60 protein-coding genes (2 of these 60 cut by a window edge) are annotated in these 55,767 nt (G+C 67.7%); 33 read left to right on the top strand and 27 right to left on the bottom strand.

Going from position 1 to position 55,767, the window contains the following annotated elements:
* The 10 genes in view from G6N31_RS14490 to G6N31_RS14445 are tightly spaced (at most 58 nt apart) and all read left to right on the top strand, a layout consistent with a single transcriptional unit that may run on beyond the window.
* Positions 1–1,167 carry the 3' portion of a class I adenylate-forming enzyme family protein gene (locus G6N31_RS14490; protein WP_234815316.1) on the top strand. The gene continues 336 nt to the left of window position 1, outside the view, so 1,167 of the gene's 1,503 nt are visible here — the last part of the coding sequence; its start codon lies beyond the left edge, outside the window; the stop codon is at positions 1,165–1,167.
* A complete protein-coding gene (locus G6N31_RS14485; protein ID WP_098003783.1) occupies positions 1,164–2,333 on the top strand; it encodes an acetyl-CoA acetyltransferase in 1,170 nt (389 codons plus the stop codon). The genes G6N31_RS14490 and G6N31_RS14485 overlap by 4 nt, the downstream gene beginning before the upstream one ends.
* Before the next feature lie 23 nt (positions 2,334–2,356).
* Entirely contained in the window at positions 2,357–2,734 is a 378-nt protein-coding gene (locus G6N31_RS14480) for a Zn-ribbon domain-containing OB-fold protein (protein ID WP_234815317.1), read from the top strand.
* Positions 2,735–2,739: 5 nt separating this feature from the next.
* Positions 2,740–3,135, top strand: a complete 396-nt coding sequence (locus tag G6N31_RS14475; RefSeq protein ID WP_244962232.1) for a nuclear transport factor 2 family protein — start codon at positions 2,740–2,742, stop codon at positions 3,133–3,135.
* A 58-nt stretch (positions 3,136–3,193) separates the two neighbouring features.
* A complete protein-coding gene (locus G6N31_RS14470; protein WP_098003785.1) occupies positions 3,194–5,227 on the top strand; it encodes an alpha-ketoacid dehydrogenase subunit alpha/beta in 2,034 nt (677 codons plus the stop codon).
* Positions 5,224–5,451 (top strand): biotin/lipoyl-containing protein, encoded by a 228-nt coding sequence (locus G6N31_RS14465; protein ID WP_098003786.1) that lies wholly within the window; start codon positions 5,224–5,226, stop codon positions 5,449–5,451. Before G6N31_RS14470 ends, G6N31_RS14465 begins: the two co-directional genes overlap by 4 nt.
* Positions 5,448–6,311 carry an enoyl-CoA hydratase/isomerase family protein gene (locus tag G6N31_RS14460; RefSeq protein ID WP_098003787.1) on the top strand — a complete coding sequence of 288 codons (864 nt, stop codon included), beginning with the start codon at positions 5,448–5,450 and terminating at the stop codon, positions 6,309–6,311. The genes G6N31_RS14465 and G6N31_RS14460 overlap by 4 nt, the downstream gene beginning before the upstream one ends.
* Positions 6,312–6,367: 56 nt before the next feature.
* Positions 6,368–7,279: an NAD(P)H-dependent flavin oxidoreductase gene (locus G6N31_RS14455; protein ID WP_234815332.1), complete on the top strand. Its 912-nt coding sequence runs from the start codon at positions 6,368–6,370 to the stop codon at positions 7,277–7,279.
* A 1-nt stretch (position 7,280) separates the two neighbouring features.
* Entirely contained in the window at positions 7,281–8,081 is an 801-nt protein-coding gene (locus G6N31_RS14450) for an enoyl-CoA hydratase/isomerase family protein (protein WP_098003789.1), read from the top strand.
* A complete protein-coding gene (locus tag G6N31_RS14445; protein WP_098003790.1) occupies positions 8,078–8,845 on the top strand; it encodes an enoyl-CoA hydratase/isomerase family protein in 768 nt (255 codons plus the stop codon). Before G6N31_RS14450 ends, G6N31_RS14445 begins: the two co-directional genes overlap by 4 nt.
* On the opposite strand, the gene G6N31_RS14440 is transcribed toward G6N31_RS14445, so the two are convergent.
* Positions 8,842–10,044, bottom strand: a complete 1,203-nt coding sequence (locus G6N31_RS14440; RefSeq protein WP_098003791.1) for an acyl-CoA dehydrogenase family protein — start codon at positions 10,042–10,044, stop codon at positions 8,842–8,844. The two genes, G6N31_RS14445 and G6N31_RS14440, sit on opposite strands and share 4 nt — an antisense overlap.
* A gap of 3 nt (positions 10,045–10,047) precedes the next feature.
* Positions 10,048–10,860, bottom strand: coding sequence for an enoyl-CoA hydratase/isomerase family protein (locus tag G6N31_RS14435; RefSeq protein ID WP_098003792.1), 813 nt, complete (start codon positions 10,858–10,860; stop codon positions 10,048–10,050).
* A gap of 111 nt (positions 10,861–10,971) precedes the next feature.
* Here G6N31_RS14435 and G6N31_RS14430 point away from each other — a divergent pair, with 111 nt between their 5' ends.
* Positions 10,972–12,168: a cytochrome P450 gene (locus G6N31_RS14430; protein ID WP_098003793.1), complete on the top strand. Its 1,197-nt coding sequence runs from the start codon at positions 10,972–10,974 to the stop codon at positions 12,166–12,168.
* On the top strand, positions 12,165–12,965 hold the full coding sequence (locus tag G6N31_RS14425; RefSeq protein ID WP_234815319.1) for an enoyl-CoA hydratase/isomerase family protein: 801 nt from the start codon (positions 12,165–12,167) through the stop codon (positions 12,963–12,965). Before G6N31_RS14430 ends, G6N31_RS14425 begins: the two co-directional genes overlap by 4 nt.
* A 19-nt stretch (positions 12,966–12,984) precedes the next feature.
* Here the strand turns inward: G6N31_RS14425 and G6N31_RS14420 are convergent, their stop codons facing one another.
* Entirely contained in the window at positions 12,985–14,412 is a 1,428-nt protein-coding gene (locus G6N31_RS14420) for a phosphotransferase (RefSeq protein ID WP_234815320.1), read from the bottom strand.
* A gap of 103 nt (positions 14,413–14,515) precedes the next feature.
* On the opposite strand from G6N31_RS14420, the gene G6N31_RS14415 reads away from it, so the two are divergent.
* From G6N31_RS14415 to G6N31_RS14400, 4 genes are read left to right on the top strand one after another with little or no spacing between them, the layout of a single operon-like run.
* Positions 14,516–15,250: an SDR family oxidoreductase gene (locus tag G6N31_RS14415; RefSeq protein WP_234815321.1), complete on the top strand. Its 735-nt coding sequence runs from the start codon at positions 14,516–14,518 to the stop codon at positions 15,248–15,250.
* 5 nt (positions 15,251–15,255) lie between these two features.
* Positions 15,256–16,032, top strand: coding sequence for an SDR family NAD(P)-dependent oxidoreductase (locus G6N31_RS14410; protein WP_098003795.1), 777 nt, complete (start codon positions 15,256–15,258; stop codon positions 16,030–16,032).
* Positions 16,033–16,560, top strand: coding sequence for a nuclear transport factor 2 family protein (locus G6N31_RS14405; RefSeq protein WP_098003796.1), 528 nt, complete (start codon positions 16,033–16,035; stop codon positions 16,558–16,560).
* Positions 16,557–17,495, top strand: coding sequence for an SMP-30/gluconolactonase/LRE family protein (locus G6N31_RS14400; RefSeq protein ID WP_234815322.1), 939 nt, complete (start codon positions 16,557–16,559; stop codon positions 17,493–17,495). The genes G6N31_RS14405 and G6N31_RS14400 overlap by 4 nt, the downstream gene beginning before the upstream one ends.
* A gap of 261 nt (positions 17,496–17,756) precedes the next feature.
* On the opposite strand, the gene G6N31_RS14395 is transcribed toward G6N31_RS14400, so the two are convergent.
* Complete coding sequence (locus tag G6N31_RS14395; protein WP_163722180.1) at positions 17,757–19,061, bottom strand: amidohydrolase family protein; 1,305 nt, start codon at positions 19,059–19,061, stop codon at positions 17,757–17,759.
* A gap of 102 nt (positions 19,062–19,163) precedes the next feature.
* Between G6N31_RS14395 and G6N31_RS14390 the strand changes: the two genes are divergently transcribed.
* Positions 19,164–19,358 carry a hypothetical protein gene (locus G6N31_RS14390; protein ID WP_098003798.1) on the top strand — a complete coding sequence of 65 codons (195 nt, stop codon included), beginning with the start codon at positions 19,164–19,166 and terminating at the stop codon, positions 19,356–19,358.
* Here G6N31_RS14390 and G6N31_RS14385 read toward each other — a convergent pair.
* Complete coding sequence (locus G6N31_RS14385; RefSeq protein ID WP_098003799.1) at positions 19,343–20,500, bottom strand: acyl-CoA dehydrogenase family protein; 1,158 nt, start codon at positions 20,498–20,500, stop codon at positions 19,343–19,345. The genes G6N31_RS14390 and G6N31_RS14385 overlap by 16 nt on opposite strands.
* 8 nt (positions 20,501–20,508) lie before the next feature.
* On the bottom strand, positions 20,509–21,555 hold the full coding sequence (locus tag G6N31_RS14380) for an acyl-CoA dehydrogenase family protein (RefSeq protein WP_098003800.1): 1,047 nt from the start codon (positions 21,553–21,555) through the stop codon (positions 20,509–20,511).
* A gap of 119 nt (positions 21,556–21,674) precedes the next feature.
* Here G6N31_RS14380 and G6N31_RS14375 point away from each other — a divergent pair, with 119 nt between their 5' ends.
* The gene (locus G6N31_RS14375; RefSeq protein ID WP_098003801.1) at positions 21,675–22,469 is read left to right on the top strand and encodes an SDR family NAD(P)-dependent oxidoreductase; all 795 of its coding nucleotides are present in this window, start codon (positions 21,675–21,677) and stop codon (positions 22,467–22,469) included.
* 7 nt (positions 22,470–22,476) lie between these two features.
* On the opposite strand, the gene G6N31_RS14370 is transcribed toward G6N31_RS14375, so the two are convergent.
* The 4 genes from G6N31_RS14370 to G6N31_RS14355 are packed head-to-tail and all read right to left on the bottom strand — an operon-like array spanning position 22,477 to position 26,605.
* Positions 22,477–23,670, bottom strand: coding sequence for a cytochrome P450 (locus tag G6N31_RS14370; RefSeq protein WP_098003802.1), 1,194 nt, complete (start codon positions 23,668–23,670; stop codon positions 22,477–22,479).
* A 54-nt stretch (positions 23,671–23,724) separates the two neighbouring features.
* Complete coding sequence (locus tag G6N31_RS14365) at positions 23,725–24,165, bottom strand: VOC family protein (protein ID WP_098003803.1); 441 nt, start codon at positions 24,163–24,165, stop codon at positions 23,725–23,727.
* A complete protein-coding gene (locus tag G6N31_RS14360) occupies positions 24,165–25,376 on the bottom strand; it encodes a CoA transferase (RefSeq protein WP_234815323.1) in 1,212 nt (403 codons plus the stop codon). The genes G6N31_RS14365 and G6N31_RS14360 overlap by 1 nt, the downstream gene beginning before the upstream one ends.
* 5 nt (positions 25,377–25,381) lie before the next feature.
* Positions 25,382–26,605, bottom strand: coding sequence for a CaiB/BaiF CoA transferase family protein (locus G6N31_RS14355; RefSeq protein WP_098003805.1), 1,224 nt, complete (start codon positions 26,603–26,605; stop codon positions 25,382–25,384).
* 78 nt (positions 26,606–26,683) lie between these two features.
* On the opposite strand from G6N31_RS14355, the gene G6N31_RS14350 reads away from it, so the two are divergent.
* On the top strand, positions 26,684–27,904 hold the full coding sequence (locus tag G6N31_RS14350) for a CaiB/BaiF CoA transferase family protein (protein ID WP_098003806.1): 1,221 nt from the start codon (positions 26,684–26,686) through the stop codon (positions 27,902–27,904).
* Here G6N31_RS14350 and G6N31_RS14345 read toward each other — a convergent pair whose 3' ends face one another.
* From G6N31_RS14345 to G6N31_RS14335, 3 genes are read right to left on the bottom strand one after another with little or no spacing between them, the layout of a single operon-like run.
* Positions 27,905–29,023 carry a thiolase family protein gene (locus G6N31_RS14345; RefSeq protein ID WP_098003807.1) on the bottom strand — a complete coding sequence of 373 codons (1,119 nt, stop codon included), beginning with the start codon at positions 29,021–29,023 and terminating at the stop codon, positions 27,905–27,907.
* Entirely contained in the window at positions 29,020–29,253 is a 234-nt protein-coding gene (locus tag G6N31_RS14340) for a hypothetical protein (protein WP_098003808.1), read from the bottom strand. The genes G6N31_RS14345 and G6N31_RS14340 overlap by 4 nt, the downstream gene beginning before the upstream one ends.
* Positions 29,234–31,321 (bottom strand): CoA transferase, encoded by a 2,088-nt coding sequence (locus G6N31_RS14335; RefSeq protein ID WP_234815324.1) that lies wholly within the window; start codon positions 31,319–31,321, stop codon positions 29,234–29,236. Before G6N31_RS14335 ends, G6N31_RS14340 begins: the two co-directional genes overlap by 20 nt.
* Before the next feature lie 85 nt (positions 31,322–31,406).
* On the opposite strand from G6N31_RS14335, the gene G6N31_RS14330 reads away from it, so the two are divergent.
* The gene (locus G6N31_RS14330) at positions 31,407–32,621 is read left to right on the top strand and encodes a cytochrome P450 (RefSeq protein WP_098003809.1); all 1,215 of its coding nucleotides are present in this window, start codon (positions 31,407–31,409) and stop codon (positions 32,619–32,621) included.
* Between the two features lie 13 nt (positions 32,622–32,634).
* Here the strand turns inward: G6N31_RS14330 and G6N31_RS14325 are convergent, their stop codons facing one another.
* Genes G6N31_RS14325 through G6N31_RS14315 form a run of 3 tightly spaced genes read right to left on the bottom strand, consistent with a single transcriptional unit; the run spans position 32,635 to position 35,289 of the window.
* Positions 32,635–33,684: an acyl-CoA dehydrogenase family protein gene (locus tag G6N31_RS14325; RefSeq protein ID WP_098003810.1), complete on the bottom strand. Its 1,050-nt coding sequence runs from the start codon at positions 33,682–33,684 to the stop codon at positions 32,635–32,637.
* Positions 33,674–34,867 carry an acyl-CoA dehydrogenase family protein gene (locus G6N31_RS14320; protein ID WP_098003811.1) on the bottom strand — a complete coding sequence of 398 codons (1,194 nt, stop codon included), beginning with the start codon at positions 34,865–34,867 and terminating at the stop codon, positions 33,674–33,676. The genes G6N31_RS14325 and G6N31_RS14320 overlap by 11 nt, the downstream gene beginning before the upstream one ends.
* Positions 34,864–35,289 (bottom strand): SRPBCC family protein, encoded by a 426-nt coding sequence (locus G6N31_RS14315; protein WP_098003812.1) that lies wholly within the window; start codon positions 35,287–35,289, stop codon positions 34,864–34,866. The genes G6N31_RS14320 and G6N31_RS14315 overlap by 4 nt, the downstream gene beginning before the upstream one ends.
* An 86-nt stretch (positions 35,290–35,375) precedes the next feature.
* Between G6N31_RS14315 and G6N31_RS14310 the strand changes: the two genes are divergently transcribed.
* From G6N31_RS14310 to G6N31_RS14290, 5 genes are all read left to right on the top strand, one after another.
* Positions 35,376–36,263, top strand: coding sequence for an enoyl-CoA hydratase/isomerase family protein (locus tag G6N31_RS14310; RefSeq protein ID WP_098003861.1), 888 nt, complete (start codon positions 35,376–35,378; stop codon positions 36,261–36,263).
* A gap of 87 nt (positions 36,264–36,350) precedes the next feature.
* Positions 36,351–37,256 (top strand): SDR family NAD(P)-dependent oxidoreductase, encoded by a 906-nt coding sequence (locus G6N31_RS14305; protein WP_098003862.1) that lies wholly within the window; start codon positions 36,351–36,353, stop codon positions 37,254–37,256.
* Positions 37,257–37,276: 20 nt separating this feature from the next.
* Complete coding sequence (locus tag G6N31_RS14300) at positions 37,277–38,698, top strand: aromatic ring-hydroxylating oxygenase subunit alpha (protein ID WP_098003813.1); 1,422 nt, start codon at positions 37,277–37,279, stop codon at positions 38,696–38,698.
* A complete protein-coding gene (locus G6N31_RS14295; protein ID WP_098003814.1) occupies positions 38,691–39,122 on the top strand; it encodes a Zn-ribbon domain-containing OB-fold protein in 432 nt (143 codons plus the stop codon). The genes G6N31_RS14300 and G6N31_RS14295 overlap by 8 nt, the downstream gene beginning before the upstream one ends.
* Positions 39,122–40,300, top strand: coding sequence for a thiolase family protein (locus tag G6N31_RS14290; RefSeq protein ID WP_098003815.1), 1,179 nt, complete (start codon positions 39,122–39,124; stop codon positions 40,298–40,300). The genes G6N31_RS14295 and G6N31_RS14290 overlap by 1 nt, the downstream gene beginning before the upstream one ends.
* A gap of 10 nt (positions 40,301–40,310) precedes the next feature.
* On the opposite strand, the gene G6N31_RS14285 is transcribed toward G6N31_RS14290, so the two are convergent.
* From G6N31_RS14285 to G6N31_RS14275, 3 genes are read right to left on the bottom strand one after another with little or no spacing between them, the layout of a single operon-like run.
* Complete coding sequence (locus G6N31_RS14285; RefSeq protein WP_098003816.1) at positions 40,311–41,630, bottom strand: amidohydrolase family protein; 1,320 nt, start codon at positions 41,628–41,630, stop codon at positions 40,311–40,313.
* A 50-nt stretch (positions 41,631–41,680) separates the two neighbouring features.
* Positions 41,681–42,487 carry an SDR family oxidoreductase gene (locus tag G6N31_RS14280; RefSeq protein ID WP_098003817.1) on the bottom strand — a complete coding sequence of 269 codons (807 nt, stop codon included), beginning with the start codon at positions 42,485–42,487 and terminating at the stop codon, positions 41,681–41,683.
* Positions 42,488–42,494: 7 nt separating this feature from the next.
* Positions 42,495–43,028 carry a restriction endonuclease gene (locus tag G6N31_RS14275; RefSeq protein ID WP_234815325.1) on the bottom strand — a complete coding sequence of 178 codons (534 nt, stop codon included), beginning with the start codon at positions 43,026–43,028 and terminating at the stop codon, positions 42,495–42,497.
* 160 nt (positions 43,029–43,188) lie between these two features.
* Here G6N31_RS14275 and G6N31_RS14270 point away from each other — a divergent pair, with 160 nt between their 5' ends.
* The gene (locus G6N31_RS14270) at positions 43,189–43,479 is read left to right on the top strand and encodes a hypothetical protein (RefSeq protein WP_234815326.1); all 291 of its coding nucleotides are present in this window, start codon (positions 43,189–43,191) and stop codon (positions 43,477–43,479) included.
* A 51-nt stretch (positions 43,480–43,530) separates the two neighbouring features.
* Here G6N31_RS14270 and mbp1 read toward each other — a convergent pair whose 3' ends face one another.
* The gene (gene mbp1 / locus G6N31_RS14265; protein WP_098003819.1) at positions 43,531–43,770 is read right to left on the bottom strand and encodes a microaggregate-binding protein 1; all 240 of its coding nucleotides are present in this window, start codon (positions 43,768–43,770) and stop codon (positions 43,531–43,533) included.
* A gap of 214 nt (positions 43,771–43,984) precedes the next feature.
* A complete protein-coding gene (locus G6N31_RS27040; protein WP_165776246.1) occupies positions 43,985–44,131 on the bottom strand; it encodes a hypothetical protein in 147 nt (48 codons plus the stop codon).
* A gap of 118 nt (positions 44,132–44,249) precedes the next feature.
* Here G6N31_RS27040 and G6N31_RS14260 point away from each other — a divergent pair, with 118 nt between their 5' ends.
* Positions 44,250–44,681 carry an ATP-binding protein gene (locus G6N31_RS14260; RefSeq protein ID WP_098003820.1) on the top strand — a complete coding sequence of 144 codons (432 nt, stop codon included), beginning with the start codon at positions 44,250–44,252 and terminating at the stop codon, positions 44,679–44,681.
* A gap of 59 nt (positions 44,682–44,740) precedes the next feature.
* A complete protein-coding gene (locus G6N31_RS14255) occupies positions 44,741–45,466 on the top strand; it encodes an RNA polymerase sigma factor SigF (protein WP_276058154.1) in 726 nt (241 codons plus the stop codon).
* Here the strand turns inward: G6N31_RS14255 and G6N31_RS14250 are convergent.
* Positions 45,437–45,862: an STAS domain-containing protein gene (locus G6N31_RS14250; RefSeq protein WP_098003822.1), complete on the bottom strand. Its 426-nt coding sequence runs from the start codon at positions 45,860–45,862 to the stop codon at positions 45,437–45,439. The two genes, G6N31_RS14255 and G6N31_RS14250, sit on opposite strands and share 30 nt — an antisense overlap.
* Positions 45,863–46,092: 230 nt before the next feature.
* Here G6N31_RS14250 and G6N31_RS14245 point away from each other — a divergent pair, with 230 nt between their 5' ends.
* Positions 46,093–46,656 carry a nucleotidyltransferase family protein gene (locus tag G6N31_RS14245; RefSeq protein ID WP_234815327.1) on the top strand — a complete coding sequence of 188 codons (564 nt, stop codon included), beginning with the start codon at positions 46,093–46,095 and terminating at the stop codon, positions 46,654–46,656.
* A gap of 120 nt (positions 46,657–46,776) precedes the next feature.
* Positions 46,777–47,019, top strand: coding sequence for a hypothetical protein (locus G6N31_RS14240; RefSeq protein ID WP_098003823.1), 243 nt, complete (start codon positions 46,777–46,779; stop codon positions 47,017–47,019).
* A 76-nt stretch (positions 47,020–47,095) separates the two neighbouring features.
* Here the strand turns inward: G6N31_RS14240 and G6N31_RS14235 are convergent, their stop codons facing one another.
* Together G6N31_RS14235 and G6N31_RS14230 are read right to left on the bottom strand one after the other, a co-directional pair.
* Complete coding sequence (locus G6N31_RS14235; RefSeq protein WP_098003824.1) at positions 47,096–47,410, bottom strand: hypothetical protein; 315 nt, start codon at positions 47,408–47,410, stop codon at positions 47,096–47,098.
* 311 nt (positions 47,411–47,721) lie between these two features.
* Positions 47,722–49,524, bottom strand: a complete 1,803-nt coding sequence (locus G6N31_RS14230) for an acetyl-CoA carboxylase biotin carboxylase subunit (RefSeq protein ID WP_098003825.1) — start codon at positions 49,522–49,524, stop codon at positions 47,722–47,724.
* 168 nt (positions 49,525–49,692) lie between these two features.
* On the opposite strand from G6N31_RS14230, the gene G6N31_RS27445 reads away from it, so the two are divergent.
* Positions 49,693–49,821: an ANTAR domain-containing protein gene (locus G6N31_RS27445; RefSeq protein WP_234815328.1), complete on the top strand. Its 129-nt coding sequence runs from the start codon at positions 49,693–49,695 to the stop codon at positions 49,819–49,821.
* A gap of 196 nt (positions 49,822–50,017) precedes the next feature.
* A complete protein-coding gene (locus G6N31_RS14220) occupies positions 50,018–52,429 on the top strand; it encodes a putative bifunctional diguanylate cyclase/phosphodiesterase (protein ID WP_133117692.1) in 2,412 nt (803 codons plus the stop codon).
* Between the two features lie 4 nt (positions 52,430–52,433).
* Here G6N31_RS14220 and G6N31_RS14215 read toward each other — a convergent pair whose 3' ends face one another.
* Positions 52,434–52,760 carry a hypothetical protein gene (locus G6N31_RS14215; RefSeq protein ID WP_098003828.1) on the bottom strand — a complete coding sequence of 109 codons (327 nt, stop codon included), beginning with the start codon at positions 52,758–52,760 and terminating at the stop codon, positions 52,434–52,436.
* 284 nt (positions 52,761–53,044) lie between these two features.
* Between G6N31_RS14215 and G6N31_RS14210 the strand changes: the two genes are divergently transcribed.
* Positions 53,045–54,808: an SLC13 family permease gene (locus G6N31_RS14210; protein ID WP_163722178.1), complete on the top strand. Its 1,764-nt coding sequence runs from the start codon at positions 53,045–53,047 to the stop codon at positions 54,806–54,808.
* Between the two features lie 20 nt (positions 54,809–54,828).
* On the opposite strand, the gene G6N31_RS14205 is transcribed toward G6N31_RS14210, so the two are convergent.
* Both G6N31_RS14205 and G6N31_RS14200 read right to left on the bottom strand, forming a co-directional pair.
* A complete protein-coding gene (locus G6N31_RS14205) occupies positions 54,829–55,233 on the bottom strand; it encodes a SufE family protein (RefSeq protein ID WP_179964340.1) in 405 nt (134 codons plus the stop codon).
* 2 nt (positions 55,234–55,235) lie between these two features.
* Positions 55,236–55,767 carry the 3' portion of a sulfurtransferase gene (locus G6N31_RS14200; RefSeq protein WP_098003831.1) on the bottom strand. 356 nt of this gene lie beyond the right edge of the window, so only the last 532 of its 888 coding nucleotides appear in the window; its start codon lies off the right edge, out of view; it ends in the stop codon at positions 55,236–55,238.

The following is a 55,767-nucleotide window of genomic DNA, read 5'->3' as shown; positions in this document are numbered from 1 at the left end:
CGTCCCGGCCTTCTCGACGCTGCTTCGGGCGCCCTGGGATTGTCAGCCACGCTGGACTGGCCGGCCGTCACTGTGCTGCCCGGCTTGGGGGTTGCGGGTCCCGGTCCCTTCCGGAGCGAGCCCGACGGCGTCGCGGTCGAGATGCTGACCAGCGGTACCACCGGTCCCCCCAAACGAATTCCGCTGACCTACCGGTCTTTCGAACGCACGGTGGCCGCTGCGAGCACGCACTACTCGGCCGCCGGTGACCAGGCCCCCCGGCTGCGCTCGGGCGTGGCGATCGTCGCCGCGCCGCTGGTGCACATGTCCGGGCTGTTCCGTACGTTGCTCAACATCTGCGAAGGACGGCGGATCGCGCTGCTCGAACGCTTCACGGTCGCGGAGTTCGTCGATGCGGTGCAGCGGCACCGCCCACGTGCGGTGAGTCTGGTGCCCTCGGCGATGGCGATGATTCTCGACGCCGACGTCGCACCCGATGTCTTCGCCGCCGTGGACGTGGTCACGTCGGGCACCGCGCACCTGCCGGTGGCCGTCCAGGAGGAATTCGAACAGCGCTACGGCGTGGCGGTGCTGCCGTCCTACGGGGCGACGGAGTTCGCGGGCGGAGTCGCGGGCTGGAATCTTGCCCTGCATCGGCAGTGGGCACAGGCCAAGCGCGGCAGTGTCGGCCGTCCGCAACGCGGCCGTGAGATCAGGATCACCTCCCTGGACAATGATGCCGGGGTCGGCCCGAACGTCCAAGGTCGCATCGAGGTGCGCACCCATGGTGGGGACTGGGTGCGCACCACCGATCTCGGCCGCCTCGACGCCGACGGCTTCCTCTACGTCGACGGCCGCACCGACGATGTGATCATCCGCGGCGGTTTCAAGGTGGCACCGGGAGACATCGTGAAAGCGCTGCGCAGCCACCCCGGGGTGCGCGACGCCGGCGTCACCGGATTACCCGACAGGCGGCTGGGCGCCATTCCCGTCGCCGCGGTCGAGCCCGCGGCGGGTGTCCACGTGGACCCCGGGGAGCTTCTCGGGTTTCTGCGGGAGCGACTCACCCGCTACCAGCTGCCGGCCCGGATCCTGGTCGTCGACGAGTTGCCGCGCACTGCGTCGCTGAAAGTCAGTCAGCCCGCGCTGCGGGACTTGTTCTCGCAGAACCAGGAGGTGCACACATGACGGGCATCCGCGGCGCGGCGGCAGTGGTCGGGGTCGCCGACGAGGTGTCGCCGTCGGGTGTGATCGACGTGCCGTTGCGCGAACTGGAAGCGCGGGTCGTCAGGGCCGCGCTGGCCGACGCCGGATTGACGGTGCGTGACGTCGACGGTCTGTGCACGTGCACCGGGGGTACCCTGATGCATTCGGTCGAATTGGCTGAATATCTCGGAATGACACCACGTTTCACCGATGCCACCCAGACCGGTGGAGCGAGCTACGGCCTCTACGTGGAGCACGCCGCGGCGGCTATCGCCGCGGGCCAGGCCGAGACTGTGGTGATCGTCTACGCTTCGACGCCGCGTGCGGCTCGCAAACGCGGCGACAAGGGCCTCGGCGTCTTCGCCACTCCCGAGCGCCTGGAATGGGAGACACCCTACGGTGTGATGCTCCCGATCAGCGCCTATGCGCTGGCCGCGAACCGGCACATGGCCCAATTCGGCACCACCGCAGAACAATTGGCACAGATCGCGGTGGACACCCGTAGCTGGGCGACCCGGAATCCGCGCGCTCATCTGCGCGACCCGATCAGCACCGACGACGTGCTCGGATCGGGCTATCTCGCCGAGCCCCTGCACAAGCTCGAGTGTTGCCTGGTCACCGATGGTGCCGCGGCGGTCGTGCTCACCAGCGCGGAGCGGGCGCGCACACTGGCCAAGCCGCCCGTGTACGTGCTGGGCGCCGCATCGGCGGCCTCGCACGCAATGATCTCCCAGATGCCCGATCTGACCGTCACCCCCGGCGCGCAGTCCGGCCCCGCGGCCTTCTGTGCGGCGGGTGTGAGCCCAGGTGAGGTCGACGTCGTCGAACTCTACGACTCCTTCACCATCACCGTCCTGCTCGCGCTCGAGGATCTGGGCTTCTGCGAGAAGGGGGACGGTGGCCCGTTCGCCGGCAGTGGGGTACTTGCGCCCGGGGGCGCACTGCCCGGGCAGACCACCGGCGGTGGTCTCGCCTACACCCACCCCGGTGCGTTCGGCGCCTTCCTGCTCGTCGAGGCAGCACGTCAACTGCGCGGCGAAGGGGAGGATCGGCAGGTGGCCGGCGCCGAGGTGGCTCTCGCGCACGGCACCGGTGGGGTGCTGTCGGCGACGTCGACGGTCATCCTCGGGACGGGGGCGACGCTGTGAACGCGGAGATCCGCGATCTTCCAGTGCCTGAGCCCAGCGCGGCTTCGGGCCCGTTCTGGGAAGCGACGCGCAACCGCGAGTTGCACATGCAGAGGTGCTCGGGATGCCGGGCCCTGGTGTGGTACCCCCGATTCGCCTGTCCCCACTGCGGCCACGACGATCTGCAGTGGGAACGGCTGTCCGGCCGGGGGGTGGTCTACGCCGTCAGCGTGCATCACCGGGCCCCGATCGCCGCACTGGCCGACCTGGTGCCGTACTCGGTCGTGCTGGTCGACCTCGACGAGGGCGTCCGGATCATGTCCAACATCTTCGGCCCGCCGCCACAGGTGGGGGAGGCGGTCGGGGTGGGCTGGATACCGCTGACAGACGGCAGGAATCTGCCGACGTTCGAGCGGGGGTGACTTCGGTGCTACCGGATCTCGAGGTATTGCGCCGACGTGAGGCGCTGGTGCTGCGCCACGTCGCCGCGGAGAACGCGCGCGACCTCGACCAGATCATGGCCACCTTCACCCACCCGCGCTACGAAATCGTGCCCACGACAACGGTGTACGACGGTGACCTTGCGGTTCGGCAGATGATCCTGCGGCAGTGGGACGAGCTACCGCAGATGAGCTATAGCGCCGAGGCGATATTCCACGCCCCGCACGGACTGGTCGTGGAGACCCGCACGACGTGTGCCGGGACCCCGATCGACATGCTCAGCGTCAACGTCTTCGGCTTCGACGGCGTGGGTCTGATCCTGGAGCGTTGTTACTTCGACCGCATGTTGTTCGCCGCGCAGCTCGACAAATTGAGCAACTAAACGATTAAACAGAAAACGTCATATTGTAGTATTGACGGCCAGACTGTCGAGGAGTTGCATGTCCACCGAAACCGGCACCCGAGCGCCGTCGCCGACGAGCGACCATTCGCTGGCGCTGTACCGGCTCATGAGCAAGGTCCACCACGGCGACAAGCGGGTCCGCAAAGCGTTGTCGTCTGGTGAGGCGGCGATGAGTTATTGGCCGGTCGACGGCCACGAGGCCATGTCCGCCGGCGCCATGCTGGCTCTCGACGACGATGACCAACTCGTCACGACGTATCGCGGACTCGGCGATGTGCTCGCCAAGGGTGTCGACCTGCCCGGTTACTTCGCCGAGATCCTCGGCCGCCGCGCCGGCCTGTCGAGGGGTAAAGCCGGCGCGATGGGAATCTACGATCCCGCCCACGGAATCGCGTGGACCACGGGCATCGTCGGAGCGGGTCCGTTGATCGCCAACGGCATCGCACTCGCGGCCGCACGACGGAACACCAACCAGGTCGTTCTGGTCAGCTTCGGCGACGGCGCCACCAGCATCGGGTACGTGCACGAAGCCATGAACATGGCCGCCCTGTGGAATCTGCCGGTGATCTTCTTCTGCCAGAACAACGCGTGGGCCGAATGCACGGCGCAGCACCGCTACACCCGGACGTCCCGGCTCTCGGACCGGGCGCAGGGCTACGGGATGCCGGGTGTCACCGTGGACGGTGCCGACCCGCATGCGGTGTACGACGCCGTCGCCTCGGCGGTCGCACGCGCGCGATCGGGACAAGGTCCGTCGTTCGTCGAGGCAGTGGCGTACCGCCTGCAGGGGCACTACTTCGGCGACGCCATGGGCTACGCCGATCAGGACGAACTGGCCGCCAAACGGGCCGACCCCCCGTTCACCCGCTTCCGGCAGCGACTCATCGCCGACGGCGTGATCGCCGACGCCGATCTCGACGCCATCGACGCCGAGGTCGCGGCCGAGATCGACGCCGCGTTCACCGCGGCGGTCGCCTCCCCACCGCCCGATCCCGCCGAACTCACACGAGATGTGTTCAACGCCAACGGATCGGAGCGCTCTGACATGTCCCGGGCGGCTGCCTCAGGGGTGCCTGCCGACCGGACCGGCGACACCGAGGAGATGGGACTGGTGCAGGCCATCCACCGCACCCTGGACCGGGCGATGGCCGAAGACGACTCGATCGTGCTGCTCGGTGAGGACATCGGCGACCCGTCGGGTGGCGGCATGTTCAAGGTCACCGCCGGCCTGTCGGCCACCTACGGCGAGGACCGGGTGCTCGACACTCCGATCGCGGAGTCCTCCATCATCGGTGCCGCCATCGGCGCATCGCTGGCTGGTCTGCGTCCGGTGGCCGAGTTGATGTTCATGGATTTCCTCGGGGTCGCGATGGATCAGATCGCCAACCATGCTGCGAAGGTTCGCTACCTGTCGGGTGGTCGCACGGGTGCGCCGCTGGTCATCCGGACGATGGTGGGTATGGGTGCCGGGGCTCAGCACTCCCAGGCCTTCGAGGCGTGGGCGATGCACACTCCGGGCCTGAAAGTGGTGTGGCCGAGCACTGCCGCCGATGCTGCGGGGCTGTTGAATGCGTGCCTGGCCGACGACGATCCGTGCCTGTTCATCGAGTCCATGAAGCTCTACTACGGCGGCGGCAAAGGCCCGGTCCCGGTGGCCGACCATGTCGTGCCGCTGGGGCAGGCCGACGTCAAACAACAGGGCTCCGACGTCACGGTGGTCACCTACGGCGTGATGGTTCACGCCGCACTGGAGGCCGCCCGAGAGCTCGCCGAGGACGGGGTGTCGGTGGAGGTCGTGGATCTGCGCACACTGGTGCCGCTCGACGTCGCCGCCGTGCTCGATTCGGTTCGTAAGACCACCCGTCTGGTGGTCGCCCACGAGTCGGTCGGTTTCTGCGGACCCGGCGCCGAGATCGCGGCGACGGTGGGTACCGAATTGTTCGGTGTGCTGAGTGCACCGATCCAGCGCGTGGCCGGTACCTACACGCCCGTGCCGCGCGCCGCCACTCTCGAAGCAGCCTGCCGACCCGGCGCTGCCCAACTCGTCGAAGCCATCAGGAGAATCCTGTGACGGAAGTGCGGATGCCCAAGCCGGGCGACGCCATCACCGAAGCCGAGATCACCGAATTCCTTGTCGCCGATGGTGCGTCGGTGGCCGAAGGCGATCCGCTGTATTCGATCGCCACCGACAAGGTGGAGATGGACATCGAAGCGCCGGCCTCGGGCGTGGTGTCGTGGAAGGTCGAAGCCGGCGGGACCTATGACGTCGGTGCACTGATCGCGGTCATCGCGTGACCGAGTTGCCGGCCGAGGTCGACCTGGCCGCCGAGGAGTTGCGCGGCCGAATCGACGGCGACACCCTGACCGTCACCATCGACCGTCCGGAGAAGCGCAACGCGCTGACCGCCGACGGGTACCACGGCATCAAGACCGCGGCGATGATCGTCGCCGACGAGCCGACCTTGGACTTCCTGGTGATCACCGGCACCGGCGATGCGTTCTGCGCGGGTGGCGACATGAACGCCGTCGGTAATCCCGACCGGCGCTGGGACGCGTTCACCGAGGCGTACGACGGGACTCCGTTCGAGACGCTGGGCAAGATCCCCAAGATCGTCGTCTGCGCGGTCAACGGGTTGGCGCTCGGGGGCGGTCTGGTCATGACGCTTTACGCCGATCTGGTCATTGCATCCGACCGGGCTCGGATGCGGGTGCCCGACCTCACCCGGGGTGTCTACGAAGCGTTCGTCGCTGCCCGCCTGCCGCAGCGCATCGGCACGCTGCGTGCCAATCACCTGATATACGGCAATGATTGGGTCGAAGCCGAGGAAGCGCACCGCCTCGGACTGGTCGGAAAGGTGGTCGCGCACGAAACTCTCGCCGCGGAGACGGCTGCTCTGCTCGACCGGGTCCGCAACACCGGGCCGGCGGCGCGGACCGCGATGAAGCGTGAAATGGCGAGGTCGCTGCCGGCCGTCGACGCATCCGGGTATTGGGCCTCGGTGGGGACAGCAGAACAGATCGAGGCGTTCACCGCATTCCTGCAGAAGCGCGCGCCGCAGTGGTCGCGCACGTCGGACCGGGACGCGTTCGTATCGACACGCCGGCCGGCATGGATACCGCCGCAGCCGGATGCCAAAGGGAGTGAGGACCATTGATCAGCACCAAGTTCACCGAGGCGTTCGGTATCGAAGCCCCGATCGTGCAGGGCGGTATGCAGTGGGTCGGGCGCGCCGAACTGGCCGCCGCGGTGTCGGATGCCGGCGGGCTCGGCTTGATCACCGCGTTGACCCAGCCCACCCCCGGCGACCTCGCCAACGAGATCGCGCGCGCCCGCGACCTGACCGACAAACCGTTCGGCGTCAATCTCACCATCCTGCCCACCATCAACCCGCCGCCCTACGAGGAGTATCGGCAAGTCATCGTCGATGCGGGCATCACGATCGTGGAGACCGCCGGGTCGAACCCGGCCGCGCACCTGCCCATCTTCCATGAGCACGGCGTGAAGGTGCTGCACAAATGCACCTCGGTGCGCCACGCCGTCAAGGCGCAAGACCTCGGTGTGGACGGCATCAGCATCGACGGCTTCGAATGTGCCGGGCACCCGGGCGAGGACGACATCCCCGGACTGGTGCTCATTCCCGCCGCGGCGCGCCAGATCGACATCCCGATGATCGCCTCCGGCGGGTTCGCCGACGGCCAGGGTCTGGTGGCGGCCTTGGCGCTGGGGGCCGACGGCATCAACATGGGATCGCGCTTCATGTGCACGGTGGAGTCACCGATTCACCAGAAGGTGAAGGAGGCCATCGTCGCCGGCAACGAGTTGGGCACCGAGTTGATCTTCCGCACCCTGCGCAACACCGGCCGGGTCGCCAGCAACACCGTTTCCCGCGAGGTGGTCGAGATCCTCAACAGGGGTGGCCAATTCGAGGACATTGCCGAGCTGGTCGCCGGCAAACGCGGCGTCAAGGTCTACGAGACCGGTGACCTCGAGGCCGGCATCTGGTGGATCGGCACCGCGATGGGACTCATCGACGACATCCCCACCGCGGGCGAGGTGGTGACGCGCATCGTCGAGGAGGCCGAGCTGATCATCGGTAAGCGGTTGGCCGACGCCATTGTCTGACATGACTGAACTCCCCGAGGGCACCTCGACTGTCACCGGTTGCGACGAGATCCTGGTGGCCGAAGACGGCCCGGTCCGCATCGTCACGTTGAACAACCCGGGCCATGCCAATGCGGTCAACAACCGGATGCACGGCGCCTTCGCCCGGCTGTGGTCCACGTTGGGTGAGGACGCCGATGCCCGCGCCGTCCTGCTCACCGGCGCCGGCGACGCCTTCTCGGCGGGCGGCGATCTCGTCGAGTGGTTGCACACCCACGTGGAGAATCCGGTGACCCGGCGCGAGGGCATGCGCGACGCCCGCCGCATCGTGCGGGACATGATCGATTTCCCGTTGCCCATCGTCGCGGCGGTCAACGGCCCGGCGGTGGGGTTCGGTTGCAGTATCGCGGTGTTGTGCGACATCGTGGTGATGTCCGATCGGGCGTTCTTCGCCGATACCCATGTGGCGAGCGGCCTGGTCGCCGGTGACGGCGGGTCGGTTCTGTGGCCCCTGCTGATGAGCCTGCTCAAAGCCAAGGAGTACCTGCTGCTCGGCGAACGGATCAAAGCAGACAAGGCGGTCGAGCTGGGACTGGCCAACCGGGTGGTTCCCCATGCCGAGATCAAGGCCGAGGGGCTGGCTTTGGCGCATCGACTGGCAGCGCTGCCGGCCCGGGCGGTGCAGGACACCAAGCGCACCCTGAATCTGCATGCCGAGCGGGCGGTGACCGCGATTCTGGAGTACGGGATCTCGGCGGAGACAGAGTGTTTCACCACACCGGAGCACCGCGCGGCCATCGACAAGTTCCTTGAGCGCCAGTGACCGGATCGTCGGCGTCCGACGGGGATGCACTGGTGCGGACCGAGGTTCACGACGGCATTGCCGTGCTTCTGCTCAACCGTCCGGCGCAGCGCAACTCGCTACGCTACGAGTCCTGGACCGAGCTGGCCGAGGCGCTGCAGGCCGCGGGCGACGCGCGCGGCATCGTCATCGCCGGTGCGGGCGGATTCTTCAGCGCCGGGGGAGACCTGAAGACCGGGCCGGCGCACGGTGACGGGGCGATGGGCCCGGCGGGCCGGGTCGAGCACGCTCAAGCCGTGCTGAAACAGTTGCGCGCCGTCCCGGTGCCGACCATCGCCGCCGTGGAAGGCGCGGCCGTCGGCCTGGGGTGGAGTTTGGTGCTGTCGTGCGATCTGGTGGTGGCTTCGCGTGACGCCTTCTTCGCCGCGCCTTTCGTGACGCGCGCGGTGGTGCCCGACGGCGGGCTGGCGTGGCGCCTCACCCAACAGCTGGGGCGTCCGCGGGCCGCTTCACTGTTGTTGCGGGGCAACCGGTTACCGTCCGAGGATGCACACAGGGCGGGTCTGGTCACCGATCTCGCCGAACCCGGCTCAGCCGTCGACACGGCGGTCGCCATTGCCCGCGAGGTCGCTGAGGCGGACGCCGGCGCGGTGGAGCTCACCAAGCGGCTGCTGGCCGCCGTCGAAGCAGCCCAACTGGCGTCGTTTGAACCCCTGGAGTTGGCGATCGCCACGGTGGCTCAACAGCGTTCGGCGGCGGCTGCCGGCCGGGCGGAATTCGGCTAGCGCGGGAGGCCCAGTCCCGCAGTGGATATCAGGTCACGTTGGATTTCGCTGGTGCCACCGCCGATCGTGTGCAGCAGCGAAAGCAGCAGGCCTTCGGAGAAGTGTCCGTTCAGCAGGGCGTCAGGGTCGTCAGGAAGTAGGGCCCCGGCGGGTCCGAGTATCTTGGCTCCCAGTTGCCGCAATTCGGCGGTCAGTTCCGAGTAGTAGAGCTTCGACAGCGAGGGCAGCGCCGGGTCGAGCTCATCGGCGGCTTGCTGCTCGGCCACTCGGTAGGACAGGGCGCGACCGACCTCGACGCGTTCGACCGCGCGGGCCAGCGCCAGCCGATTGGCCGGGTCGGCCAACGGATCATGGATCTGCCCGCGCTGCTCGTGGCACCAGTCCACGAGTTCGTCGAGGTAGCGCTGCGCTTGTGCGGCGCGGGTGACGTTGGAGCGTTCCGCGACGAGCAGCGCCTTGGCGACCGTCCAACCCTCACCTTCGCCGCCGACGAGATTGCCGGCCGGGACGCGGACCCCGTCGAAGAACTCCTCGGCGAAGGTGGGGTATCCGGTCATCGATCGGATGGGCCGACGAGTGATTCCCGGGCTTTCCAGATCTACCAGGAAGAATGAGATGCCGGCCTGGCGTTTGTCGCCGAGCGGTGAGGTGCGGGCGAGCACGAAGATCCAGTCGGCGAGAACACCGTTGCTGGTCCACGTCTTCTGGCCGTCCAGGATGTAGTCGTCGCCGTCGCGCCGGGCCGTCATGCGCAGTGCCGCGAGATCGGAGCCCGCCTCCGGCTCTGAATATCCCTGCGCCCACATGCGTTCCGACCGCGCGATCTTGGGTAGGTGTTCGGTGCGCTGTTCGGGGGTGCCGAACCGGAACAGCACGGGCGCCAGCATGTTGACCCCGTTGGTGTTCACCAGCGGAGCGCCGGCATAGGCGAGCTCTTCGCGGATGACCACCTGCTCGACCACGCCCAGGCCGCCACCGCCGAACTGTGCCGGCCAGTGGGGTACGAACCAGCCCTGCTCATGGAGTGCCCGGCAGAACCGCACCGCTCGCTCGTGGCTGTCGCGTGGCAGATAGTCCGGGTTGGCGGCGGTGTGGCGGAACTCGTCGGGCAGGTTGTCGGCGAGCCATTCGCGCAGCCGGTTCCGCAGCGCGTCCAGCTGCGGTCCGCCCCCGAGCCGGACGATCGGCGACAGCGGCACGCGTCAGACCCGGTCGGAGGGCTTGGCGGCCTTCTTCATCAGCTCGGCGACGTAGTTCTGGAACTCCTTGGAACCGGTCACCAGGGCTTGCAGATCGTTGCTGGCCTGCTGGTGGGTCCGGAAACCCATTCCTTCCCACGCTCGCAGGATGCCGGCTTTGGTGGCCTGCAGGGTGATCAGTGGCGCTTTGGCGATCTTGGCCGCCAGTTCCTCGACCTCGGCTTCCAGCCGGTCCCGGGGGACCACCCGATTGACCAGTCCGAACTCGAGGGCCTGCTCGGCGCTGATCTTCTGTGCGGTGTAGAGGTATTCGGCGGCGCGCTTGTAGTTCATGAACACCCAGGGCTCGAACATCGTCTCCGAACCTGGTAACCCGAACCCGGGTACCAGCGGCATCTGGAACCAGGTGTCATCGCTGCAGACCGTGATCTCGGGGAGCAGGGCCCAGGTGGTGCCGCCGCCGATGGCGTACCCGTGCACCTGGGAGATCACCGGCTTTGGGAACTCCCACAGCTTGAGCACCGGCCACAGAAAGAGCTGCGCGGCCGAGCGCCACACCTTCCCGGAGGCCTCCAGTTCGGCCTTGAACTCGGGATAGCTCCCGTCGGGGATGTGGCCCGAGCAGAACCCCTTCCCGTTGGCCTTGATGATCACGACCTTGATGTTGTAGTCGTATTGCGCGTCGTCGAGTGCTTCGTTGACGCTGTGCACCATCTCGGAGGACTGGGCGTTGGCCCGGTCCGGATTGTTCAGGATGATGCGCGCGACGGCCCCGTCCTTTTCGTAGATGACGTGGTCCAACTCTCGCGTTTCCACCTGTGGGTCCTCCTCGATTCGGCGCCGTGGCCCTGAACGATACTGAATGCTAGCGGATCATAGTGCAGTTAAACATATCGTGTAATAGTGTTTAGCGAGGAGGATGGTGACATGACGACGATGGACCTGCGCTGGGATCCGTTCGACCGCACCCTGCACGCTGAGCCTTATTCGGTATGGAGGCGTATGCGCGACGAAGCGCCGGTGTACTACAACGACCAGTATGACTTCTATGCGTTGAGCCGGTTCGACGATGTGATGACCGCATCTCTGGACACTGAGACCTTCTCCTCCGAGCACGGCATCACCCTCGACATGATCACCGACGACCCCTGGGATCCGCCCAAGGCGATGATCATGATGGATCCTCCCGACCACACGACGATGCGGAAGATGGTCAACCGCACCTTCTTTCGCAGCAGGATCGCGCAGCTGGAGGATTACGTCCGGCGGCTGTGTCAGGCATATCTCGACCAGTACGTCGGGACCGACGGCTTCGACTACGTCACCGACTTCTCGGCGAAGCTGCCCGTCATGGTGATCAGCTCCCTGCTCGGATTCCCCGAGGAGGATCACGACAATCTGCGCGAATGGTCGGACGCCCAAGTCCACCGGGATGAAGGGAATCCGGAACGCACCGCGGCCGGGGACGAGGCGTCGGCCAGCTTGTTCGCCTACTACCGAGAGCAGATCGCGCTGCGCCGCCAGCATCGCAGGACCGACGTCGTCAGCGACCTGATGGCCTCCGACCTGGTTGCGCCCGGAGTGGATCCACGGCAGCTGGATGACGGAGAGCTGCTGGTCTTCATCGCGATGATCAATGTCGCCGGTAACGAGACGGTGGCTCGGCTGCTCGGTTGGGCGGCGTTGACGCTCGCGCGCAATCCCGACCAGCGGGCCAAACTCGTCGACGATCCGGGGCTCATCGGCGGCGCCGTCGAGGAGCTGTTGCGCTACGACGCCCCGTCACCGGTCCAGGGGCGCTTCAGCCTCCGGGAGTCCACGTATCACGGCACCACGATCCCGGCGGGCTCCAAGGTGGCGTTGCTGACGGGTTCGGCCGGCCGCGACGAGCGCCAGTACGAGCGTCCCGACACCTTCGATGTCACGCGAACGGGCATCCGTCACATCAGTTTCGGGCACGGCGCACACTTCTGCCTCGGGGCGGCGCTGGCCCGACTGGAGGCCAGGGTGGCCCTGGAGGAGACGCTGAAGAGATTCCCGGCGTGGGAGGTCGACGAGCGCAACGTCTCCTACGTCCACACCAACTCCGTCCGGGGCCCGGCCAGCGTGCCCATCACGCTGTGAGCACCGGGCTGACGGTGCGCACCCAGGGTGCGGTGCGCTGGCTGGTGCTCGACAGGCCGGAGGTCGGCAACTCGGTGACCCGCGCGATGCAGCGGGAGTTGATCGACCAACTCGCGTCGGCGTCCAGTGACCCGCAGATCCGCGCCGTGGTGTTCACCGCCGCCGGGGAGCGGCACTTCTGCACCGGACCGAATCTGCGCGACCCCAACATGCGGCCCAGCCAGGACCGCATCGCCGGAGATGCGGCCAGAATCCTGCGCACCGGGTCGCAGGCTGTGGTCGCTGCCCTCCTCGACTGCGAGAAACCGGTGATCTGCGCGCTCAACGGCATCGCGGCCGGTGTCGGCGCCAGCATGGTTCTGGCCTGCGACCTGGTCGTCGCCGTGCAGAGCGCCGCGCTGATCGAACTGTTCGTCCGCCGGGGACTGGCTCCCGACGGTGGTGCGGCCTACCTGCTGACCCGCAAGGTTCCTTTCAACGTCGCCAAGCAACTGATTCTCTTCGGCGAGCAACTGTCGGCCGTCGATGCGCATCGCATCGGTCTGGTCAACGAGCTCGTCGACGACCGCGAGCAGTTGGACGCGGTGGCCGCCGAGTGGGCGCACCGGCTGGCCGACGGGCCAACTCGCGCGCTGGCCGCGGCCAAGATGATGCTCAACGAGGCCCTCGACGTCGACCGGGCTATGGCGTTCCGCACCGAGGCGCTGTTGGTCGAACAGGTCGCCGGCACCGACGACGTCGCCGAGGGCGTCGCGGCCTTCACCGAAAAGCGAGACCCACTGTTCAAAGGGCGGTAACCCGCGAGCGGGCGAGCAGTCAGTCCAGCAGGCCGCTCAAGGGTGTGACGTGACCGATTTGCCCGCCTGTGAGCAGCGGTTCGATGAGCAGGAGTTGACGCATCACCCGGCGATGGAGCAGCACGATCAGTGCGCCGTCCTGCTCGGGCTCGGCCGTCAGCACGAAACGCTCCAGGGCCTCATCACCGGCGGCCCGGTCGGCGGGGCGGGCCCCGAGCAGTTCGGCGACGTCATCGAGGTCTGCGGCGTCGATCGCGTGGGCGTATGTGCTGACGCGGTGCGACAACCGGGCGACCGTCGCGACAGACTGCCGGTCGTACTCGGCTATGCCGGTGGGCACAGCCAACGACTCGATCATGGTCGGCAGGCCGGCGATGGCCCCGGGATAGTGCGTCGGTATCGGATCGGGGAGCGACACCGACGACAGGGCAACGTCGGCCTGCCGCGCGATCGATTCGATCGTGTGCAGCGACAGCAGATGAAACCACTCGATGTACTGAACGATGTCGGTCAACGGCAGGTCCAGGTGCAGGACGATCGCAACGCCCAGCGGGGTGCACAGCGCGAACTTGGCCGTGTGGAATTCGATCGCCGCACGGTCCAGCGGTACCCCGGAGCGGTGTTCGTAGTGCCGCAAGACGCGACCCAGGTCACCCATCGACTCGGTCACATTGCGTAGTCGAAGGCCCGCGAGGTCGCGGGAGACATCGCCGATGTGGGCGAGCTCTACGTCGATCAGTCCGGTGATCCGGCTCTCGGCGTACATGAACTGCCCGGTATCGCCCAACACGAACTGCGCGCTGGACCGGTGCCTCGGCACATGGCGCCTCAACCAGCCGATGGCGAACTCCAGCAAGGGCTCCGGGCGTTGCTTGAAGTCGCGATAGCGCGTCACGAATGTCTCGAAGTAGCCGAGGGCGACCGCATCGGAACTGGCCGGGATCTCCAGGCCGGCGGCGGCAAAAGCAGTCGGATCGATGCCGTGGGTGGACACTAGAGCATCGACATAGTCGTTCATCACAGCGTCGACCTGCTGGGCGTCGTCGGCGCTGCAGGGGTTGGGATCGCCCGGCAGCCAGTCCATCACGACCGCTGATACTTCGGGGATCTCACCGTGGATGTACGGGACCGGGATGCCATGCGCGTGCATCACGCGCAGGACCGTCGCTTCGGCTGAGACAGTCGCGAAGCCGAACCCGTCGCGATCGCCGCGCACATAGAGTCGGACTTCTTGCTCGTCACGCTCCGCTGTCACGAACCACGCTGGTCGCCAACGCTGTTGACGTTCGATGCTGCGAACTGGACCGATGTTGGCCGAGATCCATTCTTCGACGACGGAATCTTCCGAGGGCCCGGCCATCGGACGATGGTATGTGACTTTACTGCTAAACACTAAAACATTATGTGTACTCTTGTATGAATGTTGGGGCCACGCCGGCCTCGTCACCTGTTCCAGGAGGCGCCTTGAGTTTGTTCGATGCATTTTCCTACCAAGGCAAGCGGGTGCTCGTCGTCGGGGGCGCTACGGGATGGGCAACGCCACGGCACGGTTGGCCCTCGACGCCGGAGCCGAGGTCGTTGTGATGGATTACGCACCATGCGATCTGCCGGGCGTGACGGCGATCAGGCTGAACCTGGCGGACAAGGCCGGCATCGACGCCGCGGTCGCCGAATGCGGCGGCGTCGTGGACGCGTTGTTCGCGTGCGCCGGGGTTGCCGACGGCCCCGGCATCGAGCGGATCAACTTCATCGGACACCGCTACCTCATCGAGCTCCTGCGGGGCAGCGCCATGCTGCCGCGTGGATCGGCGATCGGATTCATCTCTTCCGCAGCCGGGTTGGCGTGGCGCTCGAACATGGCGCAGCTCAACGAGTTCCTCGACATCACGGACTTCGAGGCCGCGACCGCGTGGGCGGTCGACAAGGGCTGCGCCCACTACATGTTCACCAAGCAGGCGGTGTGTGCGTACGTGGCGCGTGAGGCGATGAGTCTGATGTCCGACGGCATCCGTATCAACGCGATCTGCCCCGGACCTACCGATACCCCCTTGGCCCAGGCGAATGCTGAACTCTGGCTTGATTTCGGCGCCGACTATCGCGCAAAGGTAGGGGTTGATGCGGCGACACCACTGGAGCAGGCCTACCCGCTGCTGTTCCTGTGCAGTGCGGCGGCCAGTGTGGTCAATGGCATCACGATGGTCACCGATTCCGGATATCTGAGCGCGGGAATCACCGAAGTGTTTCCCGCGGGTACGCCCATGGCCAAGATGCTGTTGGACGGGTAACGAAGGTGAATCCCGATTTCACCGGTGAGGTCGTCGTCATCACCGGGGCCAGTGGCGGTATCGGGCGGGTGCTGGCACGCCGATACGCCGCGCGCGGAGCCAATGTCGCCCTGGTCGCCAGGCGGCCTGACGAACTCGCGGTCACGGCCGGCGTCATCGCCGAAGAGGGCGGTGCCGCGTCGGTGCACGTGGCCGACATTCGCGACGAGTCGCAGTGCAGCGACGTGATCGGCGCGATCATGCAACGATGGGACAGGCTCGACGTGCTGGTCAACAACGCGGCGGTGCCCGGCACCGACCAGCGCGTCAGCGACGCCACCGTCGCCAATTGGCAGAACGTCTTCGCGACCAATCTCTTCGCCCCGATGGTGCTGACCCGGGAGGCGCTGCGACAAGCGATGATTCCGGCTGGTAGCGGGAATCTGCAGTTCGTGTCATCGGCAGCAGCGCGCAACGTGCACCCTGACAAGGCACACTACGCTGCTGCCAAACTCGGCCTGACCGCCCTGGCTCAGACGTTGGCTCTCGAGCTCGGCGCCAGCGGAATTCGCGCCAACACTCTGGTGGTCGGCAGCGTCGCGGGTGAGATCTTCGATACCTATGTGGCCCGCCGCGCGGCCGAGGACGGCCTCGATCCGGGGCAGTTACGGCGTCGACTCGCGGCGCTCAACAAGTTGGGCCGGTTGGTACAGCCCGACGAGGTTGCCGACGTGTCGATGTGGCTTGCCTCGGATGCGGCTTCTGCCATCACCGGCCAGGACATCAATGTGACGGGGGGATGAGTGTCCGCCCCGGAGGTCGATCGGATCGCGGCGCTGCTGGCCCGCGACGAGATCCGATCGCTGCCGGTCCGCTACGCCGCCGCGGTGGAGGCCCGCGACGTCGACGCGATGGCCGAGCTGTTCTCTCCCCACGCCCGTTTCGGTAAGCATGGCGAGGGGCCTGACGGACTGCGCCGGTCGATGGCCGACAGCCTGACGGGAAGCCTGTTCGCGGTGATTCTGGTCGCCAATCACCTGATCGATCTGCAGGACGAATCCCACGGCACCGGGCAGGTCTGGGCACACTGCTACGCCCAAACCCGGGCAGACGGGTTTCTCGAGCAGCTGATCAGGTACGAGGACCGGTATGAAAAGCTCGGCGGGCGATGGCTTTTCGCGCACCGGCGGCACAGGCTGTGGTACGGCACCGCGCACGAGCGCTCACCCCTCGCCCAGCCCGTCGCGAACTGGCCGCGGAGCCAGGTCGGCGTCGGTGACATCCCGCTCGCCGATCCCGAGTTCGCTGCCTGGTGGCGGTCGGTCCGGTGAGCGAAGTGCGTAGTGTGGCCGAGGGCCTCGCCTTCCCGGAAAGTCCGATCGCGTGTCCCGACGGCTCGGTCGTGCTGTCCGAGATGGCGGCTGGACGCATCTCGCGGGTTCGGCCGGACGGGACCGTCGAACCGATCGCCGATACGGGCGGCGGACCCAACGGAGTCGGGCTGCTAGCTGACGGCCGGCTGGTGGTGTGCCAGAACGGCGGTTCGACATTCGGTGTCGGGTCGTGGCCGTACGATTTCGACGGTGCTGTACAGCTGTTCCGACCGCTCGGGGCGGCCGAAAAGCCGGTGGCCCCGCAGCTTCAGCTAGTCGACGTCGACGGGTCGGTGCACACCCTGGCAGTGGATTTCGAGGCTCGCAACGGTGGCGCCATGCCGCTGGTCCGCCCGAGTGATCTGTGTGTCGATGCCGAGGGCGGCTTCTACGTGACCGACGGCGGCACCACACAGGGCCGCAGTCGCACCATGACGGGTCTCTTGTACGGGACGCCGGACGGGCGTCTCGAGGAGATCGTGTACCCGTTGGAGATGCCGAACGGCGTCGCCTTGTCGCCGGCCGGCGACCGCGTCTACGTCGCGGAGACGCGCACCCGCAGGGTGTGGGAGTTCACGTTGTCGGGCCCGGGGCGTGTCGTCGGCGGGCGTGGCCTCGCCACCGTGCCCAGCGGCGGTCCGCTCAACATCGGCGGGGCGGACGGTCTGTGCGTCGTGAGCGACGGCACCATCCTGGTGGCGACGCTCGGCGTCGGCGGCGTCACCGCTGTCTCGCCGTCCGGACAACTGCTCGGGGCGCTACCTCTCGACGATCCGATGACCACCAACATGACACTCAGCGACGACGAGGCAACGCTGTATGTCACGCTCGCCTCGTCCGGGCGCCTGGTAGCCGTTGACGATTGGCGATTTGCGCTCGACATGCCGCCGTGAGCTTTTCGTTCGGCAGGGAGTTCGCGGTGCGCTCCACCGCCCGGGCGGCCCTCGCGCTCGGAACTCTGACCCCGACGATCTGCGGTGCTGCGGTGATCGGCGTGATGGCCGCGCTGGGCTTACCGACCGCTATGGCGCTGGGGGAGACTCCGAGGAGGCGGCCCGTTGGCGCGTCGTCAGTTCGCGCGTTCTCCGAGGTCGCGACACCGCGACGGATATCGCAGCGCCCGCCACCTAGATTGCCGGTGGTGGATGCGGTGCCTAGTTCTTGATCTCCTTGTTCGCCATCTGGTTGGCCAGGTTCTCGATGAAGGCGCCGTAGCCGACCCCGCCGTGGTCGGACATGACTGCGTCGTAGTCGTACTCCGGCGGCTCACCGTTGTTCGGACGCCATCCGCTGTCAGCTGTCGAGGCCTTGAATCCCTCCTCAGGAAAGGCGTACCAGCGCCGGGCGTTGAGCTCGACGATCTTGGCGGCCTCGTCGTCAGGGACGCTCGCCAGCATCTCCTCGGCCCGTGCCCGACTCTTGGGCCAGAACGAGTCGGAATGCGGGTAGTCGCACTCCCAGGTGATGTTGTCGATGCCGATCTGATGACGCAGCGAGACGCCGACCTCATCCTCGATGAAGCACCCGGTGATGTTGCGCTTGAACAGTTCCGACGGGGCGATCGTCGGATGGATGTTCTGGTAGTACTTGTGCTTGCGCCACACGTAGTCGGCCCGCTCGATCAGGTAGGGCATCCATCCGATACCCCCTTCGGAGAACGCGACCTTCAGATTCGGGTGCTTGTGGAACACCGGGGAGAAGACCAGCTCGATCGCCGCGGCCATCGACGTCGTCCCCATCAGGGTGACCATGACCGCGAACGGTGCCTCGGGTGCGGTCGACGGCGGCAGCCCGCCCGACCCGAAATGCATGACCGCGGTCATGTTGGTCTCCTCGAGCGCTGACCAGACCGGGTCCCAGTGCGGGGTGTGGAAGCTCGGCAGACCGAGGTTCATCGGGTTGTCGGGCAGGCCGACGGCACGACAGCCCTTGGCCGCGTTGCGTTCGATCTCGGCGACCATCAACGAGGTGTCCCACAGCGGGCTGATCATCATCGGGATGAAGCGGGCCGGGTCGGTGGCGCACCACTCGTCGAGCGAGAAGTCGTTCCACGCCTTCACGCCGAGCAGGGCCAGGTCCTTGTCCGTGCCTTCCAGGAACACGGTGCCGCAGAACCGCGGGAAGGAGGGGAAGCAGAGCATGGCGTGCACACCGTCGATGTCCATGTCGGCCAGCCGCGCCTTCGGGTCGTAGCAGCCGGGGATCATGTCGTCATAACGCACCGGGTCGACGCCGAACTCCTCGGGCGACTTCCCGGCCACGGCGTTGAGGCCGATGTTGGGGTAGGCGCGGCCTTCGTATACCCACTGATGCATCGGCGGTTTGCCCTCGCGCGGGAACTCGACGATGCGGGGGCCGGCCTCCTGGTACTTCTTGGGCAGGCGGTCGGTCCACACGTGTGGGGGTTCGATCAGGTGGTCGTCGACGGAGAGAAGCTTCATCGAGGGCTGCAGCGGCATCGTCGATCCTTTTCGGGGTGTGCTGTTAGGCTCGTGACTAGCGAAACAGTTAAACACTGACTGCTTATTTGACTATAGCGTGGGCGGCACGAAAGGGCGAACATGGAGCCAAGGGAGCGAATCCCGCGGGATGACTGGGCCGATCAGGATCTTCTGACGCGCGGCGAGGCCGCCGAGCGGCTCGAGGCGGAGATCGCTGAGGTCACCAAGATGATCGCGGCGGGTAAGGGCGACGAGCTGCTGGAACGCAGGCTCGCCGGCATGCGTGAAGCGCTGCAGCACTACCGGGAACGCTGAGAGCCGCTCCGAGGTAGACCCAGAACGCGCTGGGCGACGATGTTGCGCTGGATCTGCGCTGTCCCTCCGTAGATTCCCGCGGCCCGCGACCATACGTACAGGTCCCATTCCAGTCCCTCGGCAAGCACCGGCGCGCTGCCGCGCAGGTCCATCATCGTGTGGCCGAAGGTCTGATCGGCGCGGGCCATCAACAGCTTGTCGACCGAGCCCTCGGCGCCCGGTAGGGCGCCGCCGACGCGCTCGGTCAGCGAACGCTGCACTTTGATCTGCAGCGCGCGCAGCTCGCAGTACGCCGCGCCGAGCCGGGTACGCGCCGACGGAGTGTCCGGCACCAGGCCGGAGCGGACGTCGGCCTCCAGGGCGCGCAGTTGGACAGCAAGCCGGCTGATCCAGTTGATGTCGCTGGGGCCCCGCTCGTAGGCCAGCAGCTGGTTGGCGATCGACCAGCCCTGGCCACGATCGCCCAACAGGTTTTCGGCGGGCACCAGCACGTCGGTGAAGGTGACCTCGGCGAATTCGCGGTTGCGCGCGGCATTGACGATCGGTGCCACCTCGATGCCCGGCGTCGACATCGGCACCAACAGCACCGAGATACCTTGGTGCTTGGGCGCGTCGGGTTCGGTGCGGCACAACAGGAAGCACCAGTCGGCGACGGCGGCGAAACTGGTCCAGATTTTGCGCCCGTTGACCCGGAACACCTGCTGGCCGTCAAGTTCGACGGCATCGGCTCTGGTCTTGAGGCTGGCGAGGTCTGACCCGGCCTCCGGCTCACTGAATCCCTGGCACCAGCGCACCGCGCCAGAGAGCAGGCCAAGCAACAGGTCAGCGCGCTGCTGCTCGGAACCGAACAGACGCAACGCATTCGATAGATGGCCGACCCCCTCGATCGGCGGCGCGCCCGCCCTGCCGAGTTCGTCGTTGAGAATCGCCTCGTAGATCGGTGACAGACCGTGGCCACCGTACTCCCGGGGTAGCGACAGCCCGATGTAGCCGGCGTCGTAGAGCGTGCGATGCCACGCGTTGGCCGCGTCGGCGCGTGCGCCCGGGTCGTCGGGCACGACCGCGCCGGCGGCATGCTCGGTCAGCCAGGAGCGCAACCGGGTGCGGAACTCGGCCTCTTCGGCGGTGTCGGTGAAGTCCATGATCCTCGTCAGCTCAGCATCGGGTCGGCCAGCCGCATCTCCGCGATGGCCGGGTAGTGGGCGGACTCATCACCGAAAAGGCGTCGCCCCAGCAGCATTCGGCGCAGTCGCAGGTGCGCCGAATGTTCCCAGGTGATCGAGATGCCGCCGAGCACCTGCATCGACGTCTCCACCACCTCACGGCCTGCAGCCGAGGTGTAGGCCTTCGCCGTGCGCGCGGCGAGCAGTGCCTGGTCGGCCGACAGGTGGTCGACTGCCCAGGCTGCATGCCACACACAGCTGCGCGCCCCTTCCACGCGGACCAGCGCATCAGCGAGCAGGTGCTGGATCGCCTGAAAGCTGCCGATCGGCACCCCGAACTGGACACGCTCGCCCGCGTAGCGCGTCGCGTCGTCCAGTGCACCAGCCATCACCCCCAGAAGGTCGGCGGCGACTGCGGTCAGAGCCGTGGCGTGCACCCGCCTCCACCGGTGCGCATCGATCGGGTTGCCCACCGGGGTTGCGGAGTCGGCGTCGCCGACGTGCACCGTGCGCATCGCGCGGGTGAGGTCGAGGCCGACGTCCTCGGCGCGGTCTTGCAGCGGCACGGACAGCAGTGTGCGGGCGTCGCCGGCGGCGGCGGCGACCAGCGCGTGGGTGGCTCCGGCGGCGTCCAGCGCCACAGACCCGGCGCAGGAACTCGCGAAGTCGGACAGGTCTGCGGTTAGCACCGGCGCCCATCGCAGTTGGCCGTCGGCGACCAGTTCGACCTCCTTGTCGGCGACGGCGGCGTTGAGCAGTTCGACCGTCAGCACTGCCTGACCGAGGGCGGGGACCGCAGTCAAGGTGCGTGCGAGTTGCTCGAGGGCGACCATGGTCTCGACGCCACTGGGTTCCAGGCCTAAGGACTCGGGCGCGCGTAGTGCGGGTAACCCCAGCTCGGTGATGCGTTGCCACTGCGTGTCCAGGCGGTCTCCGGTGGCGATGTCGTCCGGATCGGAGGTCGCCATCGTCTCAGCCAGGCGCGCAACAGTGTCGCGGAGGAGTTGCTGTTCGGTGGTCAGTCCGATGTGCATCGCGGTCCCTCTACGCGCATCCGCCGCCCCTTCTGCACACCGATCGCGATACCTCTGCCACAATACTGAATGATAGAACGATAACTGTTCAACTGTTACATGCTCCCAGGAGGACTCCCATGGCTCGCCTCGACGATCGCAAGGCCCTGGTCACCGGAGGCGCGCAGGGGCTCGGGCGCGCCATCTCGCGTCGATTGGCCTCCGAGGGTGCCGACGTGACGATCGTCGACCTGAACGACGAGAAGGCCGCCGAGTGCGTCGAGTTGATCGAGAACGAAGGCGGGAGGGCCCGATTCGTCCGGGCCAACGTGGCCAAGCGGGAGGACATCGCGCGTGCTGTCGAGACTGCGGCGGTCGACGGCACGCTGCACGTGCTGGTCAATGCGGCGCAGTACTTCGCGATGCCCAAGGCGCTCGAACTGGTCACCGATAAGGACTGGGAGCTCTCCGAGGCGACCGGACCGAAGGCGACCTTCCGTTTCATGCAACTCGCGCACCCGTATCTCAAGGCTGCCGGCAAGGCATCGGTGATCAATTTCGTCTCGGGCTCGGCTCTGGGCGGGATCGCCTACACCGGGCCGTATTCAGCGGCCAAGGGCGCCATCGGGGCGTTGACCAAGGTGGCGGCCAATGAGTGGGCGGCCCATGGCATTCGGGTGAACGCGTTGTGCCCGTTCGCGTTGACCGACGTCCAGCGCGACATGATCGGGACCGAGTGGGACAACTACACCAGAACCGCCGAGGCGTCACCGATGAAGCGCGGCGCCGACCCGGAGACCGAGATCGCCCCCGCGGTGGCCTTCCTGGCCTGCGATGATTCCGCGTTCGTCACCGGAACGGTGTTGCACGTCGACGGCGGGATGACCGAACTGTCGACGGTCGACTATGCGAAGTCGCCCGGGGTGTTCGGCTGACCGGGCCTTACTGCAGCGTCATCTCCACCCGGGTGTAGCCGCGCACGGTCGCGGTCAGCGTCCGCTCGTGGGACCCGATGGTGTAGCGCGGGAATCTCCTGGCGATGTGCTCGAAGACCATCTGCGCCTCGCGGCGTGCCAGCCACTGTCCCAAGCAGATGTGGATGCCCCAGCCGAAGTACACGTCGGTGCCGCGCGGTCGATCCAGCACGAAGCGGTCGGGATCCTCGTAGCGGCGCTCGTCCCGATTGGCGCTGCCCAGTAACAGCAGGACCCAATCGCCGGCCTCCATCGTCACACCGTGCAGCCTGACGCGGCGGGTCAGGGTGCGGGCCACCCAGTGACTCGGGGTGTCGTAACGCAGGGCCTCGTTCACCGCTGTGGGAATCAGGCTCGGGTCATTGACGATTCGTTGCCACTGATCGGGGTGGTCATGCATCGCGACCAGTCCGTTGGAGATCAGCTTCTGCGTCGTCTCCGAGCCCGCGGCCGAGAGCAGGTTGCAGAACATCAGGACCTCGTGCGGGGTCAGCGCACGATCGGCGTTGACCTCCGGATCGTGGAACGTGGCCTGCAGCACGATGCTGATCAGATCGTCACCGGGCGTGGCGCGCCGTTGTTCGATCAACTCCCCGATGTAGGTGCTGATCTTGCGGTTGGCTTCTATGGCGGCGGGCGGCATCGCGACCTCGCCCTCGTTGCGGGTCAGAAACGCCTCCCACCAGACGCGCAGCTGTTCGCGATCGGCGTGGGGCACACCGAGCAGGTCGCCGATGACGTCGGTGGGTACCGGAAAGGCGAACGCTTCCATCGCATCGACGGTGGTCCCCGCCTCGAGCCGGCCGAGGTGGCGGTCCACGGTCGCCTGGAGTGCACCCTCCATCGCGGCCACCGCACGCGGAGTGAAGAATCCCTTCAGGACGCCGCGGATGCGGTCGTGCCGCGGGGGATCCATCGAGATGACCGAGTACTTGCGGCCGTCGTCGTCGGGATTCTCCGGGGCGGGGCCGAGTTTGGAGGAATAGGTCTCCCAGTCACGCAGCGCGCTCGTAACGTCCTCGAAGCGGGACAGCACCCACCATCGCTGTTCGGGGTCGCGGTACACGGGCGCCTCGTTACGCAGGCGGCGGTACACCGGATAGGGATCGTCGAAGACCGCCTTGGAGAACGGCGAGTACATCAACTCACTGGTCGCGGGCACCTGACGACTTTATCACCGTACAGAACAATCAAACGAAATCTGCCTAGTTGACTATCACGAGGCGGGGGTGCGCTCGATGAATTCCAGCAGGTTGCCGTCGGGGTCGGTCAGCATCATCGCCCGGTTGGCGCCGAAGGTGACGGTCCGCCCATCCAACAACCGACCACCGTGTTCGACCACCGCGTCGGCCAGTGCCTCGATGTCGTCGACCCGGAACGACAGATGAGTGAATCCGAGTGCGTTCATCGCGCGGTGGTCGGTGTCGCCGGTGACGTCGGGTCGGGTGTAGCCGATGAGCTCGAGCCGGAAGCCGTCACGGTGCAGATACACCAGATCCAATATCAGATCGTCGATGTCGAGCAGTCGTGCGGTGGCCTGATCGGCGACGTGCATCTCGCCAAACTGCTCGAAACCCAGTGCCGAGCAATAGAACTCGGTGGACCGAGCGAGGTCGCGCACGCAGAGTCCGATGTGGGTGAGGCGGTGGCCGGACATCACGGTGCCAGTTCGTCGAGCAGCGCGTTGTGTTCACCCAGCAGCGGCGCGCGCGGTGGGGATTCGCCGTTGCCGGCGCTGAACAGGTACGGCGCTCCGGGGTAGACGACGGTGCGGCCCAACTCTGGATGCTCCACCGGCACCTGCATTCCGCGGGCAACGGTGTGCTCGTCCTCGAATGCCTCGTGCGGGGCGAGGATCGCTCCCGACGGAAAGCCGCGCTGCTGACTGGTGATGAAGAACTCCTTGGCCGGCAACCGGGACGCGATCAGGCGGATCGCTTCCCGGGCCGCGCTGAGAATGGCTGTCGTCTCGTCCTCTTCGCCGATGGCAGCCATATTGACCGGCGCGTCCCGCTCGGCGGCCATCTCCAGGAAAACAGCCTCGGGAAGTTCATCGAGCAGATCGAGCTCGGCAAGCCACGCTCTCAGACGTGCGAACTCGTCGGGCTTGCGTGGCAGCACGCCCGTTGTCGCGTAGTGCCCATCAGCGCAGCGCACCTGTACTGGCGCGCTCGGTACCGGAGCGGCATGGCGTCCGGTCTGGCGGGTACAGATGGCGTTCTTGACCAGCCAGTAATAGGTCGTCTGCTCGCACGTCACGTTGCACGCTGCGGTGACGTTGACGTCGATGAGCTGTCCGGAGCCGGTGTGGTCCCGGTGCGAGACGGCGATGAGTGCGCCGAGCGCGGCGTACATTCCGCCGATGTTGGCGGACTGATCGCCGGCCCCCCGAATGGGCGGGATGGAGTGATCATCGTAGCCACAGTTCCACAGCGGTCCGGCGCCGGCGAGCAGGGTCAGGTCGGTGACCGGGTCGGTGGCGCGGGTGCTGCCGAGGCCGAACGGGGTGATCGAGACCCAGATCAGGCCGGGGTTTGCGCGCGAGCATTCCTCGTAGCCGAGTGCACCGCCGGCCACGCGATCACCTCCGGCAAGCACGATGTCAGCACCGGCAATCAGCCGGCGGAGGTTTTCCAGGCCGTCCTCGGAGTCGAGATCGATGGTGACACTTTTCTTTCCGAGGCTCAATCCGAACCAGCGTAGGCTGCGATCGACCCCCGGCTCGTCGTCGACGAAGGGCGGCCGGCGCCGGTGTGCGGACCCTTCCGGCGGTTCGACGACAATGACCTCGGCGCCCAGCTCAGCCAGCGTCCGTCCGGCCACTGGGGTGAATTGATCGATGACCTCGATGACCCGCAGGTCGCTCAATGTGCTCAGATCACACCTCGCTTCGCCCAGTCGTCGATGGTCTCGTCGTCGTGCCCGAGCAGTCCGCCCAGGATTTCGCGGTTGTGCTGACCGAGCACGGGCGCACCCGAGTCGATCTCCCAGGGGGTCGCCGAGAAGGTCATCGGTATGCCCTCCACGCGGACCGGTCCGATCTGCGAATGAGTCACGGTGGGGAACAAATCCATTCGAGCCAGGTCGGGATCCTCCTCGATCCGCTCGGGTGGGCTCTTGACCACGCTGGCCGGGACGCCCTCACTGATGAGATCCGCGGCCAGCGATGTGGCCTCACGTGCTGCGGTGCAGGCGCCGATGATGCCGTCGAGTTCGTCGACCGCCGCCAGCCGCTGCGGCAGGGTGGCGAACCGGTCCGAGGTCAGCGACGGCTCGTCGAGCACCTTGGCCAGCAGGGCCAGCTCACGCTCGTCGCGGCAACACAGCGCGATCCAGCGGTCCTCGCCGTGACAGGGGTAGACGCCGTGGGGCGCGAACTCCCCGAAGTCGGCCCGATTGCCGCCCGCCCGGGTGGGGCGTTTGTTGACGGTCCAGTCGAGAATCTCGGTGGGCAGCATCGCCATGCCGGCGGAGGCCGTGGCCAGGTCGACGTGCTGTCCCTGTCCGGTGCGGTCGCGGTGGTGCAGGGCCGCCATGATGGCCACGGTCATGTAGAACGCCGATCCGTGGTCCATGTAGCTGAATCCCCACCCCGCCGGCTCTTCGTCGGGAAGGCCGGAGGTGAACGTCAGCCCGCTGACGGCCTGCACGATGGGGCCCCAGGTCTTGAAGTCGCGGTAGGGCCCGGTGTGGCCGAACCCGCAGTTGGAGACGTAGACGATGTCGGGCTTGATCCGGCGCAGTTCGTCATAGCCGAAACCCCGATGCTCCATCACTCCGGCGGCGAAGTTCTCGCATACCACGTCGCTGACCGAGATGAGTTCGCGCAGAAGCTGTTTGCCCTCATCGACGCGCAGGTTGAGGGTGACACCGTACTTTCCGACGTTGTGGTTGTTGAAGCCGGTGCCGAGATCGACACCTCGGCGATGGTCGATGTAGGGCCCGACGCCGCGCAGTGCGTCCCAGAGGCCGCAGGTGACCGGATCCTCGACGCGGATGACCTCGGCGCCGAAGGCCGCCAGGATCTTGGTTGCGCCCGCGCCGGCCAACTGCCCACTGAGGTCACACACCCGAAGATGAGACAACGCGCCCGTCACCAGGCCACCATATCGCAAAGAAACAAATAGTGTTCTACTGTTCAGGCTAGCGCGGCGCGTGACCAGGGAGAGGTGAGGATGAGCGGACCGATGACCGGGGTGCGGGTGCTGGAAGTCGCCCAGTGGACATTCGTCCCCGCGGCAGGCGCGGTGCTCGCGGACTGGGGCGCCGACGTCATCAAGGTCGAGCATCCCCAGACCGGTGATTCGCAGCGCGGCCTGCGCCAGCTGGGCCACATCACCATAGACGGCGACCGCAACCCGGTCATGGAGCACGCCAATCGCGGCAAGCGCTCGGTCGCCATCGACATGTCGACCCCGGATGGCCATGAGTTGCTGATGGACATCGCCCGCTCCAGCGATGTCTTCCTGACCAACTTCCTGCCCGACGCGCGCAAGAAGCTCCGCATCGACGTCGAGGACCTGCGCGCGGTCAACCCCGACATCGTGTATGCCCGCGGCAGCGCCTACGGCCCCCTCGGTCCCGACGCCGGCACCGGTGGCTACGACATGACCGGCTTCTGGAGTCGCGCGGGGGGAGCCCTGGGGTCCACTCCGTGCGACATGGACGGCGTGGTACCACAACCGGGGCCCGCCTACGGGGATTCGATCGGTGGGCTGACGATCGCCGGCGGCGTCGCGGCCGCGTTGTTCGAGCGCGAACGCACCGGACAAGCCCGCGTCGTGGACATTTCGCTGTTGGGAGTCGGGGTTTGGGCATCAGGGGTCGCGATCAACGCCGCTCTGGTGAGCGGCCAGCCCTGGCAGACCAATCCGACCGGCGCCAACGTCACGCCGAACAATCCGCTGGTCGGGTTCTACCGGACCGCCGACGGGCGCTTCCTCGGACTGTCCATGCTGCAGGGCTTCCGGTACTTCGCGGAGTTCTGTCGGCGGGTGGGCGTCGCCGACCTCGCCACTGACGAACGCTTCGCCGACCACGCCTCGCTGGCTGCCAATGCGCCGGCGGCCATCGAGGTGCTGCGCGAAACGATCGGCGCGCAACCGCTGGAGCATTGGCGCGCAGTGCTCGACGGATTCGACGGGCAGTGGGCCCCGGTGCAGAACACCGTGGAGGTGGCCGCCGACCCGCAGGTACGGGCGAACGGCAACATCGTCGCGGTCCACCATGACGGCCAGAGCTACGACCTGGTGGCCAGTCCGGTGCTCTACGACGAGACCCCGGTTCGGCTGGCTCCGATGCCGGAATTCGCTTCCCACACCGAGGAACTCATCCTCGAGCTGGGTGGGGACTGGGACCGCATCATGGCGCTCAAGGAGAGCGGCGCGATCGCGTGATCAGGCGCGCAGCACCGCCGCCGCACACGACCCCCCGCCGCCGACTGCTTGCACCAGACCTATCTGCGGCTCACGCACCTGCCGCGGTCCGGCCTCGCCGCGCAGCTGAGTGACGATCTCCGCGGCTTGCGCGAGCCCGGTCGCACCGATCGGGTGGCCGCGGGCGATGCAGCCTCCGTCGGTGTTGGTCGGCAGCTCACCGTCACCGGCGAGTCCACCGGTTTCGATCAGCGCGGGCATCCGGCTCGAGTCCACCAGTCCCATCGCGATCAGCGCGGTGATCTCCTCGCTGGCGCACATGTCGTGCAGGGAGACCACGTCGATGTCGGCGGGCTCGATTCCGGCCCCTGCGTAGCACCGCTGCGCGGTCAGAGTCAGCTGCGACGGTGGGCCGACGACCGGCCCGACCAGCGGCCACTGCGGGTCGCTGGGCCAACTGGTCTGCTCGATGGCCAGCACGCTCACCGAGCGCGGTCCCGGTGCGGCGGTGACGACGACCGCCGCGCCGCCGTCCACCGACGCGTGGCACATCATCTTGGTCAGCGGGTCGGCCACCACACGGGCTGACAGCACGTCCTCGACGGTCATCGGCTCATCACGCCGTCTGGCCGCGAGTGGGTTCAGTCGGGCCTGGTTGTGTGACTTCGCGGCGACGGCCGCGATGGCCTCCGGTCCGCACCCGGTGTCGTGCAGCCAGCGCGCGGCCTCGATGGCGTAGTGCGTCTGCGGCGGGAATCGGTCCCAGAAGCCCACGGCCGCCGGCACCACGCCGCCGGGCTCCAGTGCGGTGGTCTTCTCGTAGCCGATCGCCAGCGCCGTCGAGCAGCGCCCCGACGCGACCGCCCACACCGCGTGCCGTAGTGCGACCAGGCCGCCTGCCGAGGCGCTTTCGATCGCGGTGACCGGAATCCCGATGCGGCCCAAAGTCAGAGCAACCTTGATTCCCGTCTGCGGTCCGGCGAGCGCGGACGCGGTGAACACCTCACCGACATCGTGGTAGTCCAGGCCCGCGTCGTCGAGTGCGGCGCGGGCCGCCGCGACACCGAGGTCGGCCAGCACGGTGTCGCCGTGTCGGCCGAAGGGGGTCAGCCCGATACCGGCCAGATAGGCGCCCGTCACGAGGTCTCCGCGACGAACATCTCGATGGTCTGGTCGTCGACGGCGCGAGACGTCAGCCGCCCCGGCGTTCCCGGCGCCGGCCGGGCGCCGTCGACGAGCACCTGCAGCCGTTCGGTGTCGGTGTCCACCCACGCGACGCTGTAGCCGGCGCTTCCGGTGATCGGCGACGTGGTCGGGATGAACGTCGACGACCACACCGTGGCGCGGCGGTCAGTGGGCGGCGTCGGCATGTGCGGTCCTCGGTTGGTCGGCGTTGAGACTTCCCAACGCGGGTGGCGGTGCCAGTCGTACCGGTCCGGTGTCGTCGAACCGCCAGGGCAGCCCGACCAGTCGCGCGGGGGACAGGTCGGGATCCGGGTGGTCGATCTCGGGGAAGAATCCCCGGGCGGTCAGATGCGGGTCGGTGATCAACTCGTCGGCGCGACGCACCACGGCGGCCTCGACGCCGGCGTTGCGCAATTTGTAGGCGGCGTCGTCGGCCCTGTTGGTGGTGATGAGCGCCGCGATGACGTCGGCCTGCTCGGGTTCGCACTGCTCGCCGCGCAGTTCGACCGCGCACCAGCGATCGTCGCTGGTGCGGTGAACTGCGCGACGTACGCGTGCGGAGGCCGCAGGTTGGTCGACCGACGCGGCGGCAAGGTATTCCGACACCGTGGTGGCGACGACTTCGGCCATGGACAGGTCGATGACCGCACCCGACGTCCGGCTCGGCCCCAGTGCCCAGGCCGCGATCACGAGCGCGCCGATCACCGACGACAACGGGTCAGCCAGCACCGTATTGACCCGCGCCGGAGTGTCCTCGGCGGTGGTGGTCAGCCCGGCCAGCCCACCGTAGGACTGAACGTTGTTGGCGTAGACCCGGTATCCGGCCAGGGGGCCCTCGGAGCCGAAGCCGGAGACGCGCAGGGTCAGTCGGCCGCTGTCGGCAAGCTCGAGCGGGTCGACGCCGTAGCGTCGCAGCCGGCTCGATCCGACGTTCTCGATCAACACGTCGGAGTCGGCCAGAATTGCCGCCACCTCGTCGCTGGCCCGGGCGGGGTCGAGCAGCGCGCTGTGTTTGGAGTGGTTGGCCACCGCGAAGTAGGCGCCGCGCTCGGGACCGGCGACTCCGTCGGCGAACGGACCGCTGCGCCGGTAGATGTCGAGCCGGTCGGGGTCCTCGATGCGAATCACGTTGGCGCCCATGGCGCCGAGCAGTGCGCCGACGATGGGCCCGGCGAGCACATGGGTGAGCTCGGCGACCCGAAGTGCGGTCAGGCCGGGACGCGCAACGGTGGCTGCGGGATGCCCGGCGGTGATCGACCACGGCGGGCCGAGCACGGTCGCGTCAAGGTCGGCCAGGCGCACCCGGTGCAGCGACCGGCGGTGCGCGAACTGTGGTGAGGTCAACAGCTCGCCGGGCAGGTTGACCGGTGTGGACGGCACACCGTGGGCTTGCAGGGTGGCCGCGCAGTCAGCCTTGAGGCGGGTGGAGGTCCACTCGGTGACGTGCCGGTTGATCAGCTCGGCATGCTCGATGCGCGCAGGGCGCTCGTCGAGGCCGCTCGCCCACTCGGGTTCGCCGAGCGCGGCGCGCAATCCGGCCCACTGATGGTTCTCCACCGCGGTGATGCGGACCAGTCCGTCACGGCAGGAAAAGACTCCCGACGGAGCCAGGTAACGGCCACTGCCCGCACGGCCCGGACACCGGTAGAGCACGTGGGCGCATTCGGGAAGTGCTGCGGTGAAGATCACCGCCTCCTGGGCCGAGACGTCGACGACGACCGCGCCACCGTCGCTGCGAAGCCGGTCGAGGCCGTGCAGGGCCGCCAGCGCAGCGACGGCGCCGACGGCCTTGCCGGCCACATAGCCGGGCGCCGGGACAGGCGCTCCGGCAGCGTCTTCGATCGTCGCCAGCAGTCCGCCGCTGGCTTGGGCGACGATCTCACTCGCGCCGAGGTGGCGGTCTGGGCCGTCGGCGCCGAACGGGGTGATCGTGACGAGCGCGACTCCGTCGGCGGGCTCGGGTTTCGGGTTCGCGCCGTCGACGATGACGATGTCGTGGTCGTCGACGCGAAGGTCGGAGTCCGCGGCCGGCGCCGTCTTCTGCCGGTCCAGGACGAGGTCCACGGCCGCGGCTGGGCCGTCGGGGCTATCGAGGAGCGGGCCGAACCGTTGCGCCGGCGCCGCGGGTGTGCGGTTGACCTCGGCGCCGAGCATGCCCAGCAGTGCGGCCGCTGCTGACCCCGCGATTCCGTTGCCGATCTGCAGGACACGGACGCCGGACAGGAATGCCTCGTGGGCGTCGGTGTCGCTCAACCTACATCAACTCCTGGGGATCACCGGCGGCAGTTCTGGCAACACTGTATTACAGATCCACAAAATATGTTCTATTGTCACATCTATGGCGATCACGACGGCTGTCTCCGAAGCCCGCTTCGACGAGGCCTCCTTCTACCTCGGTGACCCCAATGCGACGTTCCGGGAGCTGCGGGACACCGAGCCCGTGCACTGGTACGAACGCGGAAAGTTCTGGGTGGTCACCAAGTACGACGACATCAAATCGATCTCGGCCCGGCCGGAGAAGTTCAGTTCCGAGCGCATCGCGATCATGATGGACCTGATCGCCCACCGGGAGGGCCGAGATCCGCAGGGTTACGGCGCCAGGGGCATCATGTTCATGGATCCGCCGAAGCACCGAGCCCATCGCAAAGCTCTGGGGGTGCGGTTCACCCCGTCTGCGGTGGCCAAGCTGGAGGCCCGGGTGCGCGAGGTGATCGCCTCGATCTTCGACGACCTGCCCGACGGGGAGTTCGACTGGATCGAGCGGGTCGCAGAACCGTTCCCGGTGTATGTCTTCGCCTATCTGTTGGGAGTGCCGGAGGCCGACTGGGCCAAGGTCGCGGGCTGGGCGACCACCATCGCGAAAGTGGGCAGCGGGGTCGCCGAGGACGCCGATATGGAACTGATCTTCGGTGTGATAGCGCCGTATCTGATGGATCTGGTCGCCCAGCGGGCCGAGAACCCCACCGATGATCTGTTGTCGATGCTGTCGCAGGTCCGCATCGACGGCGAGCCGTTCAACGAGATCGAGGTGATGACGTATGCGCTCACCCTGCTGGCTGCGGGCAGCGAAACCACCCAGAGCCTGATCGCCGGTATCGCTGCCTGTTTCGACATGCACCCCGAGCAGGCTGAGCAGGCGTTCGCCGACCCTGAGGTCGGCACCAACGCGGTCGAAGAGGTCCTGCGCTGGTGGACGCCGGTGATGAGCATGGCCCGTCAGGCCACCCAGGATGTCGAGCTGCGCGGGGCGACGATCCGTGCCGGCGACGGGTTGCTGCTGGCCTACGCATCGGCCAATCGCGACGCCGACCACTGGGGCCCGACGGCCGAGCACTTCGACGTCCACCGGGCCGACGCGGCTGGGCACCTGGGCTTCGGGGTGGGGGAACATTTCTGCATGGGTGCGGCGCTGGCGCGCCGGGAAGCGCGGGTGGTGCTCGACGAGGTGATCAAGCGGGCCAAAGCAATTCGTGTCACCGGCGAGGGGGTGCTGCGGCCGTCGTCATTGGTGCACACCTACGACCGCCTGCCGGTCACCCTGGACTACCGCTGACCCCGCACGGGGATCAACGGGACTGCAGCCAGTCGGCCACCACGCTGCGGTGCTGGGCGCGGGTGCCCAGGATCGTCACCAGCGTGGCGGCCCGGCGCAGGTGCACATGGGCGTCGTGCTCCCAGGTGTAGGCGATGCCACCGAACACCTGTGTGGCGCCCTCGGGGACCCCACGCAGTGTGTCGATCGCCCAGAACACCGCCAGTGACACCAGAGACTCGGCGTCGGGATGCCGCAGCTCGAGCGCGTCGGCGGCGCGATGGACCAGTGCGCGTGCGACCTCGATGACCGAACGCTGTTCGACCAGGCGGTGTTTGATGGCCTGCCGGGCGCCGATGGGGCGACCGAACGTGACCCGCATCTTCGCGTATGCCACCGCGGCCTCGTGGGCGGCCGAGGCGGTCCCGATCAGCTCGGCCACGGTGGCCAGCCGCGCCCGGGCCACCGCGTCGCGGTGCCGCGCCACCGCGTCAGCGCCCGTGGCGATGTCGCATAGCGGCGCCCCGTCAAGGGTGATGTTCGCCGCCGGACTGTGGTCGAGCGGCCGTTCGGTCTGGCGTTTCACACCGCCGCCGGTGGCGTCGACGGTGCCGAGGACTGGCTCGCCGTGGCGGTCGGCGAGGATCACCAGACGGTCGGTCACCGCCCCGTACGGCACCAGCGGCCAGTGGCCGTCGACCCTGCCCTCGGACATGGTGGCGCCGATATCGTCGAGCAGCACCGCGATGTCGTCGCCACCGCGCTGCTCGCACCAGTGAGCGGCGGCCGCGGCGGCCAGCGGCACGGGCGCGGCGACGGTGCCGGTCGCCTCGGTGAGCACGCACAGCTCGCGGATGCTGCCGCCACCGCCGCCCGCGGACTCCGCTACCAGCACGTCAGGCCATCCCATCCCGACCAGCGTGGCCCACAGGTTTTCGTCGAAGGCCGGTGCGGGGCTGTCGAGCAACGCACGGGTGTGTCCCACACTCCAGGCCTGATTGACGATGCGCCGCACCGTTGCGGCCAGCTCGTCCAATTGCGCTGTGGCGTCGGCGATATCGGTCAGTGACGGTTCACGGGTCACGCGGCAGCCCCAGAAGTCGTTCGGCGATGACGTTGCGTTGGATCTCCGATGTCCCGGCCCCGAAGGTGGCGGCACGCATGACCAGGTAGCTCTTGGCCACATTGCCGCCCTTGATCGCCGAGGGCGAGCCGCGTTCCAGCGCGCCGGGCATCCCCGCCAGGTCCAGGCCGAAGTTGGCCATTGCCTGGTCGAGTTCGGAGGTCAGCAACTTGGCCATCGATGCTTCGGGTCCGGGACTGACGCCGCGCACCCCGGCCGCCGTGGCCTGGGCGGCGATCTGGCGAAGTGCTTCCACCTGAGCGGCGAACCGCACCAGGTGATCGGCGACGTAGGAGTCCTGGAATCCTCGATCGCTGAGCGCATTCGGCTCACCGGCCATCCGGACCAGGATGTCAAGCCTTCGCTCGATGCGGTGGGTACGGCTCTGTCCGACCCGCTCATACCCGAGCGTCGACTTGGCCACCCGCCAGCCCTCGTGCAGCGGACCCAGCACGTTGTTGATGGGTACCCGGGCGCCGTCGAAGAACACCTCGCTGAACTCCGCGTCGCCGGAGATCTGACGGATCGGACGCACCTCGATCCCCGGCGTCGAGAGATCGGCCAACAGGTAGCTGATGCCCTCGCGCGGGGCGGCCCCGGGGTCGGTGCGGGCCAACAGGTAGATCCGATTGGCGTAGTGCGCCTTCGACGTCCAGATCTTCTGTCCGGTGATCACCAACTCGTCACCGTCGATCACCGCCCGGGTGGTCAACGAGGCCAGATCGCTGCCGGCGTCCGGTTCGCTGAAACCCTGACACCAGACATCCTCGCCCGACAGGATGCGGGGCAGATAGTGCGCCCGCTGTTCGGGAGTGCCCCACTGGATGATCGTCGGCCCGAGTTGGTTGATGGCGCTGCGGTTGATCGGCTCGGGAGCGCGCGCGGCCGCCATCTCGGCGGTGAAGATCAACTGCTGGACCGGGGTGGCGCTGCGACCGCCGTATTCCTCGGGCCACGAGATCGCTGCCAGTCCGGCCTGGTGAAGTCTGCGCTGCCAGCGTCTCATCCGGTCCAGCCGGTCGGCCTCGGTGCCCGCACTCGGGCCGATGTCGGAGGTCAGTGCCGACGCGAGGAACCGCTGCACCTCGTCGCGGAACGCACGATCGGGTGCCGTCAACGGCACTCCGTAGTCGCGGTCGGTCACGGTCGATCCTGCGTCGCCGCGTCGGCCAGCCAACCGGCCATCATCGTGTACACCGCTTCGATCGCCTGCTGCGCCGCCTCCTGCGGCCCCTGCGGGTCGAAATCGACGTGCCACGCCAGCACCGAGTCGTGGGGGTGTTCCCCTTCCCGGACCGTGACCAGCGCCTCGAACCGGTCGACCGGAAGTGGGCTGCCCGCCACGGTGTAACCGAGCTCCCTGCGCCGCTTGTCCACATGGGTGAGCGTTTCGACGACCGGTTGGTCGCCGGTCCCATGGATCGACCGGCGCATGCCGATCCCGTCTCCGTCGATGTCCACCTGACCGGCGACGGGGATCCAGCTGACGTCGGCGAAGTCGGCCAGCAGCTCCCAGATGCGCCAGGCCGGCGCGCCGACCTCCTTGGAGACAGCGATGTGCGGCATGAACAGACTTTAGCAGTCGGCTGAACAAATAATCGTCTAGTGTTCTAGTGTTCAGATGGGGTGAGCGGCGACGAGAGGCCAGCATCGTGGGTGAGGCGTCGGACGAGTTCGCGGTCGACGAGGACTGGGTGCGCTATGAGGTCGTCGAACCGCACATCGCGGTCATCACGATCAACCGGCCCGACCGACGCAACGCGATTCTCTCGCCCGACATGCACACGCTGTTCAAGGAGCGTCTCGATCGGGCTGAGGACGACGACGACATCAAGGTCGTTGTCCTGGCCGCGGCCGGCAAGGACTTCTGCAGCGGCGACGATGTCCGGCGGCTACCGGTCGAGCAGGCCGGGCTGACGAAGGGCAAACGCCTTCCGCAGACAGCGAGGATGGGCAATGCCCGGCGGTTGCACCGGCATCTGACCAACTGGCTTGAGTTTCCCAAGACGGTCATCGCCGCCTGTCAGGGCGCCACCATCGGCGCGGGGATGAATCTGGCGCTGGCCGCTGACATCCTCGTCGTCACCGAGGACATGTATCTGGCCCGACCGCAGGCCCGGATCGGGTTCGCCGGGTTCTCCACCGCGATGCCGCTGGCCCTGCTCAAATTCGGTCCGAATCGGGGCTACGAGGCCATGATCACCGGCCGCAAGGTGGCTGCCGCCGAACTCAAGGAATGGGGAGTGGCCGCGTCGGTGGTGCCGGCCGACGAACTTCGCGACGAGGCGATGCGGTATGCGCGCGCCATCGCCCACCATTCGGCCGACGGCCTGATGGTCGGCAAACACGCACTGATCACGTTCTGGAATGCCGTCGGCATGGCGCAGTTCGCGGACTGGGTTCCGATGGGCCACACGGTGTTCAGCAATCTGGCCTGGCGTGAGGATGAGTTCAACTTCATGAAGGAGCGCGGTGTCCGGGGTGGTCGCGAGGCCATGGCTGAGCTGCAACGCCGCTATGCCGAGTGGGGTTTCGAATGAGCGCCGCAACCACTGGCCACGCTATCGACAACTAAACAGTCTGTGTCACTATGTTCTGTAGAGGTGTGATGTCGGCGAGGAGAGATGATGGGTGTACTTGACGGCCGGACCGCGTTGGTCACCGGCGGCGGCCGCGGAATCGGTGCCGCTGTGGCCGAGGGTCTGGCGGCCGAGGGCGCGGCGGTCATGGTGTCGGATGCGGGGGTGTCCGTCGAGGGCAGCGGCCGCGACGCCGGTCCTGCCCAGAGTGTGGCGGCCGGCATCAACGACCGCGGTGGCAAAGCCTTCTCCGACACCACCGACATCACCGATTTCGCCGCCTGCGAAGACCTGATCAGCAGGACCGCCGCCACCCTGGGTGGATTCGACATCATGGTCAACGCCGCCGGCATCCTGCGCGACGGCATGGTGTTCAAGATGAGCGAGGCCGACTTCGACGCGGTGGTCGCCGTCCATCTGAAAGGGACGTTCAACCTGACCCGGCACGCTGCTGCGTGGTGGCGGGAGAACCGGGGCGGTCAGTACCGGCTGATCAATTTCACGTCGATGTCGGGATTGCAGGGCGCACCGAGCCAACCCAACTACGCCGCCGCCAAGATGGGAATCGTCGGACTGACCTTCTCCTGCGCCAATGCGCTCAAGGGGTACGGGGTGCGCAGCAACGCCATCGCGCCGATCGCCGGCACCCGGATGACCCAGGGCATCAAAGGCGGCGGCAGCATGGACTACTCGGCGCAGAATGCCCGACTGTCCCCGCAGAACGTGGTGCCGCCGGTGGTGTATCTGGCCAGCGAGCAATCCGAATGGCTCAACCGCAGGGTCATCTTCGCCGGCAACGGCCGCATCAGCCTGATGTCCAACCCGGTGGTGGAGCGCGAGATCGTGTCCGCGTCGGGCACCTGGGATATCCCGACGGCATTCGCCGAGATCGAGACCTCGTTCAAGGAAGCAGTGCTGTACCCCAACATCTTCGACAAGCCGCCGGCCGGCTGAGCAGCAGGAAGGGTTGCGCGATGACCGTCATCGAGGATTCCGCCCAGTCGCGGTCGGGCACCGTGCCGCCGCGGTACGCGTGCGGCGAGACGTTCGTCCCCAAGTCGCGCTATGTCGACCCGGAGTTCCTGCGGCTGGAGCTCGACCGGCTGTTCACCCAGGTGTGGCAGCCGGCGTGCCGGGAAGAGGAGCTGCCCGCACCCGGCAGCTTCTACGAGTACGTCATCGGCCGCCAGTCCATCATGGTGGTTCGCCAGAAGGACCGCAGCGTCAAGGCGTTCTACAACGCGTGCACGCACCGGGGGATGAAGGTGGTTCGGGGCTCGGGGTGCGCCGCCGGCGGTGACCTGCGGTGTCAGTTCCACGGCTGGCGCTTCGCGCTGGACGGTCGGTCGTCGTTCGTCCCCTCGCGCGACGAGTTTCTCGACCGGCCTCGCGACCAGTGGTCGTTGCGTCCGGTCGCGGTCGGCTCGTGGGGCGGATGGATCTTCGTGAGCATGGCCGACAATCCGCCGGACCTGCTCGAATGGCTGGACCCGCTGCCGAGTGCGCTGGAACCATTCCGGCTGCACGACATGCGATTCCGCTGGCGGAAGCGCACGCCGTTGAACGCCAACTACAAGACCGTCATCGACGCGTTCATCGAGGGGTACCACACGCCGGGGACCCATCCGCAGACGTTGCGGGCCGCGCAGGGCCCGCGGCCGCCCGCCGAGCCGGCCGCGCCGCAGGAGTTCGTTTACGCGCCGTACACGCCGACATTGCGGTACCGCAATCACTCCCGCTTCATCTACACCGCGCGCCCGGACAGCGGTGACCGCGACGCCGCCCGCAAGGCCCAAGCCGCCCGGCCCGAGGTCTTCGCCAACTCGATGCAGTACAACTACCTCGAGGTGGGATCGCTGGTCACCGAACGTGATTACCGCGCGGCGCGCCGGCTGGCCACGATGGAGCCCAGCGACATTCCCCCGTTCGTGCTGTACCACCAGATGTGCGAGGAGTTGGCGCTCGCCGAAGGCGTCGACTTCCCGAAGATGACGATGGAGCAGTACTTCGCCGGCAACGGCGACTGGCACGTCTTCCCGACGCTGGTGCTTCTGGTGGAGAAGTCTTGCGTGCTGGGCTACCGGGTGCTGCCCGACGCCGAGAATCCGAATCGCTGTGTCTTCGAGATGTTCTCCCTCGAGCACTTCGCTCCGGGCGAGGTACCGGAAACCAGTTGGCTGGAGGTGGAGCGCTGGCAGGACCACGACGGGTGGGGTGAACTGCCCACCCAGGATCTGCGCAACATCGACGCCATCCACGCCGGGATGCACTCGCGTGGCTTCGACGGGCTGTGGCTGAACACCGCGCAGGAGATGTCGATTCGCAACGCCCACGCCATCGCCGACCGGTTCCTCTTCGGCGTGGACGACGGCCAGGGCGCCGCCGGCGATGGGTGACCAGTCGTCATCGCCCAGTCGGCCACTGCCGGCGCTCACCGCCCTCAACCGGCACTACTGGACGTCAGGCGCCGACGGGGTGTGGTCGCTGCAGCGGTGTCCCGCCTGTGAACGCCTCATCCACCCGCCCACGATGCGCTGCCAGTACGACCACGCGGTGCCCGAGTGGATTGTGTTGTCCGGCCGCGGAGTCGTCGAATCGTGGACGGTCAACCACCACCCGTTCTTCCCGGGCATCCCCACCCCGTATGTGATCGCGTTCGTCAACCCGGTGGAGGACCCAAGTGTTCGGGTGCTGACGAACCTGGTGGAGGTCACCCCCGGGGAGGTCTTCGTCGGGATGCCGGTGCGGGTCACGTTCGAGGTGGGTGACGACGGCATCGATGACGCCGTGCACCTGCCGCTGTTCACCCCGGACCGCTGATGGCAGGCTCGCTCACCGACGGGGTGATCATCAGCGGCATCGGGCAGTCCGACATCGGTCGGCGGCTGGGCCGTGATCCGCTGCAGCTCACGGTCGACGCCTGCACCGCCGCGGTCGCCGACGCCGGACTCACCCTCGCCGACATCGACGGGCTGACCACCTATCCCGGTGCGTCCATGGCGGGCAAGGGCTTCTCCGGTGCCGGTGTGCGCGATATCCACGACGCGCTCGGTATCCGGCCCAACTGGGTGGCCGGCGGGGTCGAGTACCCGGGTCAGCTGGGGGCGGTCGTCGACGCGATGCTGGCCGTCGCGTCCGGGTTGGCCAACCACGTGTTGTGCTGGCGCAGCATCTGGGAGGGCACCGCGCAGGGCGCGGACCGGCGGCGCGGGTACGGCGTCGGGGCGGGCAGTCGCGCGGCCGGCCAGCTCGGATGGCAGCTGCCCTACGGGGTATCGGCTGCCAATTTGGCTGCGCTGCAGATTCGTTCACGCATGCATCGGTTCGGTCTGACCCGTGAGCAGCTGGCGCAGGTGGCGATCGTGCAACGCCGCCACGCCGCGCTCAACCCGCGGGCGATCTACACCGAGCCGCTCGGTCTGCAGGGATACCTCGACGCCCGGATGGTGTCGGATCCGCTGTGCATGTACGACTGCGACATCGCGTGCGACGGCGCCACCGCGTTCGTGGTGTCGCGCGCCGAGCACGCCGTCGCGCTCGATCATCCGGGGGTGGCGGTGGAGGCGCTCGACTGCGCCCACCACGACCGGTTCCTGTGGGAGGGCGGCGAGGACATCGCGCGGCTGAACTCGCGGTGGTCGACGATCTGGGACCGTACCGACTTCACCGCCGATGACGTCGACTGCGCCTCGCTGTACGACGGTTTCAGTGTTTTCGTGTTGTGTTTCCTCGAAGATTTCGGGTTCTGCGGATACGGTGAGTCGGGGGACTGGGTGGCCGACCCCGCCCGGTTCTCACTCGGCGGCGAGTTGCCGATCAACACCGCCGGCGGACAACTCTCCGGGGGGCGGCTGCACGGTTTCGGTCATTTGCACGAGGCGTGCGTGCAGGTCCGGGGCGAGGGCGGCGACCGTCAGGTGGACGAGGCCGGTCTGGTCGCGTGCGGCGTCGGCGGAGCCAACAGCGGCACCACGATGATGCTGTTGCGGCGCAGTTGAGCGTGCTGCCTCAGCTGCTCTTCCCGCCGGTCATGATGGTGGCCATGCGGGCCTTCATCTCGCCGTAGGTGATCGCTGTCGTACCGGGTTTGGGGATCCGGTGGGTGTCCACTTTCGGAGTGGACAGGTCCATGCCCGCGGTCAGGGCGCGAAGCGCGGCAACGGTGCAGTCCTGCCGTCCTCGCCGATCCACCCCCTCGTAACCGAACGCGGCGGCGGCGTTGCGCCAACAGATGGCCTCGATCTCGTCGTCGGCGCAGCCCTCGAGTTCGGCGGCCAGTTGTTCGGGCGCGTCCGGCCAGCTGCTGTCCGAGTGCGGGTAATCCATTTCCCAGCAGATGGTTTCGACGCCGATGCGGTGCCGGTTCTCGATCCCCACCCGGTCGCGGATGAAGCAGGACAGGAAGTTGCGGCGGAACACCTCGGTGGGGGTGCGGCCGGCGCCGAGATCGTCACCGGTCCAGGCGCGTTGACGTGAGTAGACGTCCTCGAAGCGCTCCAGCAGGAACGGGATCCACCCGATGCCGCCTTCGGAGAGCGCGAACTTGATGGTCGGAAAGTCCCGGACCACGCGCGAGAACAGCAGATCGGCGGTGAAACGACCGGTGTCCAGTGCCAGCATCGAGTTGTACGCGAGGTAGCTGGTCTGATCGGACGGTACAGGTACCCCGCCGCCGGTGCCGATATGGATGTTCACCACCGTGTTGTTCTCGCAGACCGCCTCCCACAGCAGATCCCAGTGCGGGTCCTGCCAGGGTGGCTGCCCGTAGTTCGCGACGTGCTGGGGCACGGTCACCGCGCGGCAACCCAGGGCCGCCAAGCGCCGCACCTCGGCCGCGGACGCGGCCGGATCCCAGAGCGGGAGTATCCCCATCGGGATGAAGCGGTCGGGGTGCCGGCCGCACCAGTCCTCGACGTGCCAGTCGTTGTAGGCGCGGACCATCACCGCCGATACATCATGTTCACCCCGGAAGGTGAACAGTGCGCCCGAGATCGTCGGGAAGGACGGGAAACACACCGAGGCCAGCACTCCGGCGGCGTTCATGTCGTCGACGCGGGCGTCGACGTCGTAACAGCCCCGGCGCATGTCCTCGAATCGCGAGGGTTCGAAGCCCCACTCGTCGTTGGGTCGGCCGGCGACGGCGTTGAGGCCGATATTGGGCAGGCGCATGCCGTCGTAGACCCAGCAGACCGAACCGTCGATGTCCTCGACGATGCGGGGCGCTTCGTCGCGGTAGCGGGCGGGTACGCGGCCCTCGAACATGTCCGGGGGTTCCACGGTGTGGTCGTCGACGCTGATCAGCACCAAGTTCGTCGGGTCTATCGTCATGGCCAGCCTTTCACTCGCCCTCAACGATAGAACAGTGGATGTGCGAATGTTCAGCCGTCGGCGCGCAGCATGCGCTGATAGCGCCGCATCCCGGAGATCCAGCGGTCGTAATCGGAGCCCTTGTGCCGGTACATGTCCAGCAGTTCGGGGTGCGGCAGCACCAGGAACCGGCCGGCCTGCACCGCGTCGGCCGTGACCCGCGCGACCTCGGCGGCGCTGATCACCGGCGCCGACGCCTCGATTGCCGACGCACCCACCCGCGCGTCGGGATCGTCGACCCCGCGGATCGCCTGCAGCAGCGGTGTTTCCACCCCCAGCGGGCAGACCAGGCTGACACCGATGCCGTCGTCGCCGTAGGTGACGGCCAGCCACTCGGCGAACCCGACCGCGGCGTGCTTGCTGACCGCGTACCCGGCCGCGCCCAGCTGGGTCAGCAGCCCCGCGGCTGAGGCCACCGACACGAAGTAGCCCGATCCGCGGGCCTGCCAGCCAGGTACCAGCAGCCGCGCCGCACGGATGTGCGCGCGCAGGTTCACATCGAGAATGACGTCCCAGTCCGCGTCGGCGCCGAGCCCGGGCACGCCCATCACCCCGGCGTTGGCGACATAGACGTCGACCGGCCCGAACTCCGACTCGGCGGTCCGGATCATGTCCTCGATGCCGGCCACCTCGGCGGCGTCGGCGCGCACCCCGACCGCCTGCCCGCCGCCCCGCACCACGTCGGCCGCGACATCGGAAGCCCCGATCAGGTCGCCGACGACCACGCGCGCCCCCCGGGCGGCCAGTTCCGCGGCCAGTGCGGCCCCGATGCCGGAGCCGCCGCCGGTGACGATCGCCGTGGTGCCGTTCAGATCCATGCGCCCATCATTGCGCAGTCAGTCGCCGGATGATCGACCGCAACCGCGGCAGATCGGCTCCGGCGACCAGCTCGCAGCCGTGCCGCTCGGCCAGTGTGCGTGCCGCGGGGGTGAATTCGTGGTTGGTGACGACCATCGTTCGGGTGCAGTCCTGCATCGGCGCCCCGGCGACGACCTCCTGTACCGCGGCGGCGCCGACGGGTCGGGAGAGCCGCTTGCATTGCACGGCGAGCCGGTGCGGGCGGTGCCCGACGATGAGGTCGACGCCCCAGTCGCCGGTCAACGACGTCATGATCACCGGCACCCCGCAGGAGCGGGCGATACGCGCGACATAGTCCTCGAACTCGGTGCCCGACATCGCCGACATCGCGGGGTCCTCCCGCGGCGACGAGGTGGCCGCTCCGGAGAAGACGCCGATCAGGAAACGCGGCACCAGAGGGACCGTCAGCGCGATCAGAACGCTCCAGCCGGGACCGAGCCCGGTCAGATACGCGGTCAGGCCTGCCGCCACCGCCAACACCGCGTAGAGCTTCCAGACCACGGCGCGAAGCGTAAACCCCGCCTCCGACGTTTCACGCCGCCACGCAGCGGGAATCCCCGCTGCGCTGAGCCGGGGGGCTCTTGAGCCGCGAACAAAAGGGAATGTGCAGATGTTGGCCAACCCGTCCCATTCCAGGACCCGTCCGCACCGGGGTGTGGCGGTGCGGGTCACGGCGGGCTTCACCGCAGCCGGGATCGGCTTTTTCGTGCTCGCCGCGGTCTGGATGGGCACCTGCACCGGTTCGACCGTCGACCCGTTGGCGTGCGGGGCGCCGCAGCGCGCACTGCTGGCCGTCGGGGCGCCGGCCATCCTGCTCATCGGGGGACTCTATGCGTGGGCGCGCAGTATGCGGGCCCGGCGTGACCATATCGCCTGGGTGGTCTCGGCGGCTTGGTTGCTGGCCCTGATGGTGCTCACCGCAGCGCCCAATCTGCCCGGCTACCTGTCCTGAACAGCAATGAGCCCGGTCGGCGAACCGACCGGGCTCATTGCATCGAAAGTTTTACTGCTCGGACTTCTGGCGCTCCTCAGCAGCCTTGGCGCCGCCGCGGGCCGACTCGGCCTCGGCTTCCTTCTTCGCGGCGTCCTGCTGCGCGTCGGCCTTGTCCTGCTGGGCCTTGCCCTCGCGGACCATGTCGTCACGGCCGGTGACGGTGCCAATGCCTTCCTTGGCCTTGCCCTTCACGTCCTCGACGACGCCCTTGATGCCTTCTTCGGGACCGCTCTTGTTATCGTCGCTCATCGCGCTACCTTCCGGTGTGGTGTCAGTAATCGATCTCCGGACTTCCAAGACCGGATGCCAAGAGGCTTCCCAGGGCGCCGAAGAGCTAAACGAGTGACGCCCGTCTCAGCTGAACGTCACTGATCAACAACACATTTCAGGTGGGGTTTGGGCCCTGCTCGCACCGGGGTATCAGAGCCGGACCATGAGAAGTCCAGAAGCGGGCCCAGGGCTGCTACTGCATCATCGGCGCCAGGATCAGGAACGCGGCGGCGTAGATCCCCACGCCGAGCAGGATCAGCACCCCGAGCACGATCGCGGACACGACCAGGATGCGGCGCAGCGGGCGCTTTCGGGTGTCGGCAGGTTCGGTGTCACTCATGGCGGGCGGTTACCCGAGCGGGGGAGCCGCCTAACTCTGTCCACAGATGCCCGAAGCACCCATGAATAACGGGGCTGCACGCTGGGGTAGTCTCGCTTCGACGTTTCCGGGAGGTCCAATGGCCGAAGACGCGAGCCACGGTGAAGGACTGCGCTACGGGGCGCAGTCGGTCGAACTCCGTGTCGCCGCCACGCTCGAGAATCTGGCGGTGTTGCGCACGCTGGTCGCCGCGATGGGCACCTTCGAGGACCTCGACTTCGACGCCGTCGCCGACCTGCGGCTGGCCGTCGACGAGGCCTGTACTCGGCTGATCCGGTCCGCGGTGCCCGACTCGACGCTGCTGTTGGTCGTCGATCCGCAGCCCGACGCGCTGCTGGTGCACGCCTCTACTACGTGCGACAACCCCGACATCCTCGCCCCGGGCAGCTTCAGCTGGCACGTGCTGAGCTCGCTGACCGACGACGTCACCACCTTCTCCAATGGGCAATCGCCGGCGGGCCAGGTGTTCGGGATATCCATGACGACGAGGCGAGCGAGTTCGTTGCAGTGACGCGCTCGTCGTCGAAGGGCTCGTCACGACCGAGCTCTGAGTATGCCGACGTCGCGGAGATGTTCCGCGCGCTGGCCAACCTTGAGGAAGGCTCCGCTACCTTCCAGCGGCAGCGAGACCGCATCGTGGAGCGCTGCCTGCCGCTGGCCGACCACATCGCCCGCCGCTTCGACGGCCGCGGCGAACCGCGCGACGACTTGGTGCAGGTCGCCCGGGTGGGCCTGGTCAACGCGGTGATCCGGTTCGACGTCACCGCCGGCTCGGACTTCGTGTCCTTCGCGGTGCCGACAATCATGGGCGAGGTCCGCCGCCACTTCCGCGACAACAGCTGGTCGGTCAAGGTGCCGCGCCGGCTCAAGGAGCTGCACCTGCGGCTGGGCGCGGCGACGGCCGAGCTGTCGCAGCGGCTGGGGCGCGCGCCGACGGCCACCGAGTTGGCCGCCGAGCTGGAGATGGACCGCGACGAGGTCATCGAGGGCCTGGTCGCCGGCAGTTCCTACAACACGCTGTCGATCGACAGCGGTGGCGGCAGCGGCAACGAAGACGCCCCGGCGATCGCCGACACGCTCGGCGACGTCGACATGAGCCTGGACCAGATCGAGAACCGGGAAGCGCTGCGGCCGCTGCTGGAGGCGCTGCCCGAGCGCGAGCGCACCGTGCTGGTGCTGCGGTTCTTCGAGTCGATGACGCAGACGCAGATCGCCGAGCGGGTCGGCATCTCACAGATGCACGTCTCGCGGCTGCTGGCGAAGTCGCTAGCGCGGCTCCGGGATCAGCTCGAGTAGCCGAGGCGGATCGCCGTGCACCGCGGTCAGCGCGGTGGTGACGTCGATGCAGATCGGCAGCGTCGAGTCCGGATCGCAGATCCGCAGCAACCGGTCGACGGCCAGGCTGGGCACCAGCGCCCAGCGGATGTCCTCACCGGCGCAGCGCACATTGAGCCGCTGCAGCGCCGAGAATCCGGCGGTGGCGAAGAAGCTGAGCCCGGTCAGGTCGACGACCAGCCAGTGCGTGTGCTCGCCGTCGCGCAGTGTGAAGTCGACGAACTCGTCACAGTTGGCTGCGTCAAGCTCGCCGCGCGCGGACACCACCGCGGTCGACGGTTGCGGCCGCTGCCGCTCGAAGAGAGCGGCGTTGCAGGTCAGCTGGTCGGTGGAAATTTCGGGGGCGGTGGAAGGCATGGTGACTCCATCAGTCGATTGCTGTGGTTTCACGCCAAGGGGCCCTGGGTCTAAAAGCCGTGCGCGAACCTGCCGTGGCGGTCCGCGTTCGATGACGTCTGGAAGGCTGTCAAGTTCAACCCGTGTCTCGAACCCTACGCCGGTTGGGTGATCTTGGACAATAATTCTGAGCAGATGTTCACAATTCTCAGGAACACGTTGACGCGCGCGTCAGTGACCCTGCGCTGCGGATGATGAAAAACGTTGGCCGGGAGGGATTCTCGGCTGCCGGGGTGCTGCTGGCCGCCGGTGCCGGGACCCGGTACGGCATGCCGAAGGTGCAGGCCGAGGGCGGTGCCTGGTTGCGCGCCGGGGTCGCGGCGCTCTCGGGCGGTGGATGCGACGACGTCGTCGTCGTACTGGGGGCAGTGATGGTCGATGTGCCCGCCCCGGCCCGCGCCGTCATCGCCCCGGATTGGGCTGGGGGACTGAGCAATTCGGTTCGCGCTGGGCTGGCGGCCGCGCCGGGGTGGGCCGAGTTCGCCGTCCTCACCACTGTCGACACTCCCGACGTCGACGCCGCCGTCGTCCGCCGGGCACTGCAGGCGGCCCGGTCATCGGAGGCCGGCCTGGCGCGCGCGGTCTACGGCGGCCGGCCCGGCCATCCGGTCGTCCTCGCGCGCCGCCACTGGCCCGCCCTGCTCGACACGTTGCACGGGGACACCGGCGCCGGGGCGTTCCTGCGATCGCGAGCCGACGTCGTCGCCGTCGACTGCGCGGATCTCGCCTCTGGAGAAGACGTCGACGAACCGTGACGTGTCCTCCGATCGGGGGAACGACGATTCCACCGGATCATCATCTAATCACCCGATATGCGCATCGCCGCAGGTCGGAGAGAGTTGTCTCAACGCAGTAAGCGACAGAAGGAGACGACCATGAACCGCATCAAGCGCCTGATCGCCGCACCGCTGGTCTCGGCCGGGATCCTTGCCGGCGTGACCCTCGGAATGGCCGGCCCGGCCGGCGCCTCGGTCTCCAGCGACGGCCACGGCGGCATCACCGCCACCCCCGACACGCACGCCCGGCAGGTAATGGCATATCCGCGGTTCGGGATGTACTACTGGCCTACGATGGCTTCGGCTCCGCACGTCGACACCACCGTGCACCAGAGCCGTTGAAGCCACCCATATCTGCAGAGGTCACGAGCACTCCAGGGCTCGTGACCTCTGCCTTTTGCAGAGCCGTCACCCGTGTTCACAGCATGGCCGCAGCGAAGCGGCGCACCGCCTCCGCGCCGGTCTGTCCGGCTTCGTCGCAGCCGGGGCGGCAACGCACCGTGACGTCGCGGCTGGCCGGGTCCAGGGCGACCTCGGCGAGCAGTTCCCCGGTGGTGGGCTCGCACACCGCCCAGGTGAACCGGGTCTCGGACTCCCACTGTGCCGCGGCGTCGTCGACGTGGCCGGGGGAGTGTTCGCCGAGGTCGGCCAGCGCGGGTCGGTCATCGACACGGTCGTCGGCGCGCAGCGCACGCAGGTACCAGGAGCCGGCATTGATCTCGACGGGTTCCACGCACGCGAGCTTGCCACGTCTACGGGATCAGCGCGCCATGCAAAGGGATCGGCCCCGCTTCGGGGCCGGAGCTACCGAAGCGGGGCCGTTCCACCCCTCGGTATTATTGACGCCGCCGTCGCACCCGGCAAACGGAAACATCGCGATGAGCAGAATGTATACCCAGGTCGTGGGCCTGTGAAGACATTTCCGGAAAACCACATTCCGCTACCAGGGGTCGCGTATGCGACGGCGGCGCCCGCCACTCAGCTAAACGACGAAACCCGCACGCTCGGGGCCTCCGAGGGTGCGGGTTTCGTAGGTAAACCGGGCTATTCGCTCTTGAGTTCGCAGACCACGGTGCCCTGGGTGATCGCGGCGCCGGGCTCGACGGCCAGCCCGGTGACCACGCCGTCCTTGTGGGCGGTGACCGGGTTCTCCATCTTCATCGCTTCGAGCACCACCACCAGGTCTCCGGCGGCGACGGTCTGGCCCTCCTCGACGGCGACCTTGACCACGGTGCCCTGCATCGGCGCGGTGACCGAGTCGCCGGACGCGGCCGCGCCGCCGGCGCCGCCGCGCTTGCGCGGCTTGGGCTTCTTGCGGATCGCGCCGTGGGGCGCGCCGCCACCGCCGTTGCCGAGCGCGAGGTCACCGGGCAGCGACACCTCGAGCCGACGGCCTCCGACCTCGACCACCACGGTCTGGCGGGGGATGGTGTCTTCTTCCTCGATCGGGTCGCCGCCGGTGAACGGCTCGATGGTGTTGTCCCACTCGGTTTCGATCCAGCGGGTGTGCACGTCGAACTTGGTGCCGTCGCCGATGAACGCCGAGTCGGAGACCACGGCGCGGTGGAACGGGATGACCGTCGCCAGGCCCTCGACGTGGAATTCGGCCAGCGCGCGGCGGGAGCGCTGCAGCGCCTCGTCGCGGGTGGCGCCGGTGACGATCAGCTTGGACAGCATCGAGTCGAACTGGCCGCCGATGACCGAGCCGGCCTCGACACCGGAGTCCAGGCGCACTCCCGGGCCGGTGGGGATGTCGTAGCGGGTGACCGGACCGGGGGCGGGCAGGAAGCCGCGGCCGGCGTCCTCGCCGTTGATGCGGAACTCGATGGAGTGTCCGCGCGGGGTCGGGTCCTCGGTGATGTCCAGCGGCTCACCGTTGGCGATCTTGAACTGCTGGCGCACCAGGTCGATGCCGGAGGTCTCCTCGGTGACCGGATGCTCCACCTGCAGGCGGGTGTTGACCTCGAGGAAGCTGATCAGGCCGTCCTGGCCGACCAGGTACTCCACGGTGCCGGCGCCGTAGTAGCCGGCTTCCTTGCAGATGCGCTTGGCCGACTCGTGGATCTCCTTGCGCTGCGCGTCGGTCAGGAACGGCGCGGGCGCCTCCTCGACCAGCTTCTGGAAGCGGCGCTGCAGCGAGCAGTCGCGGGTGCCGGCGACGACGACGTTGCCGTGCATGTCGGCGATCACCTGTGCCTCGACGTGGCGCGGCTTGTCGAGGTAGCGCTCGACGAAGCACTCGCCGCGACCGAACGCGGCGACGGCCTCGCGGGTGGCCGAGTCGAACAGCTCGGGGATCTCCTCGATGGTGCGCGCGACCTTCATGCCGCGGCCGCCGCCGCCGAACGCGGCCTTGATGGCCACCGGTACGCCGTACTCCTTGGCGAACTCGACGACCTCGTTGGCGTCCTTGACCGGATCCGGGGTGCCGGGCACCAGCGGCGCGTCGGCGCGGGCGGCGATGTGGCGGGCGGTGACCTTGTCGCCGAGGTCGCGGATGGACTGCGGGCTGGGCCCGATCCAGATCAGCCCGGCGTCGAGCACGGCCTGGGCGAAGTCGGCGTTCTCGCTCAAGAAGCCGTAGCCGGGGTGCACCGCATTGGCGCCGGATTTCTTCGCGGCGTCGAGCAGCTTCTCGAAGACCAGGTAGGACTCGGCGGAGGTCTGGCCGCCCAGTGCGTAGGCCTCGTCGGCCAGGCGGACGTGGGGTGCGTCGGCGTCGGGTTCGGCGTAGACCGCGACACTCTCGAGTCCGGCGTCCTTGGCTGCTCGGATCACCCGGACGGCGATCTCCCCGCGGTTGGCGACGAGCACCTTGGAGATCTTTGAGCTGGCGTGACTGGCCACTGAGCCTCCTGATGGCGTGTTCTCTAAGAGCGTCTTTAAGAATGTATCCCGGGGCAGTTTATGCGCACGAAGCCGGGTGTCGGCGAGCCGGTCCCTTACCGGCGAGTAACTCCGTTGGGTGTCGTGGCCCTCGGGGTACGCCCTGGCGGCGAGGCGCACCGAGTCGCATTGATCACCGTCGACGCGGTGCAGGCTTTCGAACTGCTCAAGCGGCTTTCGCAGGAATCGAACACCACGCTCGTCGACGTCGCGCGCCTGCTGATCGAAACGGATCACCCCCGCGAAGAGGATGACTGAGCGCCACCGGCAGTTTTCTAATCAAGCAAAATTCAGCAAACATGTGCCGGGTTATGTCGTGCTCGCTTACGCTACGGCCAGATTCACCAGATAGGCACAGCTCGGCTGTGTGAAGAAGGCCCGATTGTCATGAGAGTTTCCAGGCTGGCAATCCCGCTGACGCGATCAGTGCAATCTGCCACACGATCGGTCACGGGTGAGCGCCGTCGCCCCAGTCGGTGACGCGTCGACTGAACTGAAGCCGGCGACGAGTCGGCTGTTGCGTGTTGCCAGGAGACTCCGGAGCGCGCGCCACCCGGCGGTGCAGCTCGGGCTGCTGGTCATCATCGCGGCATATCTGGTGACCACGCTGCCCGGTGTGCGGCCCCAGCCCGGCTACTCCTGGTGGTTGGACGGCATCGGCCAGAACCTCGCCTGGGTGGCGGCCACCGTCCTGTGCGTCGTGCGGACGCCGGCGACGTCACCCGATCGGATGGCGTGGCGGATCATCGCGGCCGGCCTGCTGTCGTCCGGAGCGGCCAACATCTACTACCTGTGGTTCGTGCAGCCGACGACGGTGTTGCCCACGCCGTCGGTCTGGGCGGGGCTGTGGCTGGCGTTCTACCCATGCGGTTGCCTGGGTCTGATCCTGCTGACCCGGCCGCGGATGCGGCGGGTGCCGCTGGGGCGGGTCTTCGACGGGGTGGTGGTGGGGCTGGGAACGGCCACCGTCGGCGCGGCGCTCGTCGTGCCGCAACTGCTGGCGTATCTGGGTCCCGACTTCACCCGGGCAGCGGCGACGCTCGTCTACCCGATCGCCGATCTTGTGCTGCTGGCACTGGTGGTGTTCTCGCTGTCTTCGCTGCGGTGGCGGGTGCCCCCGGCGATGTGGTGGTTGGCCGCCGGACTGGTGGTGTTCGCGGCGACGAACTCGCTGTTCGTGATGCGGCTGGCGCGCGGCGACTATCAGCCGGGTGGACTGCTCGACGGCAGCTGGGTGCTCGCGGCTCTGCTGATCGCGGTGGCTCCGGGGTTCCCGTCGCGCTCGTTGCACCAGCGTCCGCCGCCCACGTGGGCGCCGCTGGCGGCACCGCTGTTGGCGGCGTGCGCGGCTATCGGCGTGCTGGCCGCGGCCGGCTACATCTCGATCACCCCGGCTGCCCGGTGGTTGGCGGTGGCCACGCTGCTGGCCGCGCTGGCCCGGCTGGCGGTGGCGTTCTTCGAAGCCCGGTCTGCCGGTGTCCGCGCCCGCGAGGCACGCACCGACGAGTTGACCGGGCTGCTGAACCGCCGCGGATTCTACGAACGGGCGTCCCAGGTGCTGGCCGAACGATGCACCGACGACAGCGGATTCCATTGCGCCCTCCTGCTTTTCGACCTCGACCACTTCAAAGACGTGAACGACTCGCTGGGGCACGCCGCTGGTGACGAACTGCTGCGGATGGTGGCGTCGCGGCTGGCTGCCTCGGTCGAGGACACCGCCGTGGTGGGCCGGCTGGGCGGCGACGAGTTCGTGGTGCTGCTGCCCGAGGCCCGGGTGGACGCCGCCGTGGCGCTGGCGTCGACGCTGATCGCCGTACTTCAGGAAGGATTCGAGCTCGACGGGGTGGAGATCCGCACGGACGCCAGCGTCGGGATCGCGGTGGCCGCCGAGCACGGCCGCGAGCTCACGACGCTGTTGCGCCACGCCGACATCGCGATGTACCGGGCCAAGCAGTCTCGCGCCGGTGTGCTGGTCTACGCCGCCGATCAGACCGGGCAGAGCACGACGCGGGCGAACATGGAGATGCTGGCGCAGCTGCGCCGCGCGATCGAGCGCGGTGAGCTGACGGTGCACTACCAACCGAAGGTGGCCCTGCCGACGCGGGAGATCTGCGGGGCGGAAGCGCTGGTGCGCTGGCCGCATCCGAGGCTCGGGATGCTCTACCCCGACCAGTTCCTGCCGCTGGCCCGTCACCACAGCCTGATGGACGCGATGACCGAGTTCGTCATCGACCGCGCCCTGACCGACGTCGGGCGGTGGAGCGCCGAGGGTCACCCGCTGCCGGTGTCGGTGAACCTGCCGGCACCGTTCGTCACCGACCGCGGGCTGCCGGAGCGCATCACCGAGACGCTGGCCCGCCACCAGGTGCCCGCCGCACTGCTCGCGGTCGAGATCACCGAGGAGTTCATGCTGGGCCATCTGGAGCAGGCGCGTGCCGTCCTCGACCAGATTTGGACCCTCGGGGTCGCCATCGCGATCGACGACTTCGGTACCGGCTATTCGGCGCTGTCCTATCTGCGGGACCTGCCGATCGACGAGGTCAAGCTGGACCGATCTTTCATCGCCTCGGTCACCGACGACGCCGACGCCGCGGCCATCGTGCGCGCGGTCATCGACCTGTCGCACACGTTGGGCCTGATCACGGTTGCCGAGGGCGTCGAGACGTCCGACGCCGTCGCAGCGCTGGAATCGTTCGGCTGCGACGTCGTGCAGGGCCACCATTTCAGCCCGCCGGTCGACGCGGCAGAACTGCTGCGCCTGCTCGTCGCGCAGGACGAGCGCAGCGGTATGCGGTCCGCCGCAGGGTCACCGCGGCAGCGGCTGGCGCGGCTGATGTCACCGCGCGCCCGCAGGCGAGCTCGTTAGCCGTTTAGCGGAAGCTGTTGGGCATGCCCCAGGTGCCGTAACGCCACTTCTTGCCCTTGGTGCGGCCGGGGACGGCAATCATCGAATCGCGGACGTCGCCGTGGGCGTGGACTTCACCGATGTCGGCGCCGCGCACGTCACCGTAGGTGGCGTCGCCCTTGATGATGCCGATCGAGTCGGCCTGGCCACTCTGGACGCCCGGGGTCGGACGGATCTCGTCAGCGTGCGCGGAGGCGACGCCGAGCGCGGCCACCGTGCCGAATGCGGCCAGCGCAATCACACTTCCCATGCCGAGCTTCTTGCCGATGCGAATCGCGTTGAGTTCGGCCATAAGTCAGTGTCTCCTGAACGTCGTCGGTCATGGATGGCGTCGGGCCCCCCGGACAATGGCGACCCTACCCGACTAATTCGCTGCGACGTCCGGCCCCGTTACTGCAGGCGGCGTTTGATGCGGGTCAGCGGACTGATCAGCGTGGTCAGCCCGAGGTTGCATCGGGTGCATTGAGCACGCGCAGTCAGATTTGCAGCGGGTACGGTGATGCCCGAGCAGTGCGATCGACTCCACTACTCGTTGGCGGCCCGGCATATAGGGGGAGTGTGACCGTTGACGCATGGGTGACGCTGGCCGTCGTCGCCGTCACCGTCGTCGTGCTAGTCCTCGACCGTTTTAACCCATCGTTGGTGATGGGCGGTGCGGTCCTGGCCTTGTACGTCTCGGGGGTTATCGATGCCGGACAGCTGTTGGCGGGCGTCGCGAATGAGTCCCTGGCGATCGTCGCCGCCCTATATGTGCTGGCGGGAGCGGCTGACATCACCGGTGCGTTCGAGGGCGTGACGTCGAAACTCCTCGGTGGCGCCGACCGCAACAAACCGCGTGCCGAGCTGCTCCGGGTGTGCGGTCCATCAGCCGGGGTGTCGGCGTTCATCGCGAACACCCCGTTGGTGGCTATGCTCGCTCCGCGGGTGGTTCGTTGGTGCCGCCGCACGGGCCGCTCGCCGTCGCTGTACCTGATGCCGTTGAGTTACGCCGTCATCCTGGGCGGTTCGATGACCATGATCGGCACGTCGGTCAACTTGTTCGTCAACGATCTGATCGACTCCGCTGGCTTGGGCCGACTCGGGATCTTTTCGATCATCGGGATCGGACTCCCATTGACGATCGGCTGCGTGGTCCTGATGGTGCTGTTGGGCCCCCGCCTGCTCAAAGACCGCACCACGCCAGGCGAAGCCCTCGCGGGGACCGAGCGGGAGTTCACCGTCGAGATGACGATCGCTGCCAACAGCCCTCTCGCCGGCGCGACGGTCGCCGAGGCCGGTTTGCGCAACCTCGACGGAGTGTTCCTCGTGGAAGTCGAGCGCGCGGAGCGGGTCATCGCAGCGGTCGGTCCGGACGAACCTTTGGCGGTGGGCGACAGGTTGGTGTTCGTCGGCAATATTGCGCGAGTGCTCGATCTGCAGAATATGACGGGATTGACCTCAGCCGAGGCACGCCACTTCGATGACCTGGCTCGAAATCCACAACGGCAATTCGTCGAGGCGGTCATCGGCGCCGGCTCGCCGCTCGTCGGCTCGAGTCTGAAGGCAGCCGGCTTCCGCAGCCGATACGGGTCTGCGGTGGTGGCAATTCATCGCGCCAGCCAGAAGCTTTCCGGCAAGCTCGGCGACGTTCGTCTTCGTGCCGGAGACGTCTTGCTCGTGTTAGCCGGGCCGGACTTCCTGCAGAAGTACCGCCAGCACCGCGACTTCGCGGTGGTAGCACCGCTGAACCAGGACCGGCCGCTGCGGCGCGAACACACCAGAGTGGTCGAACTGAGTGTCGCCGCTCTGATTGTGTTGGCGGGCACCGGGTTGGTGGATCTGCTAAAAGCCTCGCTGGTCATCGCGTTCGGGCTCATCGTCACGAAGGTGGTGACGATGAACGACGCGCGCCGTTTCGTCAACGTCAATGTCCTGCTGCTGATGGCAACGAGTTTCGCTCTGGGTCTCGCAGTGGACGAGAGTGGGCTGGCCGCTACGCTGGCCAACCTGGTCGTGACCGCGGCAGCGCCGTTGGGCAGTTTCGCACTGTTGGCTGCCGTGCTGGCCGCCACCATGGTCGTGACGGAGGTGATTTCCAACCTTGCTGCGGCTGCGCTGATGTTCCCGATCGCGGTAGCCGTCGCGGAGCAGGCGGACTTGAACGCCTTGCCGTTCGCAGTCGTGATCATCTTCGGGGCGAGTTTGTCCTTTCTCACCCCGATCGGCTATCAGACCAACACGATGGTGTGGGCGATGGGCGGCTACCGATACACGGATTTCGCTCGGTTGGGGGTCCCGCTGACCTTGCTGGTCCTGATCGCTACCCCGGCGCTGGTGCCCATTTACTTCCCGTTCCACTGAGCGTTATACGGGGAACCGCCCTACTGCAGGCGGCGTTTGATGCGGGTCAGCATCGCCGACATGCCGCGTAACCGCAGCGGGCTGATCAGCTTGGCGAGCCCGAGATCAGTGTAGAAGTCGTCGGGCACGGCCAGGATGTCGTCGGCGGACTGGCCGTCCAGGCCGGCGGCCAGGATCGCCGCGAATCCGCGCGTGGTGGGCGCTTCGGCGGGCGCGCTGAAGAACAGCCGGACATGCCCGCGGTCGGCGGCGTCGACGTGCAGGAAAAGCGGAGACTGGCACTCCGGTACCGGTTCCATCGCCCCCTCTTCGAGCTCCTCGGGCAGCGGCGGCAATTCGTCGGCGAACTCGAGCAGCAGCGCGAGCTTGTCCTGGCCGTCGACGTCCTGGAAGTCGGAGACCACGTCGGCCAGCGCGCCCGGCATACTCACGGCGCCTCGCCGGGTTCCTCACCGACGGCGACGGGCACGCGCACGGCGTTGCCCCACTCGGTCCAGGAGCCGTCGTAGTTGCGCACGCCGGGCAGCCCGAGCAGGTGGGTCAGCACGAACCAGGTGTGGCTGGAGCGTTCCCCGATGCGGCAATACACCACCGTTTTGTCGTCGGGCTTGATGAACCCGTAGAGCTCCTCGAGTTCGGCCCGGGGACGGAACTTTCCGTTGTCCAGGGCGGCTTTGGCCCACGGGATGGACACCGCGGTGGGGATGTGGCCGCCGCGCAGCGCGCCCTCTTCGGGGTAGTCGGGCATGTGGGTGCGTTCGCCGGTGTATTCCTGTGGCGAGCGCACGTCGATCAGCGGCTGTTCACCGAGGATCGCCAGCACGTCGTCCTTGAAGGCGCGGATGGCGGCGTCGTCGCGCTCCACGACCGGGTAGCCGCTGGATTGCTTGGTCGGCACGTCGAGGGTGGTGTCGCGGCCGTCGGAGATCCACAGGCTGCGGCCGCCGTCGAGCAGCCGT

The organism is Mycolicibacterium duvalii (assembly GCF_010726645.1).
Taxonomy (GTDB): Bacteria; Actinomycetota; Actinomycetes; order Mycobacteriales; family Mycobacteriaceae; genus Mycobacterium; species Mycobacterium duvalii.
Note: the sequence above shows the minus strand (reverse complement) of the source record. Positions and strands in the feature narration are given on the sequence as shown.

What these genes read in the sequence shown, in the direction of transcription:
- G6N31_RS14285 (WP_098003816.1), bottom strand. Translation starts at nt 41,630, where the DNA reads ATGACGATAGACCCGACGAACTTGGTGCTGATCAGCGTCGACGACCAC.
- G6N31_RS14245 (WP_234815327.1), top strand. Translation starts at nt 46,093, where the DNA reads ATGATGAAAAACGTTGGCCGGGAGGGATTCTCGGCTGCCGGGGTGCTG.
- mbp1 (WP_098003819.1), bottom strand. Translation starts at nt 43,770, where the DNA reads ATGAGCGACGATAACAAGAGCGGTCCCGAAGAAGGCATCAAGGGCGTC.
- G6N31_RS14450 (WP_098003789.1), top strand. Translation starts at nt 7,281, where the DNA reads ATGACTGAACTCCCCGAGGGCACCTCGACTGTCACCGGTTGCGACGAG.
- G6N31_RS14470 (WP_098003785.1), top strand. Translation starts at nt 3,194, where the DNA reads ATGTCCACCGAAACCGGCACCCGAGCGCCGTCGCCGACGAGCGACCAT.
- G6N31_RS14250 (WP_098003822.1), bottom strand. Translation starts at nt 45,862, where the DNA reads ATGCCTTCCACCGCCCCCGAAATTTCCACCGACCAGCTGACCTGCAAC.
- G6N31_RS14300 (WP_098003813.1), top strand. Translation starts at nt 37,277, where the DNA reads ATGACCGTCATCGAGGATTCCGCCCAGTCGCGGTCGGGCACCGTGCCG.
- G6N31_RS14260 (WP_098003820.1), top strand. Translation starts at nt 44,250, where the DNA reads ATGGCCGAAGACGCGAGCCACGGTGAAGGACTGCGCTACGGGGCGCAG.
- G6N31_RS14290 (WP_098003815.1), top strand. Translation starts at nt 39,122, where the DNA reads ATGGCAGGCTCGCTCACCGACGGGGTGATCATCAGCGGCATCGGGCAG.
- G6N31_RS14375 (WP_098003801.1), top strand. Translation starts at nt 21,675, where the DNA reads ATGGCTCGCCTCGACGATCGCAAGGCCCTGGTCACCGGAGGCGCGCAG.
- G6N31_RS14365 (WP_098003803.1), bottom strand. Translation starts at nt 24,165, where the DNA reads ATGTCCGGCCACCGCCTCACCCACATCGGACTCTGCGTGCGCGACCTC.
- G6N31_RS14205 (WP_179964340.1), bottom strand. Translation starts at nt 55,233, where the DNA reads ATGCCGGGCGCGCTGGCCGACGTGGTCTCCGACTTCCAGGACGTCGAC.
- G6N31_RS14215 (WP_098003828.1), bottom strand. Translation starts at nt 52,760, where the DNA reads ATGGCCGAACTCAACGCGATTCGCATCGGCAAGAAGCTCGGCATGGGA.
- G6N31_RS14395 (WP_163722180.1), bottom strand. Translation starts at nt 19,061, where the DNA reads ATGCCGCTGCAGCCCTCGATGAAGCTTCTCTCCGTCGACGACCACCTG.
- G6N31_RS14455 (WP_234815332.1), top strand. Translation starts at nt 6,368, where the DNA reads ATGCAGTGGGTCGGGCGCGCCGAACTGGCCGCCGCGGTGTCGGATGCC.
- G6N31_RS14295 (WP_098003814.1), top strand. Translation starts at nt 38,691, where the DNA reads ATGGGTGACCAGTCGTCATCGCCCAGTCGGCCACTGCCGGCGCTCACC.
- G6N31_RS14485 (WP_098003783.1), top strand. Translation starts at nt 1,164, where the DNA reads ATGACGGGCATCCGCGGCGCGGCGGCAGTGGTCGGGGTCGCCGACGAG.
- G6N31_RS14330 (WP_098003809.1), top strand. Translation starts at nt 31,407, where the DNA reads ATGGCGATCACGACGGCTGTCTCCGAAGCCCGCTTCGACGAGGCCTCC.
- G6N31_RS14280 (WP_098003817.1), bottom strand. Translation starts at nt 42,487, where the DNA reads ATGGATCTGAACGGCACCACGGCGATCGTCACCGGCGGCGGCTCCGGC.
- G6N31_RS27040 (WP_165776246.1), bottom strand. Translation starts at nt 44,131, where the DNA reads ATGAGTGACACCGAACCTGCCGACACCCGAAAGCGCCCGCTGCGCCGC.
- G6N31_RS14350 (WP_098003806.1), top strand. Translation starts at nt 26,684, where the DNA reads ATGAGCGGACCGATGACCGGGGTGCGGGTGCTGGAAGTCGCCCAGTGG.
- G6N31_RS14315 (WP_098003812.1), bottom strand. Translation starts at nt 35,289, where the DNA reads ATGCCGCACATCGCTGTCTCCAAGGAGGTCGGCGCGCCGGCCTGGCGC.
- G6N31_RS14390 (WP_098003798.1), top strand. Translation starts at nt 19,164, where the DNA reads ATGGAGCCAAGGGAGCGAATCCCGCGGGATGACTGGGCCGATCAGGAT.
- G6N31_RS14340 (WP_098003808.1), bottom strand. Translation starts at nt 29,253, where the DNA reads ATGCCGACGCCGCCCACTGACCGCCGCGCCACGGTGTGGTCGTCGACG.
- G6N31_RS14305 (WP_098003862.1), top strand. Translation starts at nt 36,351, where the DNA reads ATGGGTGTACTTGACGGCCGGACCGCGTTGGTCACCGGCGGCGGCCGC.
- G6N31_RS14240 (WP_098003823.1), top strand. Translation starts at nt 46,777, where the DNA reads ATGAACCGCATCAAGCGCCTGATCGCCGCACCGCTGGTCTCGGCCGGG.
- G6N31_RS14380 (WP_098003800.1), bottom strand. Translation starts at nt 21,555, where the DNA reads ATGCACATCGGACTGACCACCGAACAGCAACTCCTCCGCGACACTGTT.
- G6N31_RS14255 (WP_276058154.1), top strand. Translation starts at nt 44,741, where the DNA reads ATGTTCCGCGCGCTGGCCAACCTTGAGGAAGGCTCCGCTACCTTCCAG.
- G6N31_RS14385 (WP_098003799.1), bottom strand. Translation starts at nt 20,500, where the DNA reads ATGGACTTCACCGACACCGCCGAAGAGGCCGAGTTCCGCACCCGGTTG.
- G6N31_RS14430 (WP_098003793.1), top strand. Translation starts at nt 10,972, where the DNA reads ATGACGACGATGGACCTGCGCTGGGATCCGTTCGACCGCACCCTGCAC.